This is a genomic window from Shinella sp. GW821-FHT11G07 (assembly GCF_058808115.1).
This window is the reverse complement of sequence record NZ_JBXARJ010000009.1, coordinates 112,564-170,234: the sequence shown is the minus strand read 5'-3', so window position 1 is coordinate 170,234 and position 57,671 is coordinate 112,564. Positions and strand designations below refer to the sequence as shown.

The window sequence follows — 57,671 nt, the reverse complement described above, 5'->3', positions numbered from 1 at the left end:
TGATGGCCTGCAGCAGGTACGGATTGACGGCACCATCCGGCAGGCGCAATTCGAACCGCCCCGGCCCCGGAACGCGAACCATGTGCGTTCGGTTGTTGCCCGTCCAGGTCACCGTATTCGGCGCCCAGGTTGCACCGGAAATGGTGCGCGGCGCGTTGATGCGCTTGTAGGAGTTGACCGTCGGATTGGTCACCGCCGCAAGCGCCGACGCATGCTGCATGATACCGCCGAGGAAGGTCTTGCCCTTGGCCGAAAGACCGAATGGCATGGTCTTGTCGGCGAAGGCATTGGTCTTGCCTTCCAGATCCCAGACGGAGATATGGGCGTGGCAGCCGTTGCCGGTCAGCCCCTTGAAGGGCTTGGGCATGAAGGTGGCGCGAAGGCCGTGTTTCTCGGCGACCGTCTTCACCATGAACTTGAAGAAGGAATGTTTGTCGGCCGTCTGCAGCGCGTCGTCATATTCCCAGTTCATCTCGAACTGGCCGTTCGCGTCCTCATGGTCGTTCTGGTACGGCTTCCAGCCCAGTTCGAGCATGTAATCGCAGATCTCGGCGATCACGTCGTAACGGCGCATGACGGCCTGCTGATCATAGCAGGGCTTTTCAGCCGTATCGAACTCGTCGGAAATCTTGCCGCCGTCCGGCGCGATCAGGAAGAATTCCGGCTCGACACCGGTTTTGACCCGAAGACCTTCCTTGGCGGCTTCGGCGATCAATCGCTTCAGCATGACGCGCGGCGCCTGGTCGACCGGCTGGTCGTCCATCACGCAGTCGGCGGCAACCCATGCGACATCCTTCTTCCACGGAAGCTGGATGGCAGAAGACGCATCCGGAAGCGCAAAGAGATCGGGATGGGCGGGCGTCAGATCGAGCCAGGTGGCAAAGCCCGCAAAACCCGCGCCGTCCTTCTGCATGTCGGCGATTGCTTCCGCCGGAACAAGCTTTGCCCGCTGGCCGCCGAAAAGGTCGGTAAAGCTGATCATGAAATATTTGATGCCACGGTCCTTGGCAAAGGTAGCAAGATCGAGTGTCACTGTGTTCCCCTTTGGATTATTCAGACACTTTTTCAAGAAAATAGCCGCCGCTGGCTTGGGAGATCAGACGACGGCCGAAGCTTTTTTAAGGGTTAGAAGCCTCCCTTGCCGGGGATCCAGCTGGTGCCTGCAAGCGGCACCTGCGCCATGGCCGATGCCTCGATCGTCAGCGCAACGAGGTCTTCCGGTTCCAGATTGTGGAGATGGTTCTTGCCGCAGGCGCGCGCGATGGTCTGGGCCTCGAGCGTCATCACCTTGAGATAGTTGGCAAGACGCCGTCCGGCAGCAACCGGATCCAGACGCTTGGAAAGCTCCGGATCCTGCGTGGTGATGCCGGCCGGATCCTTGCCTTCATGCCAGTCGTCATAGGCGCCGGCCGTCGTTCCGAGCTTCTGGTATTCCTCTTCCCAGTGCGGATCGTTGTCGCCGATGGCGACCAGCGCTGCCGTGCCGATGGCAACCGCGTCGGCACCCAGCGCCAAAGCCTTGGCCACGTCGGCGCCGGACCGGATGCCGCCGGAGATGATCAGCTGCACCTTGCGGTGCATGCCGAGATCCTGCAGCGCCTGGACGGCGGGGCGGATGCAGGCCAGCGTCGGCATGCCGACATTCTCGATGAAGACGTCCTGCGTCGCCGCCGTGCCGCCCTGCATGCCGTCGAGCACGACAACGTCGGCACCGGCCTTCACCGCAAGCGCCGTATCGTAATAGGGACGCGCGCCACCGACCTTCACATAGATCGGCTTTTCCCAATCGGTGATTTCGCGCAGTTCCATGATCTTGATTTCAAGATCGTCCGGGCCGGTCCAGTCGGGATGACGGCAGGCCGAGCGCTGGTCGATGCCCTTGGGCAGGTTGCGCATGTTGGCAACGCGGTCGGAAATCTTCTGGCCGAGCAGCATGCCGCCACCGCCAGGCTTGGCACCCTGCCCGACGACGATCTCGATGGCATCAGCGCGGCGCAGGTCGCGCGGGTTCATGCCGTAGCGTGACGGCAGATACTGATAGACCAGCGTCTGGCTGTGGCCGCGCTCCTCGTCCGTCATGCCGCCGTCGCCGGTGGTGGTCGATGTGCCAGCGATCGTGGCACCGCGGCCGAGCGCCTCCTTGGCATTGCCCGAGAGCGCACCGAAGCTCATGCCGGCAATGGTGATTGGGGTCTTCAGGATGATCGGCTTCTTGGCGTGGCGCGCGCCGAGCACGACGGATGTGTCGCATTTCTCGCGGTAGCCTTCGAGCGGATAGCGCGAGATCGACGCGCCAAGAAACAACAGGTCGTCGAAATGCGGCACCTTGCGCTTGGTGCCGGCGCCTCTGATATCATAGATGCCGGTCGCCGCCGCGCGCCGGATTTCCGCCAGCGTATAATCGTCGAAGGTCGCTGACTTGCGTGGCGGGGTATAGGGGTTGTGATAGCTCATGAACGGGTCCCTGCCTTAGTACGCATCAGCGTTATCGATGTTGAAGTTGTAGAGCGTGCGGGCCGAACCGTAGCGCTTGAATTCTTCCGGCGAGACACCCGTAATGCCGGCTCTTTCCAGAAGCTCGGCAAGCAGCTTCAGATGCTTTGGCTTCATTTCCTTCTGGATGCAGTCGGCGCCGAGGCTCTTGACCTCGCCGCGCACGAACAGCTTGGCCTCGTAGAGGGAATCGCCGAGCGCATCACCGGCATTGCCAAGCACCACCAGGTGACCCGACTGGCCCATGAAGGCCGACATGTGACCGATATTGCCCTGGACGACGATATCGATGCCCTTCATCGAGATGCCGCAGCGCGAGGCAGCGTTGCCCTTGATGACAAGGAGGCCACCACGACCCGTGGCACCGGCATACTGGCTGGCATCACCCTCGATGACAACCGTGCCCGACATCATGTTTTCCGCAACACCAGGCCCGGCAGAGCCATGGACGGTCACTGTGCCGCCATCGTTCATGCCGGCGCAATAATAGCCGACGCTGCCGCGCACTTCGACGGTGACCGGCTGATCGATGCCTACGGCAACGGCATGGCTGCCGCGCGGATTGACGACCTCGAAATTCGTATCATTGGTGCCGGGGGCGATAGCGTGAAGCGCGCTGTTCAGTTCGCGCAACGGCGTTGTGGCAAGGTCGAATACGCGCATCGCTTCCAGACTTTCTCGTTTGACGCTGACATCCACGGTTAGGCCGCCTTCTCATGATCCCAGAAATACACGGTGGCCGGCTCCGGCTCCCAGACGCGCGCATTTTCGATGCCCGGCAGGTCGACGAGCGCGCGGTATTCCGAGCCGAAGGCGATATATTGGTCCGTTTCGGCCATTACGGCCGGCTTGCACGCAATGGGATCGCGCACCACGCCGAAGCCGGATTTCGTGCCGACGACGAAGGTGAAGAAGCCGTCGAGATCGTCGAGCGCGCTGGTCAGTGCCTGCCCGAGATCCTTGCCCTTGGCCATCTCGGCCGACAGATAGGCGGCGGCGACTTCGGTATCGTTCTGCGTCTCGAAGGTCATGCCTTCACGCACCAGTTCGCGGCGCAGGTTGTTGTGGTTGGAAAGCGAGCCGTTGTGCACGAGGCACTGGTCGGCGCCGGTCGAGAACGGATGGGCACCAAGCGTGGTGACGGCCGATTCCGTAGCCATGCGGGTATGGCCGATGCCATGCGTACCCGCCATCTGGCGAATGCCGAAGCGGGAAACCACGTCCTTCGGCAGGCCGACTTCCTTGTAGATCTCGACGCTGTCGCCGGACCCCATGACACGAATCTCCGGGCGCTCCTGGCCCAGCAGGTCGCGCACCGCCTGAGCCTTGTCGGCACTGGCTTCGATGACCGCGTGGGTGCTTTTCAGCTCAACGGCAACGCTCGAATCGGCTGGCTTCAATGCTGCTTCAAGCCCGGCAAAATCCTGTTTGGGGTCGGCCGATTGCACGGTGATTTTCGCGCGGCCGTCTGAAGGCGTACCGTAGATGGCGATGCCGGCGCTATCGGGCCCGCGGTCGGTCATGGTGACCAGCATATCGGACAGCATGGCACCCAATTGCGACTCCAGACTTCTGTCCTTCAAAAACAATCCGACAATTCCGCACATGGGGACAATCCTTCGTTTCGTTGATGAAAGATGGATAGCAGGTGCGTTTTTTGATTTCAACTACGAGGAAAGTTATTTTCTTTTAAAGCAATTCTATCGGCATCGTCGGCACTGTCGACTGGCGGTGCGCGCCCGGCGGCTCGCCGAAGGCCGCGCGGTAGGTTCGGGCAAAATGCCCGGCGCTGGAAAACCCGGTGGCGAAGGCAATTTCGGAGATGGAAAGCGGGCTTTGCTGCAATAGGCGCCGGGCGTGATCCAATCGCAGTTTCCGGTATTCGAGCAGGAAGGACGAGCCCATCAGGCTGGAAAAGAGCCGATCGAGGTGACGTGGCGAAACGCCAGCCAGTTTGGCCATGGCCTGCCGGTCGAGTGGCGCCTCGATCGTGGCTTCCATTTTTTCCAGCACCATCAGCAGGCCCGGATGGTTGACCCCGTAACGCTCCGCCAGCGAAGCCCGCTGGGGTGCCCCGGAGCTTTCCACCTGGGTATGCAGGTACCAGTCGCTTACCCTGCGGGCGAAATCCGAGCCCATGCGCTCGGAGATCAGCGCGTGCATCATGTCGAGCGGGGCCACGCCGCCGCCACAGGTGATGCGGTTGCCATCGAGGACATAGCGCGCCTGACGGGGCGCAAGACGCGGAAAGGCCTCCACCAGGGCCGGGGCATGTTCCCAGTGGATGGTGAAGTCGCGATCCTCCAGCAATCCCGCCGCCGCCATCAGATAGGGACCACCGGAAATGCCGCCGATGCGCACGCCGTCGCGGGCAAGCTGGCGCAGGCACGCCAGGACGGCCGGCACGTTCCAGTCGACCGGCGTGCCGCCGGCGCAGACAAAGACGGTGTGGAAACCGGCGCCACGGCCCGGCAGCGGCGTGGAGGGAACGGGAATGCCCGACGAGGTCATCCCGGCATTTCCTTCGACGACATGCGCCGAAAGCGCATAGATATCCCGGCCGGCCAGAAGGTTGGCGGCCCGTAGCGGCTCCACAGCCGAGGCATAGGACATCAGCGCAAATCCTGGGATGAGGATAAAGCCGATCTTCTGGATGTTTTTCAGGTCATCTGAGGCCATGTCTCAATCATGGCCTAAAACGTCTCTTTTCTGCAAGTGCCGAAACGCAATCCTGTCATGATCGGTAGGCTCCACCGGGATTCCATTGCCATGCGCTACTCTGCCTTTTCCGTTTTCCTGAACGCCCTGCGCGGCAACAAGGGCTGGGCGCCAGCGTGGCGCAGTCCGGTTCCGAAGAACCACTATGACGTGGTCATCATCGGCGGCGGCGGGCATGGTCTGGCCACGGCCTACTACCTCGCCAAGGAATTCGGCGTCACCAATGTCGCCGTGCTGGAAAAGGGCTATATCGGCTCCGGCAATGTCGGCCGCAACACCACGATCATCCGCTCCAACTACCTGCTGCAGGGCAACAATCCGTTCTACGAGCTGTCGATGAAGCTCTGGGAGGGGCTGGAGCAGGATTTCAACTTCAACGCGATGGTCTCCCAGCGCGGCGTGCTCAACCTCTATCATTCCGATGCCCAGCGCGACGCCTATACGCGGCGCGGCAACGCCATGCGCCTGCACGGTGTCGATGCCGACCTGCTCGACCGCAACGCCGTGCGCCAGATGCTGCCCTTCCTCGATTTCGACAATGCCCGTTTCCCGATTCAGGGCGCGCTGATGCAGAAACGCGGCGGCACCGTGCGCCATGACGCCGTTGCCTGGGGCTATGCCCGCGGCGCGGATATGCGCGGCGTCGATATCATCCAGAATTGCGAGGTCACCGGCATCCGCCGCGAAAACGGCCGCGTCACCGGTGTCGAGACCAGTCAGGGCTTTATCGGCTGCGGCAAGCTGGCGCTCGCGGCGGCCGGCAATTCCACCGTGGTTGCCGACATGGTCGACCTGAAGCTGCCGATCGAAAGCCATGTTCTGCAGGCTTTCGTTTCCGAGGGGCTGAAACCGTTCATCGACAATGTCGTCACCTTCGGCGCCGGTCACTTCTACGTGTCCCAGTCCGACAAGGGCGGCCTCGTCTTCGGCGGTGATATAGACGGCTACAATTCCTATGCGCAGCGCGGCAATCTCGCGACGGTCGAGCATGTCGCCGAGGCCGGGGTCGCGATGATCCCGGCGCTGTCGCGTGTCCGGGTGCTACGCTCCTGGGGCGGAGTGATGGACATGAGCATGGACGGCTCGCCGATCATCGACCGCACCCACATCGACAATCTCTACCTGAACGCCGGCTGGTGTTACGGCGGCTTCAAGGCCACGCCCGCCTCCGGCTTCTGCTACGCCCATCTGATCGCCAGGAACGAACCGCACGAGACCGGCCGCGCCTTCCGGCTCGACCGCTTCGCGCGCGGCCGGATGATCGATGAAAAGGGCGTCGGCTCGCAACCCAACCTGCACTGAGGACTTCATATGGCCAGCCTGATCGCCTGCCCCCATTGCGGGCCGCGCCCCAAGGAAGAATTCACCGTTCGCGGCGATGCCGGCATCACCCGCCCGGCGCCGGATGCCGGTGAGGACGCCTGGCACGCTTACGTCTACCTGCGCGACAATCCGCGCGGGCGCCACAAGGAACATTGGCACCACACATCCGGCTGCCGCCGCTGGTTGGTGGTCGAGCGCGATACGATGACCCATGCAATCCATGCTGTCACCGATGCCCGCGCTGAGGGAGCGACCGCATGACGTCCTATCGTCTTTCCCGGGGCGGCCGCATCGATCGCGCCAAGCCGCTCGACTTCACCTTCGACGGCAAGCCGATGCAGGGTTTTGCCGGCGATACGCTGGCTTCGGCACTTTTGGCAAACGGCCGCCAGCTCGTCGGCCGCAGCTTCAAGTACCATCGCCCGCGCGGCATCCTGACGGCGGGTGCCGCCGAGCCCAATGCCCTGGTGACGATCGGCGAAGGCGGACGCACCGAGGCCAATACCCGCGCCACGCTGGTCGAGCTCTACAGCGGCCTGACCGCCAAGAGCCAGAACCGCTGGCCCTCGGTCGATTTCGACCTCGGCGCTATTAACAGCCTGCTCTCGCCCTTCCTCAGCGCCGGCTTCTACTACAAGACCTTCATGTGGCCGGCCGCCTTCTGGGAAAAGGTCTACGAGCCGATCATCCGCAAGGCGGCTGGTCTTGGCCGCGCGACCTATGAGCCAGATCCCGATAGCTACGAGAAATGCTGGGCGCATTGCGATCTTCTGGTCATCGGCGCGGGCCCAGCCGGCCTCGCCGCCGCCCTGACGGCCGGCCGCGCCGGTGCCCGCGTCATTCTTGCCGATGAAGGTTTTGAGCCCGGCGGTTCATTGCTGTCAGAAACGGCACCCGTCAGTGGACAATCCGCGAGCGACCTGCTGGCCCAGACGCTGGCCGAGCTGGCGGATATGCCGAATGTCCGCATCTTCTCCCGGACGACCGTCTTCGGCTGGTACGACGGCAATGTCTTTGGCGCCGTCGAAAGCGTGCAGAAGAACACGGCCACGGTAGACCCGAACCGGCCGGTCGAGCGCATCTGGCGCATCGCCGCCAAACAGGCGATCCTCGCTTCCGGCGCAGAGGAGCGTCCGCTGGTTTTCGGCGGCAATGACATTCCCGGCGTGATGATGGCTGGCGCCATGCGCTCCTATCTCAACCGGCAGGCTATCGCGCCCGGAAAGAGCACGGTCATCTTCACCAACGACGCTTCCGGCTACGCGGCCGCCGCTGATCTCGAAGGCGCCGGCCTTGATGTCGCGGCCATCGTCGACAGCCGGCCGGATGCGGCCCGCACATGGTCCGGCAAGGCGCGCATCCAGCCCGACGCCGTGGTTGTCGATGCCAAGGGCGGCCGGAGCCTCAAGGGCGTGACCGTTCTCAGCAACGGCCGCACGGAAACCATCCCGGCGGACGCACTCGGCATGTCCGGCGGCTGGAGCCCGATCATTCATCTCGCCTGCCATCGCGGGGCAAAACCGGTCTGGTCCGATGCCAAGGCTGCGTTCCTTGCGCCGGAAATCCTGGAAGGGCTGACCGTTGTGGGTGCCACCGCAGGCACGGGCAGCATCGACGCCTGCCTTGCAGATGGCGCCGGAAAGGCCGCATCCGTCCTTCAGGCGCTCGGTTTCTCTAAGGCCAGCGCCGCATTCGCCGAAAAGGCCGACACGGCAACCGTTTCCAAGCCGCTCTGGCGCATCCACGGATCGAAAGGCAAGGCCTTCGTCGATTACCAGAACGACGTGCACCTCAAGGACCTCGGCCTCGCGGTCAGCGAAGGTTACGGCCATGTCGAGCTTGCCAAGCGCTACACCACCAACGGCATGGCAACCGACCAGGGCAAGCTGTCGAACATCAACGCCATCGGCATTCTCGCCGAAGCGCGAAAGGTCTCACCGGCCGACGTCGGCACCACGACATTCCGCCCGTTCTATACGCCACTCTCCTTCGGTGCGCTGACCGGCGCTTCCAAGGGCAAGCACTTCCAGCCGGTGCGCAAGTCGCCGCTGCATGATTGGGCCAAGAAGAATGGGGCGGTCTTCGTCGAAACGGGCCTCTGGTACCGCTCGTCCTGGTTCCCGAAGGCGGGCGAAACGAGCTGGCGCGAAAGCGTCGACCGCGAAGTGCTCAATGTCCGCAAGAACGCCGGTATCTGCGACGTCTCGACGCTCGGCAAGATCGAGATTTTCGGCAAGGACGCCGCTGAATTCCTCAACCGGGTCTATTGCAACGCCTTCCTGAAACTACCGATCGGCAAGGCGCGGTATGGCCTGATGCTGCGCGAAGACGGCATGATCTACGATGACGGCACGACGAGCCGCCTTGGCGAAACCCATTTCTTCATGACGACGACCACGGCTTATGCGGCAGGCGTGATGAACCATCTGGAATTCTGCGCCCAGGCGCTGTGGTCCGATCTCGACGTGCAGTTCGCCTCCTCGACCGATCAATGGGCGCAGATCGCCGTTGCCGGGCCGAAATCGCGCATGATCCTGCAGACGCTGGTGGACGAAGACATTTCGGACGCGGCCTTCCCGTTCCTCGGGGCCAAGGAAGTGTCACTCTGCGGCGGCACGCTGATCGGCCGGCTGTTCCGCATCTCGTTTTCCGGAGAACTGGCCTATGAACTCGCAGTTCCGGCCGGGTATGGAGAGGCGATCGCCGATGCGATCATGGAGGCCGGCAAGCCGCATGACATTTGCCCTTACGGTGTCGAGGCGCTCGGCGTCATGCGCATTGAGAAAGGCCATGTCACCCATTCCGAGATCAACGGCACGGTCATCCCGTCCGACCTCGGCTTCGCCAAGATGGTCTCCACGACCAAGCCGGATTTCATCGGCAAGGCGATGCTGTCGCGCGAGGGCCTGACGGCGGATGACCGGCTTTCGCTGGTCGGCGTCAAGCCGCTCGATCCGGCGACGACCTTCAAGACAGGCTCGCATATCCTCTCGGATGGTGCCGTTCCGACGCTCGAAAACGACCAGGGCTATGTCTCCTCCAGTTGCTATTCGCCCAACCTTGGCTCGACCATCGGCCTCGCCCTCGTCAAGCATGGGCCGACGCGGCACGGCGAGCATGTCACTGTCTGGAACGACCTGAAAAACGAATACACCAAGGCCGTGCTGTGCAGCCCGGTCTTCTTCGACCCGGAAAACGGAAAGCTCCATGGCTGATTTTGCGCTCCTTCACCGACCAGCCCTTGCCGATGCCAAGGCCGGCTCGTTCGGCGCTCCGTCAACCGCTGCGCGGATTACGCTCACCACTCTGCCGGAAGGCTATGTGCTGCAGGTTCTGGCCGCGCGCGGAAGCGGCGACCTTGAAGACCTCATCCCGCGGATCGGCGATGGCAGCCCTCATGCGGTGCGTCCCTATGGCCCCGGACAATGGTTCGTCATCGGCGACGCGACCCTTTCCGCTGCGGAAATTTTCGGCAAGACGCCGCTATTGGACGGCAAGGCCTCTATTTCCGATCAAGGCCACGGCCGCATCCGGATCGGCATCGGCGGACGGGCAGTCGAGAGCGTCCTTGCCAAGGGCACGGCCGTCGATCTCGACAGAGTCAGCTTCCCCGTTGGCCAGTCCACCATGACGCTGATCGGCCACATCTCGGCGCTGATCACCCGGACGGACACGGAAAGTTTTGAGCTTCTGGTGTTGCGCGGCTTTGCCGAAAGCCTGTGGGACGAGTTGATCCAGATGAGCCTTGAGTTCGGCGTGGACGCAAGAACGGCGCGGTAGGCAGGCCGCCTGGGCTTCAGTTTTTCCTTAAGAGCACAATCAATTGTTTTGATTCCGCTTCTGCGGATAGCTGATGATTGACAGGTAACGGGCCGGCAGATGAACCAGTTCCTGTGGTCCGTGCGGTGAATCGGCATCGAAGAACAGGCTGTCACCCGGTTGCATGGTGTAGAGCTGGTCGCCGTGGCGATAGACCACTTCACCTTCCAGCATGTGGAGGAACTCCATGCCTTCATGCTGGAACGTCGGGAAGACATCGGACTCGGTCGTCAGCGTTATGAGATAGGGTTCGACCGTGACGCCGCTGGTATTGTTGGCGATGTGGCCGAGCAGGCTGTATTGATGCCCCGCGCGCGTGCCGCGCCGCTCGATGTTCACGCCTTCGCCGGCCTTGACGAAAGTCGCATTGTGCGGCTCCTCGAACCGGCGAAAGAACGCCGTGAGCGGCACGCCGAGCGCCCTGGTCAGGGCTTGCAGCGTGGTCAGCGAGGGTGAGATGTTGCCGTTCTCGATCTTCGACAGCATGCCCACGGAAATGCCCGTTGCGGCGGCGAGGTCGGTGACAGTGATGCCGAGCGCTTTGCGATAGGTGCGAACCTCGTGCCCGATCGCCATTTCCAGATTGTTTTCGCGCGGTTCGCGAATCCGGTGCGGATCCTGGGACAACAGGGCCAGCTTCTGCCCGTCTTTCTCGTTCTTCTCGGTCATCGTTATCTCCTACGAATTATGTTCCTTACAGGAAACATCTCGTTATTCGGAGGAAATTTTTCCGCTGAGTGAAATCGACGCAGTAGCGAAGGGAGCCCTGAAGCCTGTTTGAACCGAGCGCCTGCTGAAGCTTTGCGCTTCGCTAAATGTCAGCGTCGGCGATCGCAACCCTTCGGGCCGCGAAATAGTGATCAACGGCACGACCCAAGACGTGAAGCCGGCGACGTGCTTCATGTCGACATCTCGGCACTGGCGCCGGACATGGTCGTTGCCGAGATAACCCTGGAGTCCGATATATGATGTTGGTCCGTTCTGGCCTAGCCGGATATTCGCTTCTGGCGATGGCGGTCGACACATCAACTTGACGAGCTTCATCACGGTCTCTTCCGTCTTGTGTTTTTCCGGCACCATTTCAATGCCGTTCCGAGGCTCATAGGCCCGCTTCAAGAAAGGATCACTTCGCAGCGGTAGACCAGTTTTTGTGGCGAACGATTCTTATTGACTAACCAGTCAGTTTATATGCTATAAACGGCAATCGGGAGATCCATGGAGAGAACCGAACTTGTATCTCGGCCTGCATTGAGACGCATGAAGAGTACCCGTTAAATTCGCGCTTCTCCTGGTCAACAAGTGACTACAAAACTCACAAAATTCCCGAGTTCATTTTTTCAAAAAGAAAAACTCAACCAGATCGAATTCAACCAGATGATTTAGGAAGAACTGAATTGTCGATTACAACAACAATCCTCTCTTCGAGTAACCGAACCGAACAACCGCACATTCTTAAACTGCTGATTGATGAGCTTATTCCAGGCGACACTTTATGGCCAAAAGCTTCCGAAATCGGCCTAGATAACGTGATATTGCTTCGCCTGTTTGGCGAGGAATCGTCCGCTCTCTTCGAGCAGTTGGCACCCGTTCTCGATTGCAGTTCGGATGGCCTACTTAGTACCGCCTCAGCAAACCGCACCTCGGCGGTCCGACGCTTTGAAGAGCTAAGCCCCGCCCTCTTCGAGAAAATCTATACCGCAGCGGTCCTCGCCTACTACGAGATGCCAGTCGTTGTAGAGGCGATCAGGGCTAGCGGTCGGCCATACTCTGCATCCCCTCATGCAGACGGATATGTCATGCCTGCCTTTGACCATGAACACGATACGCCGCGCCACGGTCGTGGATCTTACATGCGGACCGGGGACGTCACCCCTCTGGATTTGTCATCGCTCGATCTTGATACGGTGACCACACATTGGGGCCTGCAGCGATGAGTGAGGAGAGAATGTGTGACATCCTGATTATTGGCGCTGGAGCGACAGGCGCTCTTGCGGCGCTGGTACTCGCGCAGGCTGGCCTGGATGTGGTTTGTCTGGAGCAAGGGGCCTGGGTGAATGACGACGATCGACCGCATCATCTTGCGGACTGGTCCTGGCAGCGGCGGACCAGATGGAACCCTGACGTTAACAGGCGCGATCATGCCGATGATTTCCCGGTCAAATCCGACTCATCGCAGATTCTGATGTGGAATGGCGTTGGAGGGTCCACCAACGTTTATGGCGGCCTATGGCCTCGATACCGGCCCTCGGACTTCAGGAAAGGCACCGAACACGGGCTTCAGCCAGACTGGCCTATCACCTATGAGGATATTTCCCCTTTTTATGAAAGCGCAGACAGAATCATAGGCGTCTCGGGACTGGCCGGGGATCTTGCAATGCCGCCGCGTGAACGCTGCCCGACAAGGCCACTGCCTGTGTCTGATGTCGCTCGGCGGCTTTCCGCCGGTTTTGACAAGCTGGATTGGCATTGGTGGCCGGTAGAGGCATCAGTCATCTCGGAAGACTATGACGGCCGCCCTGCCTGCAACAACTGCGGCGTATGCAACGGCTGTCCTCGCGGTTCGATGAACGAATTCTCGACTTCGATATGGCCCAAGGCAATCCGTGCCGGATGCGACCTGCGGACCCACGCCCGCGTCTTGAAGATTGAGAAGGGAGCGGATGGGCGAGCAACGGGCGTATATTACATCGATCGCAACTCGGATCAGATCCTGTTTCAAAAGGCACGAATTGTCGTCCTCGCCGCCAATGGCGTCGGAACGCCGCGTCTTCTCCTGGCCTCAAACAATCTGGCCAACAGCAATGATCAGGTCGGCCGGAACCTGCTGCACCACACGCTCGTGGCGTCCGAAATGTGGGTCGATGGTCCCGTCGACGGCCATATCGGCTATGCGGCCTCGCTCATCTCGCGCGAATTCGCGGAGACCGACATATCGCGCGGTTTCGTGAATGGCTTCAATCTGAACTGTGTGACCTCAACCCCCTCTGCGGGCGAACTGGCCGCTGGATGGTTCTCTTCGGCGCGCGCGCCCTGGGGATCCGGCCACCATCAATGGTTCGAAAATCATTTCGGCCGCTCCATTGGTGTCTTTGCGATAGGAGACGATCTTCCCAATCCAGAGAATCGCGTGTCGCTGGACACTGAACAAACAGATTCAGACGGAATGCCAGGGGCAAAAGTGCAGTATGCCCCCGGCGAGAACGACAAGCGCATGATGAACTACATGCTTGATCGGCTGAAGGAGCTTGCGCAGGCATGCGATGCCGTCGAATACTGCCTCCAAGACTATCGTGACGAAGATGGCGTGTACAGAACACCCGCCTGGCACATGCTGGGCACTTGCCGGATGGGTAAAGACCCGGAAACCTCCGTGGTGAACGGCTGGACCCAGAGTTGGGAGGTACCCAATTTGTTCATTGTCGATGGGAGTGTTCTTGCGACCGGCGGAACCGTGAACCCGACACCGACCATTTCTGCAATGGCGCTGCGAACCGCGACCTATATCCGCGACAACTTCGCCCTTCTATCGACGGCCACCAAGCATACGGCAATGGATTGATGTGTCGAATGACTGGAGCGCAATGTCTCCATATGGAAGCATTGCGCTCTGATTTGTCGACGCTGTGCGTTATGCTTTCTTAAAACAAACGATCTTCGCGCCGAAGCTTTTGAAGTGTGAAGACCAGCGCAGGCACGGCTTCGTCCGGGCGTCAGGTAATCCGTCCACGCGCGGCCACTGGTTCGGCTCGGATGTAGTGCTCCCCTCTGACGAGATGGACGGTGTCGACCATGTTGGAGACGACGCAGGCGTGGTTGGGAATAATGCGCAGGAGATCGCCCACCACCGGCGCCGGTCCGCCGGCATACTCGATCCTTCCGTGCTCTTCGTTGAGTGAAATCACCGCCCAATCGGGACGGTCCAGCACCAAGCCGTAGCCGCTCATGCCGAAGAGATCGGAGGTCAGCACCTTTGTGCCAGCGTCCACGATGGCGCGACCGGGTTCCGGCGAACTGATGACAGTCGTCAGAACTGTCAGCGCGCAGTCCTCAACGCCGCACGCGCCGGTAGTAACGAGTGAGCGATCGTTGTAGATGTAGCTACCCGGCCTGTATTCGGTCAGGACTGGGTGGTGTTTCATCGCATACAGATCGGGGGTCCCGCCGCTGGAAACGATGGGCGTCTCGATGCCCGCCGCACGGATTAGGCATGCCGCATGGTCCAGCCATTCGCAAGCTGCGTTGCCTTGACCAGGACCCGGATATGTCATCAATCCGGAGAAACGCAGGCCCGGAGACCCGGATATCAGCCGGGCAAGTTCGAGCGCACTCTCCGATGTCAAAACACCGCATCGATGCATTCCGGTATCGCATTCCACCAAGACGCCGATTTCGCGCTTTTCGCTCGCGAATGTGCGAGCAAGGCCCTCGACGACTGCAGCACTGTCGGCAACCACAGATATGCGGGACCGTTCCGCAAGTCGTTTAAGACGCTCAAGCTTGCGGTCACCGACAATGTTGAAAGTTATCAGGATGTCTTCGATGCCCGCGTCGACCATGATCTCGGCTTCGCCGATCTTTTGCGCAGTGATGCCAATTGCTCCTACCGCCAGCTGTGCATGGGCAAACAGTGGCAATTTATGCGTTTTGATGTGAGGCCTGATTGCTACGCCCAGGCGATTGCACTGATCCTGGCAGCGTTTGATGTTTCGTTCGACGATATCGAGGTCGATCAGTACTGCCGGGGTTTCAACAACATCGCGCCAGCGCAGCGTTCCGGCCATCGGCAGCTTCAACGGTTCGTCACTCATTTCGGCTCACCCGTCGTCTTGACGTTGCGCAAATAGTCGAGAACCATCTCCGTCATATGGGCGAGCCGCTTCTCCTCCGCCCCCTCGGCCAGCAGATCGCGATTGAAAACGACGCTCAGCGTCCACCGGTTGGACAAGAAGAAGTAGCCCAGACCAACTATCGAGATGTAAAGCTCAATAATATCGACATTCGAGCGGAAGATACCCTGCTTTTGACCGCGGCTGATCAATTCACCCAGACGCTGGGAGAGCGGCGAAAACATGCTGCGGACACTCTCCGATCTCGCCAAATGCTCGGATTTCATCAGGTTTTCGGAGTTCACCAATACGATGAACTCGGGATGATTGACGAAATAATTGTACGTATGCGCAATGAGTTCGCGAATACCCGCTTCCGGCTCGAAATCAGCCAGAACCAGGGCTTCATTCTGGGAGCGCAGTTCCCGATAGATGTCCTCCAGAACGGCGACGAACAACTCGTCTTTCGAATTGAAGTAGTGGTAAAGCACACCCTTGCTCATGCCGGTACGGGTGGCGATGCGATCGGTACGCGCACCATCGTAGCCGTTTTCGGCGAACTCCTCGCGAGCCGCTTCGATGATCGCGAGCCGCGTGCGTTCGGGGTCACGCTTTCTACCAGCCGGTTCTGCTCCACTGTCGGAGCCTCGCTTGCGCATTGTTACCATCAAATACGTTCCTTCGTTTCGGCTGCGAAGAGGTGGAGATTGGTCGGGTCGAAGACGAGTCCGACATGCTCTCCTTGCATGAGATGCTGCCGGTTGCGAGATTGGACAGTCCATTTCTCGGAACCAACTGAAAGAATGACATTCGTCTCACACCCGGTATGTTCGACGAGGTCAACCATTCCGGTGAGCTTGGCACCTTCTGGAGAAACAACTTCCAGGTGTTGCGGCCGGATTCCGGCCACGACGTCCCTGTGAGCCGAGGGCGCGACATTAGCGAGGTCGATCGGACCAGAACCGGCATCGAATTCGAGCCTGGCTGATCCGTCCGCGGCAGACAGCGTTGCGTTGCCCAGGTTGATCGTCGGCGAACCGAGAAACCCGGCGACGAAAACATTTGCCGGTTTGTCGAAAAGCTCAAGCGGAGTGCCCACCTGCTCGACTTTGCCTCGGTTCATCACGACGATGCGGTCGGCCATGGTCATCGCCTCGATCTGGTCATGCGTGACATAGATCGACGTGGCACCCAGCGACGTGTGCAATTGGCGCAACTCGATGCGCATATGATGCCTGAGTTTCGCATCGAGATTGCTCAATGGTTCATCGAATAGGAATGCCCGCGGCTCTCGTACCATGGCTCGGCCCATCGCGACGCGTTGACGCTGCCCGCCGGAAAGGGCCCGCGGTTGCCGGTCAAGAAGCGCATCGAGATGTAACGTGTTGGCAACCCCGGCAATAGCACGGTCAATTTCGTCCTTGCTGGCGCCGCGCAGTTTGAGGGGAAAGCCGATGTTCTGGGCAGTCGTCATATGCGGATAAAGCGCATAGGTCTGAAAGACCATCGCCAAGTCGCGGTGCTGCGGGCCAACGTCGTTAACGACCTTGCCGTCAATGGCGATGGTACCTCCCGAGATCGATTCCAGCCCAGCTATCATCCGCAAAAGCGTAGATTTTCCGCATCCAGACGGACCGACCAGTACAACAAACTCCCGATCCTCGATTTCAATATTGATGTCGTCGATGATCGTAAGCGAGCCATATTGCTTGCGAATGTTGGTGAGATTGATCGAAGCCACTTTGCTCCTCCTACTTGACACCACCCAACGCCATTCCCCCGATGAGGTAGCGCTGGATGGATGCAAAGACGATTGCGACAGGCACCGACGCAAGCAGCGTCGCGGCCATGATGAGATGCCATTCAATTTGGTAGAGCGTCCCTGTCAGGAACGCGATCTGGACCGGTGCGGTCTGCTGGCTGACCTGACGCAGCAGTGTCAGCGACATCGCATATTCATTCCAGGAATTGACGAAGGTGAAGATTGCCGTCACGACGACACCGGGAAGACACAGCGGCAGGAAGACACGGACGAAGGCACTGAAGCGGCCGGCACCATCCATCCACGCGGCCTCTTCGAGATCTTTCGGGATTGTTGCGAAATAGCTTTGCAGCATCCATACGGCAAAAGCCATGAAGAAGGCGCTGTGCGCGATTATGACCGATAGAAGGCTGTTGACGAGGCCGAAATAGGCAAACATTCGGAACAGGCCGACAATCAGGACGATCGGCGAGATCATCTGGGTGATAAGCAGGTAGTTGGTCAGCGCACCCTTGGCTGGAACCCTCATCCGGGTGAGCGCGTAGGCGGCAGGGATAGCCACCGCAAGGGACAGGACGGTCGCCCCGACACTGATGGCCAGCGAGTTCACCAATGCCCGTCCGAAACCTTTCTCGAAAATGAGTTCGGCAAAATTGCCCAGATAGAAATCACGTGGCAACCAGGTTCGATGGAAGGTGAATATCTCGTCCTTCTGCTTCAACGACGTCGACAGCATCGTCGCATAGGGAAAGAGAACGATCACCAGGAACGGCGAAAGCAGCGCCCAGCAAACAAGACTTTTCTTCGCCTTAGACATCGTTGCGTGCCCCCTGCGCTTTAGTCAGAAACAGATAGACGACGGCGAAGACCAACAACATAGCAAACATTACAACAGAGCCGGCTGCAGCGTTGCCAAGCTTCCCGAAGGCGAAGGCTTGCTTGTAGACATAGGTGATCAGAATGTCGGTCCGGTTGGCGGGACCGCCGTTCGTCATGATCCAGATGATCGGGAAGGAATTGAAGACATAGATGACGTTGAGGACGAGCGCGATCTGCATGAACGGCCAGAGCAGTGGCATCGTGATGTAGTAAAACTTCTTTGTCGACGACGCCCCGTCGATGGCAGAGGCCTCGTACAAGGACTCCGGAATGGACGTCAGTCCACCAAGCAAAATCGTTACGGTAAATGGTACCGACACCAAAATTCCGACCATTATCTCGATGACGAATGCCATCCTGGCATCGGCCAACCAGGGATAGTTCTCAAATGGCAGACCAAGTGCGGCCAGCGTCATGTTGAGCGTTCCGAAATCACCGTTGACGACATAGCGCCAGACCACCGCCGTCATCGCCAGTGAAATGGCCCACGGCAACAGCACGATCGTTCGGGCGATCGTCCGGCCATAGAAATCCTCATTGAGGATGAGAGCGATCGGCACCGAGACCAGCAGGGTTCCACCCACCACGCAGACAGTCCAGACGAAGGTCTGGCGTGCAGCCTGCAGAAAAACCGGGTCGGCGAACGCTTTGACAAAATTGGTCAGCCCGGCGAACTCGCGGACCATGCCAGTGCGGCTCACATCGAAGAGCGACATGCGGATCACGTCGAATATCGGATAGCCGATCACGGCGACCGAAAGCAGCAGACAAGGCGCGATCAGGATCATCGCCAAGGTCCGATCCGGTTGCCCAGCCCTGTTCGGCCGACCCGCATTAACGCCCCGTCTTGGAGCGGTATTCTCAATTCCTCGCATACGCGCTTACCTTTAAGGAAGAGAGGTGGCGTGGTTGCCACGCCACCTGAGGAGAGTGGGGTCGCCCGCGGACGACGATTTCAGGACCTATTGGTCTTCGGCAAGGATCGCGTCCATCTTCGCGGCCGCCTGCTTCAGGCCTTCTTCGGCCGAAACTTCACCCGAATAGATCCTGGACAATTCGGTCTTGAGGCCGTCCGCCATCTCTTCCCAGCGCGGGAACAGGGGTGCAAATTTTGCCAGCGGCCCCATTTCCAGAAACACTGACATCTTCGGATTCTCGGTGAAGAAGGGCTCGGTCGATTCCGCCTTCAAGACCGGGACAAAGCCTTCGAGCTTGCCGAATTCAAGCCTGTTTTCCTTGTTGAAGATGAACTCCAGGAACTTCATCGCCTGGGGCTTCACTTTCGAGGATTCCAGCACGGCGATCGTGTCGGTGACGCCGTAAGTCGCCTCGGTCGTGGCGACCGGAATGCGGCTGATTCCGTATTCGACATCCTTGCCCTGCTCGGCGAGCTGCGCATTGAACCAGGGGCCCGACAAGACCATGCCCATCTTTCCAGCGGCGAAGAGATTTTGCAGGTCTTCGCGGCTGGCACCGGTGACGCCCGGCTGCGTGACGCTTGCCTTGATCATCCGCAGATAGTTGTTGGTCGCCAGCACGGCCTCCGGGGAGGCGAAACCGCTCTTACCGTCCGGGCCGAGAATGCTGCCACCGTGGGTCCAGAGGCTGTAGAACCAATACCCCTCGGTATCCAGGTCCCTGCCCTGAACGCCGATGCCGTAGACGCCATCGCCGAGCGCGGCGATTTTCTTGGCTGCCTCGAACGTTTCGTCCCAGGTCGTCGGCGGCTTCGCGATACCAGCCTTGTCGAAGAGCTTCTTGTTGTAGAACAGGCCGCGTGCCGATGCGGCAATCGGCAGGCCCCACGTATGACCGTCCTGCTTTTGAAGATCGAGATATGTCGGCACGAAAGTGTCGGCAAAGGCGGGCGACATCAGGTCTTCGATCGGTGCGAGCGCCCCGTCCTTGGCAAATCCCGCCATCCAGCGCGTCGCCATATGCGAAACATCGGGTGCGGTGCCGGCTGAGATGTCGCTGACGAGCTGCTGCTGCATCTCCGGCCAGGGGAGGTGCTCGATCTGGACCTCGATGTCAGGATTCGCAGCATTGAATTTTTTAGCAAGCTCTTGGAAAAATGGGCCTGTTTTGGCGCTGTATTCCGCAACCCGGACCCGCACTGTGTCCGTGGCCCAAGCACTGCCAGAGTGCAGCAACGCCGCTGCAGTTGCCGTACTGATTACCAATGCGGCCAAAAACCTGTTGCCCATAAGAACCTCCCAAATGGTGCTGTGAATGTCGAATGACACAGCCATCTGAAATGAAAATAGCGCCGCTGTCAATATTGACTGACTAGTCAGTATGTGCTTTTTTGATGCGCAGATCACCACTCATCTTGAACGGCCTGCGCCAACAACAGGCGCTGCATAGGGCCCTAACCGGAGACAAGTTCGCCAATGGCACGAAGAACAATTCTACAGGGCGGCCATGTCCTGGCGTTTGGCGACACACCGGCTGCAACTGCAGATGTCGCCATCGTAGACGATCGCATTTCGGCCATTGGCACCGGCTTGGCGCGTCAGGACGATATTGTCGTAGACGTACGAGACGCAATCGTCCTGCCGGCGTTGACTGACATCCATACACATATTTACTGGGGCGCCACCTCCTTGGGGGTCCGGCCGGAACTGGTTGCGCATCGATCCGCGACCGGAACCTTCGTTGATGCCGGCTCGGCCGGTGCAGGAAACTTCGAAGGCCTGAAGACCTTTATCTTCGAGGCCCTGCCGTTCCATGCCTTTGCCTTTCTCAACATCTCGTTTCCGGGAATCTTCGGTTTCTCCAAGCGCGTCATGGTCGGGGAATGCTGCGATATGCGCCTCGTCGACCCAGAGAGCTGCATCGAAGCCGCGCAGGCTTACCCAGAGAGAATCGTCGGCATCAAGGTGCGAGCCGGCCGGAAAGCTTCCGGCGAAAACGGCGGCGCAGCCCTCGAAGTGGCGATTAAGGTGGCGGAACGCCTGAAACTGCCGGTGATGTGCCACGTCGACCTCGACCCTCCCACCATCGAGGAAGTCCTGCAGCAACTGCGGCCCGGCGACATCATCACGCATTGCTGCCGACCAGACCCCAATGCGGCGACCGAAAATGGCCGCGTCCGGGACGCGGTATGGCGGGCACGCGAAAACGGCGTCCATTTCGACATCGGCCATGGCATGGGCGGCTTCTCCTTCCGCGTCTGCCGCGAGATGTTGGCCGAAGGTTTCGTGCCCGACCTGATCAGCTCGGACATCCATTCCCTTTCGGTGAACGGCCCTGCTTTCGACCTTCTGACCACGATCAACAAGATGATCGCGCTCGGCGTGGATCAGACAACGGCTCTGGCTGCCGGCAGCGCCAACCCTGCAAAGGTAATCGGTCGTCCGGACCTCGGCCGTATCGCCGTCGGCGACGAAGCCAATGTTGCTGTCTTGAAATGGCGGGATGAGCCCTGGACTTTCAGGGACGCGGCCAGCGAAGGCCTCGAAGTTTCCAGAAGATTGGTGTGCGATCGCCTAATCGTGAAGGGTCGCGAGATCGACCCGGCGGGCAGCAGCCATCCCATGCAATCCCAATAATACACCAAGCGGAACAGCGACAATGGATCACAGTATAGTTCAGGCGCACCATTTCATAGCCGGCAAGTGGGTACCGTCAAACAGCGGCAAGACGTTCGAGGCGAGGTCGCCTTACGACGACCAGCACCTGGCGGTGCTTGCCGAAGGTGACCGCAGTGATGCGCAAGATGCGATCAAGGCGGCGCAGGCTGGCCACAATGCGCTATCCAGGTTGTCGCCATGGGATCGCTCACGCCTCTGCAACCGCGTCGCCGACGTCATAGAGAGGCGTCGCGACGAACTGGCGCTCACACTTGCCCGCGAGCAAGGCAAGCCGCTGGCCACGGAGGCCTATGGTGAGGTCGATGCTGCCGCAACCGGTTTCCGGGAGGCTGCCGAGCTGATCAAGTGGCTCGAAGGCGAGTTCATCCCCGTTGAGACGCCTGGCAAGAGGGTGATAAGTTTCCGCCAGGCGCGTGGCGTCTATGCCATCGTCACGCCGTGGAATTTTCCAATCAATATCCCCGTCGAGTATCTCGCCCCCTGCCTTGCGGCGGGCAACGCGGTCGTCTGGGTACCTGCGCCAACCACGTCGCTTTGCGCGGTCAAACTGATGGAATGCATTGCAGAAGCTGGCATTCCCGATGGCGCCGTCAATCTTGTCTTAGGGCCGGGCGCGATCGTCGGGGATGAGATCGTCTCCAATCCAGGCACGCATGGGATCGGCTTCACCGGCAGCCCGCAGACCGGAAACGCAATCGCGAAACGCGGTGCTGGAAAACCGATGCTGCTGGAGCTAGGCGGCAACGGGCCGGTCGTCGTGCTGGATGACGCCGATCTGGATCGGGCAGCACAGGCTGCCGCGTTTGGCAGCTTCTTCAACGCCGGTCAGGTCTGTGCAGCGACGGGGCGAGTACTCGTCACCGAGAAGAACCATGACGCTCTTGCAGCCCGCATCGCGAGCATTGCCGCGGCCATCCGCCTTGGCGATCCGCTTCTTGCCCAGACGACAATGGGGCCGCTGAACAATCAGCAGGTGATCGCCAAAGTCGAAGAGCACGTGGCGGATGGGTTGGCCCGAGGCGCAGACATCCATGCCGGCGGCAAGAGGGGCACGGGCCTGTTCTACGAACCCACAGTCCTCGGACGCGTCGATCGCCAGGCCCTATTGAATACTTCCGAAACGTTTGGACCAGTGGCGCCCCTGGTGGTCTGCGCCGACGATGCCGATTTGCTCGATACGGCCAACGCGTCCTCACATGGGCTCGCCGCCAGTGTATTCACCCGCGATCTGAGCCGCGCCTTCGCATTTGGTGAAAAGCTCCGGGCCGGCCTCGTCAACGTCAACAGCGCAAGCTGCTACTGGGAGCTGCACCTGCCGTTTGGCGGCGCTTCGGGCAAGGCAAGCGGCCTGGGCCGCCTCGGCGGAAAGCATACGTTGCGCGAAGTCACCGACGTCAAGACGATCACCTTCGACATCAGCTGAAGACCAGGACGGGCGGTACCGCCCGTCCGGTCCTCCACACCAACAATCAAACATGGATCGGCATCCTGCCGGCCGCAAACCGGCACTCGGTTTGCGAGGACAAATACCGTTCAATCGCAGTGAGGAACAATGCGCCTTTGTAGTTTTCTCCATGCCGGCCGAGCCGGATACGGCGTCGTGACGGACGACCGCGTCATCAACATCAGCGGCGTCCTTAGCGATCGCTTTCCGACGCTCGCAAGCCTCCTCGCCGAAGATGACTTCCTCGGCATCTGCACCCAGGCGATCAGCCACAGCTCAGGGCTGGCGCTTGCCGATATCGAACAGCAGGCGCCAATTCCCAATCCGGGAAAGATCATCTGCGTCGGACTGAACTATCACGACCATATGGTCGAAACGCGCCACGCACCGACACAGCATCCGACCTTGTTTGCCCGCTTCGCCGACTCGCAGTGCGCGCATGGCGAGCCGATGCTGATGCCATCGGTTTCGACCCAGTTCGACTTCGAGGCGGAGCTTGCCGTCGTCATCGGCAGAGGCGGTCGCAATATCCAGCAGGATGCCGCGTTGGATCATGTCGCTGGCTACTCGTGCTACAATGACGGCTCGGTTCGTGACTGGCAGATCCATACGTCGCAGTTCCTTCCGGGAAAAAATTTCCCGGCGACCGGCGCATTCGGGCCGTACCTTGTCACTGCCGACGAGATCCCTGATCCGCAAGACCTGGCCATCAGCTGCCGTTTGAACGGGGACATCGTTCAGGCTGCTCGTACCAGCCAGATGATACATTCCGTAGCGCAGCTGATTGCCTACATCTCGCGTATTACGCCGCTTTCTCCCGGCGACGTGATCGTGACCGGCACGCCTGGCGGGGTGGGCTTCGCGCGCGTCCCTCCTCTCTTCATGAAAGATGGCGACCTCGTCGAAGTCGAAATCGAACACGTCGGAGTGTTGCAGAACCGGGTCATCGGTGAAGCGGCCGGAGCCGCGAACACCCGAACGCAACACGCGCTTCCGGCTTGATACCGGCACGCTGAGAACCCAACAAAATATTCGCCGTTTGCCTGAATTGCACACGGTGTTCTGGCGACCCCATTCCAGATGGTCTGCAACCAATCTGGCCAGCCCCTGCAGGAGATATACACCATGGGCGAAGTTATTGACTTTCAGTCTGGCGGCTACCGTTTCATCAAAGGTGTCACGCAATATTCAGGCGGTGTGGCCGCCTTGGCGGGCTTTCGCCTGGAGAGGGTGCGGTTCGCGACACCCTTGCCCCTCAAGGAAGGCTTTGCACAGATCAAAGAGATCATCGGTGCTGCCGGCAGGCCGCTTACAGCATTCGCAGCGTGCGAACTGCGGTCACCCGCACCATTTACCGAGGAGGGCTTCGTTGCTTTCAACAGCAGCTATACGGAGACCCTCAAAGCCTGGGGCCTCATCGACACTGGTCTGAACCCCGTTGCGCGCAGCAACGTGTGTCCGCAGGTTACGCCGCCACTCGTACCGTCGATCTATGCCTTCTCATACACAGTGCACAGTGCCGAAGCCGCACCGTCCTTCGTCGTCTCCGGTTCCGCAGAGGTGCCAGAAGGCCACGCCGCCTATCGCGATCATATCATCAACCGTGGCGATCTTTCCCCGGCGGGATTGCGCGCCAAAGCACAATTCGTGCTGGCGGAGATGGAGCGGCGTTCCGGGCTTCTGGGCTTCGGGTGGAAGGACGCAACCGCGGTCCAAGTCTACACGATACACAACCTCCATCCATTCCTGGCTGACGAAATCGTCAAGCGTGGAGCAGCACGCGCCGGCCTTACATGGCACTTCAACAACCCGCCGGTCCTCGATCTCGAATACGAAATGGACCTTAGGGGTATTGCCGTAGAGCATGTCGCTTGAGGCGTCAGATGAGCAAACGCATAGAAATTGGCAGCTACGATTATGTAATCGTTGGGGCTGGCTCGGCCGGTTGCACTCTTGCAAACCGGTTGAGCGCCGACCAGGGCAAGCGCGTGCTGCTTCTGGAGGCCGGCGGCTCGGACAACTATCACTGGATCCACATTCCGGTGGGCTACCTCTATTGCATGGGCAATCCGCGCACCGACTGGGGCTACCGGACAATGGCGGAGCCCGGCCTGAACGGACGGTCGCTAGCCTATCCGCGTGGCAAGGTGATGGGCGGCTGCTCGTCGATAAATGGCATGATCTACATGCGCGGTCAGTCCGCCGACTACGATCACTGGCGCCAGCTCGGCAATCCCGGCTGGGGCTGGGAGGATGTGCTGCCGCTGTTCAGGAAATCGGAAGACCATCACAGTCTTTCCGGCCCCTTCCACGGCCAGGGCGGTGAGCTCAGGGTAGAACGCCAGCGTCTGAGTTGGCAGATTCTCGACGCGGTGCGCGAAGCGGCGGAAGAGCTCGGTGTGCCCAAGGTCGACGATTTCAACGCTGGCACCAATTTCGGCTCATCCTACTTCGAAGTGAACCAGAAATCGGGGTTCCGTTTCAATGCCGTGCGCGCGTTCATCAGGCCGGTGCGGCATCGTAAAAACTTGACGATACTCACCCACGCGCACGCCGAGCGCATCGTGTTTTCCGGGCGCCGGGTTTCGGGGCTCGACCTGCGTCTCAACGGCAAGCCTGCCCATGTGACGGTGCAGAGGGAGTTGATCCTCTCCGCAGGAGCGATCGGCACCCCGAAGCTGCTGCAACTATCTGGCATAGGGCCTGCCGCGCTTCTCAAACGCCACGGCATAGAGGTGATACATAACCTTCCCGGCGTGGGCGAAAACCTGCAGGACCATCTGCAAATCAGGACCGCCTTCAAGGTATCGGGAGCAGAAACGCTAAACGAGCGCCAGGCAAGCCTCACGGGCAAAGCTCTGATTGCGCTGGAATATGCCCTCAAACGCTCCGGACCCATGTCGATGGCGCCGAGCCAACTCGGTATCTTTATGAAGTCGGACGCGGGCTTCGAGACGCCCAACATCGAATTCCATGTTCAGCCGCTCTCCTTGGAATCTTTCGGCCAACCACTGCACAGCTTTCCTGCCATCACCGTTTCGGCGTGCAATCTCAGGCCTGAATCGCGTGGGCATGTGCGCATCACCTCAGCCAAGCCCGACGATCATCCGGAAATCACACCCAACTACCTCTCCACCGCGAGCGACCGTGAAGTCGCGGCCTCTTCCATAACCATCGCCCGCCGGTTGATGGAAACCAAGCGGATGGCCCAGTTCCGCCCCGAGGAATTTAAGCCGGGCAAGCATATCCAGACGCCCGAAGACCTCGCGCATGCCGCAGGCGATATCGCTACGACTATTTTCCATCCGGTCGGCACTGCGCGGATGGGCGATGACGACGCGGCGGTGGTCGATCCGAAGTTGCGCGTACACGGCATCGAGGGACTGCGTATCGCTGATTGCTCAATCATGCCGACAATCGTCTCAGGGAACACCCACGCAGCTGCGGTCATGATCGCCGAAAAGGCAGCCCAGTTAATCCTCTGAATTTTAGTTGAAATGGCATGCCGACGAGACGGGTGTACGGTCGAGTTCTGGCTCCGCGAGCATCGTGATCTTTCTGTCGCCATAGAAATCGCCAGCCTCCCTGACACGTCAAAAGAACCAGAATTGGAGGTTGCGAGCACCAGGTAGCAACCTCCAAATCCCTTTATAAGGAGAGGCCGGTCAGGCCGCCCGGCGCACCGGGTTGGCGGCATAGGTTGCGCCACCCTGGCCGAGCCGGAACTGCGCCAGAAGCGCGTTGAGGGCTGCGGCCTCGGCGGCGAGGCCGTGGCTGGCGGCGGTCTGCTCCTCCACCATGGCGGCGTTCTGCTGCGTGCCCTGGTCCATCGTGTTGACGGCGGTGTTGATCTCCTGGAGACCCGTCGATTGCTCGCGGGCGGCCAGGACGATGGCGTTCACATGGCCGTTGATCTCCTGCACCTCGCGAACGATCGCTTCGAGGGCAGCACCCGTCTCGTCGACCAGCGACACGCCGGAGCGCACCTGTTCACCCGACGTGGTGATCAGCGCCTTGATCTCCTTCGCCGCATTGGCCGAGCGTTGGGCGAGTTCGCGCACTTCCTGCGCCACGACGGCAAAGCCCTTGCCGGCCTCACCGGCACGCGCCGCTTCCACGCCGGCATTCAACGCCAGCAAGTTGGTCTGGAAGGCGATGTCGTCGATCACGCCGATGATGTTGGTGATCTCGCTCGAGGATCTTTCGATGCCCTGAATGGCCGAGACGGCGCGGCGCACCACCTCGCCCGACTTTTCGGCACCGGTGCGGGTGCGCGAGACCAGCGAGCCGACCTCTTCCGCGCGGCGGGTCGAGTCCTTCACGGTCGTGGTGATCTCCTCCAGCGCGGCGGCGGTCTCTTCGACGGAAGCGGCCTGCTGCTCCGTGCGGCGGGCGAGATCGTCGGCAGCCGCACGGATTTCCATGGCGCCGGCATCGATGGCGCGGGCATTCTGGCCGACCGTCGTCATCGCCGTGTGCAGTTTGGTGACGGAGTGGTTGAAGTCGGTGCGCAGGCGATCGAGATGGCCGGCAAAGGGGGCGTCGATGCGGTGGGCGAGATCGCCCTCCGCCAGTCGACCCAGGCCGTCTGCCAGCGCCTCGACGGCGTGATGGATTTCGGCGGCTTCGCGGGCCTTTGGCTGCCTCACGCTCGCGGCGTTCGCTTTCGGACAGCACGCGGCCCTCCTCGGCGGCGTTTTCGAAGCGCGTGCGCTCGATGGCATTGTCGCGGAACACGGCGACGGCAGCGGCCATACGGCCGATCTCGTCGGTGCGGTTCGCCGCCGGAATCTCCTCCGATACGTTGCCGCGCGCGAGCCGGCTCATCATGTCGGTCATGCGCACCACGGGTTTTACGACCAGTCGCGACAGAAGCAGCGCCAGCACCCCGATCATGGCGACGACGCCGACGACGGTGCCGATCGACGCGGCCAGAAGGAACTCGCCAATGCTCGCATTGGCGATATCACGATCGGCGACCAGGTAGAGATACCAGTTGCCGACCGACAACCCGGCAATCGGCAGGAAGCTGACGAGCACCTGCTTGCCGCCAAGCTCGGTCTACATGAGCCGCTTGCCGTCGATGATCGGGGTCGCCTGCGGGAACACGTCGGCAAGGGACTTGGAGATCAAAGCGGGATCCGGATGGACGAGCACCGTGCCGTCGCCGTTGACGAGGAAGGCGGAGCCCATTCCGCCGAGATCGTCCTTGCCGATGATGCCGATGAGGCCTTCGAGCGGAAGGTCGGTACCGGCGACGCCGATGAGTTCGCCGTCACGCTTGACCGATACGACGGCGCTGATCACCAGCGCGTTGCTGGCCGTGTCATGGTAGGGATCCGTCAGCAGCGGTCCGCCGAGCTTGACGGCGTCCTTGTCCCAGGCGCGTTTGCGCGGATCGAAATCCTTGGGCATCTTGGCGGGTGGAAGGCGCGTAAAGGCGCCATCCGCCTCGTTGCCGTAATAGATCATGGCGAATTCACGCGACAGCAGCGGACTGCCGAAGCGCTGGATCATATCTTCCTTACCGGTCGATTTACCGGCGATCTCGCCGACCAGTTCGGTCAGCATCACGCGAGCGTTCAGCCAGTTGGAAATGCCGGCCGCCGCCAGCTGGCCGGACGATTCGATCTCCGCCACCACGCCCTTGTCGACCGTGCCACGTTGCAACGTGTCGATATAGACCGAAAAAGCCGGAAAAGGCCGCGATGACGGCTAGCGGTGCTGCCAAAAGAATCTTGGCCATGAGGTTGAGACGTATTTTCGAGGAAGTCTCCCAAAAACCAATGCCCGGCCGTGCCCACGCACAAGCAGGAGTTCTGATCGTATGATGTGCGGGAAATCGGGCTGTCATGGCAGCGCCGAGCGAACTCGCTCGGAAGTGCGGAATTGATAGGGGCCGCTAAAACTCGCTCAAAATCCCGTGGGTTTTGTTTGAACTTTAAGCGAGGCACGCGGCCCTCAGCGATTGCCGGCCTGGACCACGGTCACGGCGATCATGTGGAAGACGTCGGCGGCGGTGCAGCCGCGCGAAAGGTCGTTGGCGGGCTTGGCGAGACCCTGCAGGATGGGGCCGATGGCGGTGGCGCCGCCGATGCGCTGGGCGATCTTGTAGCCGATGTTGGCAGCGTCGAGATTGGGGAACACGAAGACATTTGCCTCGCCGTGCAGTGCCGACTGCGGCGCCTTGGCAGCGCTGACGGCCTCGACGAAGGCGGTGTCGAACTGCAACTCGCCGTCGATGACGAGACCGGGTTCCGCAGCATGCGCCAGCCGCGTTGCCTCCACCACCTTTGAGACACGCTCGTGCGCGGCGCTGCCGGCCGTCGAAAAGGACAGCATCGCCACCTTCGCAGGCTTGCCGGCCAGTGCCTCAAAGGAGCGCGCCGACATTACAGCGATATCGGCGAGGCCCGCAGCATCGGGATCGACCACCAGCCCGCAATCGGCAAAGACGAAGGCGCCTTTCTTCACATGATGCGCTTCGCACAGCATCATCAGGAAGAAGCTCGATACCAGTCCGACATCCGGCGCGCGGCCGATGGTCTGGAGCGCGGCGCGCACCGTATCGGCGGTGGTCGCGACCGCACCGCCCACCGTCCCGTCTGCCTCGCCCTCGCGTACCATCATGGCGGCAAAGACCAACGGCGAGCGGACCGCCGCGTCGGCGGCGGCTTCATCGATGCCCTTGGTCTTGCGGAGCGCGTAATAGGCGGCGGCGAGGCGCGGCGTGAGAGGAGATGAAACAGGATCCTCGATGCGGATCTCGCCCGCTCCTGCCCCGACCGCTGCAAGTCGCTCTTCGACGATTGGTTGTCGACCGACGAGGGTGATACTGGCGACGCCCGCGCGGACGGCCTGCACCGCCCCCTCGACAATGCGTGGGTCTTCCCCTTCAGCGAGCACGATATGTTGCGGTGCGGATTTTGCGGCTTCGAGAATTCGGTCCAGCGGTTTCATCAGGCGTGCCCCAGATAGTGAATGCCGACGAGGATGAAGACAGCGATGAAGGCGGTCTCGGCGACAATGAGAGCGACAGCATCGCCACCGACGTCCAGCACACGACGTAGCGAGGTTCGCATGCCGACGGCAACGATGCCGGCGAGCAGCGCCCAGCGTGAGGTCTCCATGCCGGCCTTCGCCACCAGTTCGGGCACCAGGCCGAAGGAGTTGAGCGCCGCGAAGATCAGAAAGGCGATGACGAAGCCGGGCATCAGCGGCGGGCGCTTGCCGCTCTCCCCGTCCGGCTGCGGCACGTTGCGCAACGAGAGAGAATAGACCAGCACGACCGGCGCCAGCATGGTGACGCGGATCAGTTTGACGAGCGTCGCCGTTTCGCCCGCCTCCGGCGAGACGGAGAAGCCGGCGCCGACGACCTGCGCCACATCATGGATAGTGCCGCCGAAGAAGATGCCGGTTGCGCGCGCATCCAACCCCATGGTCTGGGCGATGATCGGGTAGGCTATCATGGCAAGTGTCGAGAGCACCGTGACCGAAAGCACGGTAAAGATCAGGTTGCGCTCGGAAAATTCGTTCTTCGGCAGCACGGCGGCGATTGCCATCGCCGCGGAGGCGCCACAGATGGCGACGGCACCACTGGTGAGCAGCGCCAGCCGCCAGCCGCGGCCGAGCAGTTTCGCGGTGAGCAGGCCGAAGCTGATCGTGGCGACCAGCGCCGACACGAGCAGGAGGATGGTGCCGGCACCGAGCCCGATCAGCAGATCGACGCTGATGCGCATGCCGAGCAGCGCAACCCCGATCCTGAGTACATGCTTGGCACAGAAATCGATGCCTGCCACGCACCGTCCCTCTTCCGACAGGAAGTGGAAGGCGATGCCGAGCAGCAGAGCCATCAACATGGCCGGCGCGCCGTAGTGATCGGACAGGAACTGGGCGGCGACGGCCACGGCGGCGGTGACGGCGAAGCCCGGCCAGTAGGCGGCAAAACCGGAGGGCATGCCCCGGAAACGGTCTTGGACGGAGGCGGCGAAGGTCATGATGTCGGTCCAGTCGCTTGCGGTAAACCTTGCCCGCCCGGGCGCACCGGGCGGACATGGATGGGGGCGGATCAGGCCCGCGGCTGCGGGCGCATGTCGGCGCGGTCGATGCCGGCAACGGGCACCGGCTTCTTCATCGCATCACGGCGGAAGGGTTCGCCGAGTTCCTGGTTGAGGATGACTTCGACGAAGGTCGTCACGCCACGCGCCTGGTCGGCAATCGCCTTCGACAGCGCCTCGGTGAGAGCCGTCGTCGTATCGACGGAAACACCCTTCAGCCCGCAGCCCTCGGCCACCTTGGCGTAGCTGAGATTGGGGTTGAGCTCCGTGCCGACGAAGTTGTTGTCGTACCAGAGCGTCGTATTGCGCTTTTCCGCACCCCACTGATAGTTGCGGAAGATCACCATGGTGATCGCCGGCCAGCCCTCGCGGCCGATGGCGCCCATCTCGTTCATCGAGATGCCGAAGGCTCCATCGCCGGCAAAGCCGACCACCGGCACATCCGGGCAACCGATCTTGGCGCCGACGATCGACGGGAAGCCGTAACCGCAGGGACCGAACATGCCGGGTGCGAGATATTTCCGGCCCTGCTCGAAGGTCGGATAGGCGTTGCCGATTGCGCAGTTGTTGCCGATGTCGGTCGAGATGATTGCTTCCTTCGGCAGTGCGGCCTGGATCGCCCGCCAGGCCTGGCGCGGCGACATGCGGTCCGGCTCGCGGTTGCGCGCACTTTCGTTCCACTCCGTGCCGACATCGTCGTCCTCGTGGTCCATCGAGGAGAGCTGCTGCTGCCAGGCCGAGCGGGTCTGGTGGATGATCGCCTTGCGCTCCTCGCGGCCGGCATTGCCGGCGGACGGCGAAAGTTGCTCGAGGATCTGGCCTGCCACCTGCTTTGCGTCGCCGCAGATGCCGACGGACACCTTCTTGGTGAGACCGATGCGATCGGCATTGATGTCGACCTGGATGATCGCGGCATTCTTCGGCCAATAGTCGATGCCATAGCCCGGCAGGGTCGAAAAGGGATTGAGTCGCGTGCCGAGCGCCAGCACGACGTCGGCCTTGGAGATCAGCTCCATCGCCGCCTTCGAACCGTTATAGCCGAGCGGGCCGACCGACAGGCGGTGGCTGCCGGGGAAGGCGTCATTGTGCTGATAGCCGCAGCAGACCGGGGCATCGAGCCGCTCGGCGAGCTTCATGGACGCGCCGATCGCGCCGCCGATAACGACGCCGGCGCCGTTGAGGATGACCGGAAATTTGGCTTCCGACAGCAGCCTTGCAGCCTCGGCGATCGCCTGCGGGCCGCCGGCCGGGCGCTCGAAGCGCACGATGGAGGGCAGGCCGACGTCGATCACCTGAGTCCAGTAGTCGCGCGGGATGTTGATCTGCGCCGGGGCGCAGCCGCGGATCGCCTTCTCGATGACCCGGTTGAGTACTTCGGGAATGCGTGAGGGATCACGCACCTCTTCCTGGTAGCAGACCATCTCCTCGAACATCGCCATCTGGTCGACTTCCTGGAAGCCGCCCTGGCCGATGGTCTTGTTGGCCGCCTGCGGCGTGACCATTAGGAGCGGCGTGTGGTTCCAGTAGGCGGTCTTCATCGCGGTGATGAAGCCAGTGACGCCCGGGCCGTTCTGGCCGATGGCGATCGCCATGGTGCCGGTCGCGCGGCTAAAACCGTCCGCCATCATGCCGGCATTGGTTTCGTGTGCGCAGTCCCAGAAGCGGATGCCGGCCTTGGGAAACAGGTCCGACACCGGCATCATGGCCGAGCCAATGATGCCGAAGGCATGTTCGAGGCCATGCATCTGGAGAACTTTGACGAAGGCTTCCTCGGTGGTCATTTTCATGGTGGGGGTCCTTTCCCTGACGGAATTGATCGAGATGTCTGGCGGTTAGAGGATTTCGTCGCGCAGGGCGTACCAGCGGTACATTCCCCATTGACCGAGCCGACGGAACGGCGTGAGAAGCCCGTGGCTCGGGAGCGGCGAGGTGAAGATCGGAAGGTCGAGGCCGGCGCTTTTTCCGGCGACCATCTGCGCCATGCGACGGCCGGCCTGGGCCGAATACATGACGCCATTGCCGCCATAACCCATGGCGTAGAACAGCCTTTGGCTGGCATCCGGCTGGAAGATGCGCGGCATCATGTCATGGCTGACATCCACCCATCCCCACCAGGAATAGTCGATCTCGATACCGCGCAGGATCGGGAACTTTCGGTAGAGCCCCTCCAGCAGCAGCGCGAGATGTTTCGGGTTGGTGGCGTCGCGCCCGGTGATGGCGCTGCGACTGCCGATCTGCACTCGGCCGTCCGGCAGCATGCGGTAATAGTGGCGCAGCGTGCGCGTATCGGTCAGCGGAATGCGCGCCTTGAAATTCAGCGCCTGCTGCTCGCCCGCCGTCAGCGGTCGCGTGACGATGGAGTTCGAGAGAATCGGCATCAGGCGATGCTTCGTCAGCGCATTCATGCCGGGAGACGTGTAGCCGGCAGTCGCGATGCAGACGGCGCGGGCGCGCACCGTGCCGCCCGGCGTGCGGAGGTAGTGCACGCCGCCCTTGGCGGTGCAGTCGAGCACAGGGCTCGACGTGTGCACCGTGGCACCAAGGCGCCGCGCCAACCGGAGGTAACCGAAGGCGAGCTTGGCAGCGTGGATGCCCATGCCGTCCGGCTCGTACATGGCGCCGCGCGCTTCGGCGTCATTGACGAAATCGCTGTGGATCTCGTCACGGGAGACCATGCGGGCGCGGTAGCCGAAGACATCGTTGAGAACACGGGTCTCGCTTTCGAGCGCCGGGAGAACCTTGTCGCGATGCGCGATGTAGAGATGACCACCATCCTGCGGATCGCAGTCGATCTCCGGCTCGCGGACCAGCGCGCGGAACAGGTCGAAACCCTCGGCGATTTCGGAATGCATGCGTTTTGCAACGTCGACGCCCCAGCGAGCGATCCATTGCGAGCGCTTCAGGCGCCCGGCGGAGAGCTGGGCCTGCCCGCCATTGCGGGTGCTGCATCCCCAGGCGACGCCATTGGCTTCCAGCACTGTCGCCTTGATGCCGTGCTCGCGGGCCAGCTGGATGGCGCAGGAGAGGCCGGTATAGCCCGAGCCTATGATGGCGACGTCGACATCGATGTCGCGCATGATCGGACCGTCGTCTTCAGGCTCGGAGCCGGCCGTGTCGATCCAGTAGGTGGGCGCGTAGTCCTTGCCGATGCCCGGGTTCGGCGCATGTTCGGGATCATAGGCAGGATCGAACGGCGCCCTGCCGGCCCTCTGGGGATTGGTGTGCTGTTGCATGGCCTTGCTCCGACCCTAGTAGCGAGGCTGAAGGACAGGGCGGTTCTTGCGGAACGCCTGCTTGCGAACGATTTTGTCGCCCTTGAAGGTGAAGAGGTCGCAGCCCTCCGCCTCGATACGGCTGCCATCGGCGGCCGTGCCGGAGAAGGTCCATTCGGAAACGCCGCGATCACCCTCGACGAAATGGCTGTGATTGCCCCATTCCGCATCCGGCATTGCCTTCCAGACCCCGCTGAAGGCGTCTGCGATCGCCGCGATGCCGACAAAGCGTGTGCCGTAGACCTCCGGGCCACCGACCGCGTTGAACACACAGTCTTCGGAAAAGAAGTGCATCACCCCATCGATGTCGTGCCGGTTGAAGGCATCGAACACGCTTTTGAGATCGGTTGCAGTCAGTTTCATCGTCCTGTCCTTTGGCTGTCGAAGGGCATGGCTTCGCCGGAGACGGGAAAAGCCGTCTTCAAAGGCCACCACGGCCGGGTAGGTGGAGTGTCGAAAGTGTCCGCCGCTTAGACGCGGCCCTTCCAGGGGATCAGCGTCTTTTCGAGGTAGCGGATCAGAAGGTCGAAGGCGAAAGCGAAGATGCCAATGACGAAAATGCCCATGATCACGGTGTCGCTCTCGAGGTTTTCCGCTGCGTTGAGGACCATGAAGCCGAGGCCTCGATTGGCGGCGACCATTTCTGCCGCCACCAGGGTCGTCCAGCCGACGCCGATGCCGATGCGCATGCCGGTGAAGATTTCCGGCAACGCCGCCTTCATGATGACTTGGCTGATGACCTGGCCGCGGGTGGCGCCCATCGCATAGGCCGCATGGATCTGCTCCGTCGACACCGAACGCACGCCGGCCCTTGCGGCAATCGCCATCGGCGCGAAGATCGCCAGATAGATCAGGAATACCTTCGGGAATTCGCCGATGCCGAGCCAGATGATAACCAGCGGCAAGTAGGCGAGCGGCGGCAGCGGACGGTAGAATTCGATGATTGGATCAAACAGGCCGCGCACGAAGCGGTTGACGCCCATCAGGATGCCGATCGGCACCGCCGTCACCATCGCCAGCAGGAAGGCGCCGAAGACGCGGCCGATACTGGCCAGCGTGTGCTGCATCAGCGTCGAATTCGAAACGCCGTCCGTCATGGCCAGCCAGAACTTCTCCCAGACCGCCAGCGGCGAGGGCAAGAAGAGCGGTTTGACCCAACCGGACGCGGTCACCAGGAACCAGAGGGTGATGAGCACGGCTGCCGTCATGAAGCTGATGAGGGCGCTGTTTCCGTCACCCGGAGCCCCAAAGATCTTGCCGGCCTTGGCGGGCTTGGCCCGTGTCACTCTGTCAAGCATGGGCTATCTCCGGGTTGCCGGACGCACGTTCGTCGCCATAGATGATGCCGAGCACTTCCTCACGCATACGGATGAATTCCGGGCTCGACTTGATCGCCCGGGCATTGCCCTCGGCCAGGAACTGCCGGTTGAAATCGAGTTCGTAGGTATGGGTGATGCGGCCCGGGCGCGGCGACATGACGATCAGCCGCGAGCCGAGGAACAGCGCCTCTTCCACGCTGTGCGTGATGAAGAAGAACATCTTGTTGGTGAGCTGCCAGACTTCCAGCAGCAATTCCTGGATGGTTTCGCGCGTCAGTGCGTCCAGCGCTGCCATCGGCTCGTCCATCAGAAGCATGGCCGGGTCGCAGGTCAGCGCCCTTGCGATGCCGACGCGCTGCTGCATGCCGCCCGAGAGATGATAGATCATATGGCGGTGAAAATCCTGCAGACCGACGAGGGCGAGGTTTTTCGTCGCGATTTCCCGCCGCGCCGCCTTGTCGATGCCACGCAGTTTCAGGCCGAACTCGGTGTTTTCGATCACGTTGAGCCATGGCAGAAGCGCGTGTTTTTGGAAGACCACGCCACGCTCGGCGCCGGGCCCGTTGACCCGGTGGTTGCCGAGCGAGATGTCGCCTTCCGACGGCGCCATGAAGCCCGCCATCAGGTTGAGCAATGTCGTCTTTCCGCAACCCGAAGCACCGAGGGCGACGACGAAGTCTCCGCTCTTGATGGTGAGATTGACGCCCTTCAGGGCAATCACCGCCTGATCCGAGTACAAACCCGGATAGGTCAGGCTGATATTCCTGACGCTGAGTGTTTCCATGAGAAATGCCTCCCTGCACCTCGGTTACGTCTGTAAGCGATGATGGCTGCACCGGCCGCTCCACCGGCCGGTGCGCAATCGACGGATGCCCTAGTTGGCAGCCGCACCGGCGAAGCTCGAATTCACGAAGGGCGCATAGTCGTCGAGCGACTTGCCGATCTGCTTCTGCTCCACCAGGAATTTTGCACTTTCACTGAGCGCACGGGTCGCCCCGCCGCCGAGCCAGGCGTCGGATGCCTGCTCGTCCGCATTCGGAAACGAAAGCAGTCCCAGCGCCTCGACGGTGCTCGGGCCGTCGCCGCCGATGAGCTTGACGATGCCCTGCACCTGCGGCGAATCCACCGTCCACGCAGCCTTGTTGGCGTTGTAGTCGGCGTAGGATTGGGCCAGAACCTTGGTGAAAGCCTCCATGAGCTTGGGGTTTTCTGTCGCCCAGGCCGTGTCGACCACCAGACCGTCGAAGGTGGGGACGCTTGCCGCGCCGATGACTTCGGAATCCGAGATCACCTTGCCCGATTTCAGGATTTCCGACAGCGCCGGCGGCCAGACATAGGCTGCGTCGATATCGCCGCGCTGCCAGGCGGCAACGATCTGCGGCGGCTTCAGGTTGAGGATTTCCACCTCGCGTGGATCGACGTTCCACACCTTGCTCATGCCGACGAGAAGATGGAAATGCGACGTCGAGACGAACGGTACCGCGACCTTCTTGCCCTTGAGGTCGGCGGGCGTTTCAATGCCCGACCCGTCGCGGGCGACCAAGGCCTCGGACTTGCCGATATTGTCGAGAATCCAGAACAGCTGCATCTCCACGCCGCGAGTCGCCGCCGCAGCCGTGCCGGTCGAGCCAAGCACGCCGATCGGCACGTCGCCCGAGGCGAGCGCCGTCGTGATGTCGCCGGCCGATGAGAATTGGCGCCAGTCGATCGTGTAACCGACCTCCTTGGCGGCCGCGTCGAAGCGGCCATCGGCAATCGCGGCCACGAACGGGCCGACGATCTGCTGATAGCCGACGACAAGATTGGTTTCCGCGTAGGCCGCACCGGACGCAAAAAGGCCGGCCAGAATGCTGGCCGTGGCGGCCATGCGATTGAAATGTCTGAAAAGCATCGTCGTTCCTCCTCATTGATTATTGTTTTAGCCGGTTTATCCCGGTCTTCTTGATGAAAGTGATAAATGCGACGCCTCCCTTGCGTTATATCCAGTTTGGAAGTTGAATAAATCCAGATTGGCGACACACTGGATGGTTGCATGCGGACCAACATTTCCGAGACGATCTTCTTCATCGACCGGGAGAGCGGGTTGGGCTTGCAGGCGCAGCTGCGGGAAACGCTCGTCTCGGCCGTGCTGGCTGGCCGCGTCCAACCGGGCGCCCACCTGCCCTCGACCCGCAAACTCGCGGATTACCTCAATATTTCCCGCATCACGGCGACGCTCGCCTATCAGGAACTGGTGTCCCAGGGTTATCTGGAAGCGTCCAACCGCAGTTCCTACCGTATCGCCAGCAATCCCCCCGGACGGGGTCTTGAAAACGACGGCCCCTCCGCCGGCTCCAATCCCGTCGACTGGACGGGCAAGATGAAGATGCGCTTCGAAGTCGTGCGCCAGGTTTCAAAACCGCTCGACTGGCGGCGCTATCCCTACCCTTTCCTCTATGGCCAGATGGATCCCTCGCTCTTCGATCTCAACGCCTGGCGTGATTGTGCCCGTCGGGCGCTGGCACGCGAGGACTTCATCCTCATGGCAAGCGACTTCGCCGCGGCCGATGACGTCCGACTGGTCAACTACATCTGCTCGCGGACTCTGCCCCGGCGCGGCATCCACGCGAACCCAGATGAGGTGCTCATCACCGTGGGTGCGCAGAATGCATTGTGGATGGTCACGCGGCTGATCCTCGACAAGGGCTCCAGCGCCGTGTGCGAAAACCCCTGCCATCCCGATATCAGCGCCTCGCTGCTTTTGAGCGGCGCCAAGGTCACCACGGTCGACGTCGATGGCGAGGGCCTGCCGCCGGATGGGCTGCCGGAGGATACCGATGCCGTCTTCGTCACACCAAGCCACCACTCACCGACCGGCGCGACCATGCCGATCGACCGGCGCACGCGGCTGTTGCAGGCGGCGGCGGAAAAGGATTTCGTCATCGTCGAGGATGATTACGAATTCGAGATCAGCTATCTCGCCCCGCCTTCGCCAGCCCTCAAGGCCTTCGATTCCACCGGGCGCGTGCTCTATATCGGCAGTTTCTCGAAGTCGCTGTTTCCGGGCCTGCGCCTTGGCTATCTCGTGGCGCCGGCGCCGTTCATCCGCGAGGCGCGCGCGCTGCGCTCGCTGATGCTGCGCCACCCGCCCGGCCACCTGCAACGCACCGTCGCCTATTTCCTGGCGCTCGGCCATTACGACGCCGTGCTGCACCGCATGCGCACGGAATATCACAAGCGCCATGTGCTGATGGCCGAGAGCCTGCAGCGCGAGGGCCTCACCGTCGCCGGTGCTTCGGCCTTCGGCGGCACTTCGTTCTGGATGGAGGGACCGGACGGGCTCGATGCCGACCGGCTGGTGCAGGACTTGCGCCAGGACGGCGTGCTCGTCGAATCCGGCTCGCCCTTCTTCCCGCGCAGCGACGCCCCTTGCCGCTACTTCCGCATGGGCTATTCGTCGATACCAAGCGGCAACATCTCGGCTGGAGTGACGCGTGTGCGAGCCGCTATCGATGCGCATTTTCGACCAGGTAGAGAGTGAGCCGTGGCTCACTCTCTACCTACCTCGCCGCCCACTTCAAATGAGAAGCAGCGCACCGGGGACCAAATCGGGGCGGGTCTGGCTGAACTTCCAAAACCTGTTCATACGTCCGGCCGTGACAAGACGGGAAATGGGCGCGGACATCGGACACCACCTGCCCCCGTTGCGGGTCTGGAATCGAGATATGCTTCGCGCGGCACGTTCTGCGCCGCTTTGCCTAGCTCGCTCGCGATCCGTAAACTCCGCTTTTAGATCCGGATCAGGGCAAGATCGCACTTGGCGCCTTGTTAGGGAGCAAGAGGTGATGCGTGCCAGAACAGACGACCCTGCAATCCGTTTCCGCTTGGCGCAATTTTCTCAATGGCATCCTTTTCATGGGCCGCTGTTTCGACGCGATCAAGGGAAGTTGAACAGTCGTTTGCAGCGAAGCGGATCAAGCTGTCGTACATTGGCAATGCCGCCGCCTCATGGTCTACACGTGGCGTAACAGGGGAGAGCGCTCTTGTACCATAATCGTATCGTCGTTGCACTCTGCTTGTGCCTGGCCATCCTTACAACACGTGCCGTCGCTCAGACGCCTGAGGCAGAAAAGCAGCAGACAACATCGGAAACAGGCATCTTCAGTCTCGTTCCCGGCGATTCCGTCACCGAGAACACCCTGCAGACGAAAGACGGTCCGCTTTCCTACACGGCGACAGCAGGCACGCTCGATCTTTACGGCCAGGATGGCAAACGGACGGCGAAGGTCTTCTACACCGCCTATGTCGCCGGCAAGGGCGATCCGGCGCGTCCGATCACCTTCATTTTCAACGGCGGGCCGGGCGCCGCATCGGCCTATCTGCATCTCGGCCTTGTCGGTCCGAAAGTGCTGGAATTCGGCAAAAGCCGAGACGACGGCACGCGCCCGTCCCTCAAGGAGAATCCAGACAGCTGGCTTGCCTTCACCGATCTCGTTCTGATCGATCCGGTAGGCACGGGCTGGAGCCGCGCAGTGGACGACGATTTGGCTGGCCAGTTTTACGGCGTCCGACAGGATGCGGAAAGCCTCGCCAAGGTCATCGCGCTCTATACGCATAAGAACCGGCGCCTCGCTTCCCCCGCCTACCTGCTCGGCGAAAGCTATGGCGGGTTTCGCGCAGCAAAGGTCGCCTCGGCGCTGAAGGAGACGCAGGGCATTCTCGTCTCCGGCATCCTGATGATCTCGCCGCTCGTCGAGGGCCGCTTCCTCTTCGGCGCGGAGAATGACCCGCTGGCCGCAGCACTCCTGCTTCCAGCGCTTGCCGCCGCCGAGATGGAGCGGCGCGGCGCATTCGACAGGGACAAGCTTCGCGAGGCCGAGCGCTTCGCCATGACAGACTACCTCGTTACGCTTGCTGGCCCCTCGCTCACCGGCCCGGACGCGGATGCCTTCTACCAGCGGATCGCCGGCCTTACCGGAATTGCAAAGACGGATGTGGCAAGGGCGCGGGGTTTTGTGGACGGTCTCTACGCCAGGTTAGCTGGCGAAAGCGGGCGGGTCGTCAGCCCCTATGATGCCGCCTATTCGGTACCCGATGCCTATCCGGAATCGTCCATGAGCCGCAACGACGACCCGATCCTCGACGGCTTCACCCGGGCCTATGGTGCGGCCTTCGCGGCCTATGCCCGCGATGAGCTCGGCTTTCGCACGGATATGACCTATTCCCTGCTCAACACCGGTGTGAATCGCCGCTGGGAATGGAATGGCGGTCGGGGTGGCGATGGACGCGCCAATGCCAGCGCCTCCGACGACCTGCGTGACCTTCTTTCGACCATTCCCCGGTTCCGGCTGGCGATTTATCACGGCTACAGCGATGCGCTGACCCCTTACGGACTGAGCCGCTATGTGCTCGACCACCTGCCGCCTGCGCTGGCGGAAGGGCGCAGCGAACTGCGGGTCTATCGCGGCGGTCATATGTTCTATGTCGATCCGGCCTCTCGGCGGCAGATGACGGAAGATGCCGGGCGATTCTACGATGTGCCGGGCACCGACTGATTGGCGGTTTCCGCCAACCTGCTCGCGACCACGCGACGTCCATCGTATGGCCGGAACAAGGAAAGACGTCGGCCGGCCGATTGCAAATTCCCGCCGAACAGGCGAGGATCGGGCGATCCGACTTCCCGGCAACTGAAGCACTCGAGGCGCTCATGTTTCCGCTTTCCCACATGATGAAGTCCTTCATACGCAAGGGTTGCCTGATCGTCATCGATGCAGAAGGAGAGCGTCACGTCTTCAAAGGGGCGCCCGGTCCACAGGTGACGATGAGGCTCACCGACAGGAAACTCTACAGGACGCTGGTCTTCAATGCCGAACTTGCAGCCGGCGAGGCCTACATGGATGGCACCATGCGGTTCGAGGAAGGCTCGACGCTGCGGGATTTTCTGACGCTGTTCTCGATCAACCGCCTTTCGCTCGGCTCCTATCCGATCCAGAAGGTTTTGCGCGCCATCAAGATGCGCTTCCGCAAACGCCAACAATCGAACCGCAAGGGGCAGGCGCAGCAGAATGTCGCCCACCACTACGATCTCGGCAACGATTTCTATAAGCTGTTTCTCGATGACAACATGCTGTATTCATGCGCTTATTTTCGGGAACCCGGCGAAACCCTCGAGCAGGCACAGCGCAACAAGCTCCGGCTGCTCGCCAGCAAGCTCGGCCTCAAGCCTGGAATGAAGGTTCTTGATATCGGCTGCGGTTGGGGCGACCTCGCGCTCTATCTCGCATCCCTCGAGGAGGTCGACGTTCTCGGCGTGACGCTTTCCACGCAACAGCAGGCCCTTGCCACGCAACGGGCAGAAAAAGCCGGGCTAGCCGGCCGCGTCCGTTTCGAGCTGAAGGACTATAGGGATGTCGAGGGACCGTTCGATCGCATCGTTTCCGTCGGCATGTTCGAACATGTCGGGGTCCATCACTATGACGAATTCTTCAAGAAGCTGAATGCTCTGATGCCGACTGACGGTCTGGCGGTGCTGCATTCGATTGGGCATATGAGCCCGCCCGGCATGGCGAGCCCGTGGCTGCGCAAGTACATCTTTCCGGGGGCCTATTCGCCGGCTCTCTCGGAAGTCTTCGAAGTCGTCGAACGCAACAGTCTCTGGGTTACCGACCTGGAGTTTCTGCGGCTACACTATGCAACGACGCTGGCCCATTGGACCGAGCGCTTCGAGGCGAACCGCGACAAGGTGATCGCGCTTTACGACGAGCGATTTGCGCGCATGTGGGAATTCTACCTGATCAGTGCCGAGATGATGTTCCGCACCGGCAGCCAGCTCGTCTTCCATATGCAGTTGTCACGCTCCCGCGACGCCGCCCCGATTGTTCGCGACTACATCACCGACAAGCAGCGTGATTACATCGAACGTGAAAAGGCGTTCGGTCCGTCTGTGTGACAAAACCCGGGCAATACTCCGAACTCATGCTTGCCCGTCGATTTTTTGCGACTGATCGTGTCGATGGAAATGGAAGCAGCCGCGTTTCGCGATGATCCATCCACAGTGAAAATTATACCTCGCAGCTCCTGGCTTCACCGCATTCAAATAATCCATTTTGAAGTAAGCTCTGTCGTATTGGGAGGACAGAGGAACACAACACGACCGTTCCACAGATGAACAGATCATCGGCCTGTTGAAGGAGCAGGCGGGCAGGCACTCCGTTCGCGGAGCTTTACCGCAAGCACAGCGTCAGCGATGCCGGTATCTAGAAGTGGAAAGCCAAGTTCGGTGGCATGGACGTGTCGGAAGCGAAATGGCTGAAGACTCTGGAGGACGAGAACACGAAGCTGAGGCGGCTCCTGGCGGTGGTCGATGATTGCACAAGGGAGTGTTTGGCGCCCGTAGCCGATACGTCACTTTCCGACCTGCGCTTGACTGGATCATCGAGGGGCGTGGCAAGCCGAAGATGATTAGCGATAGTGGCAGCGAGTTCACCAGACCATCAACCCGTGACGTGACCCAGTGCTAAGCAGCTGAAATAGCTCCATACCACTACCCGCCGCTGCCGTCCCAAACACAGCAATCCAAAACCGCTGTAGTACACTCCAAACTGGATAAAACCTAGTGGCAATGTCACTCCAGTACCCCACTTGAGTTTTTTCGACGGCCTGGTTCCCAAGGAGGAGTCGCGGTTCATGACCATGAAGCGAATTTTCAGCTTCGGCCGCACCGATATTCGCGACATTGCTCATTCTACAAGCGACCGTTCCGAAAGCCAGAAAGCTCGTCGCTTCTTATCGAACCAGACGCCGAACAACCCGCGGTCCCAAAACACGAGTTGGTTCAAGCAAGTCGTGATGCCGGCGAATTCTGTATGAGCAGAATTGATCAATATGTTGCTGTCGAGCCTCGCAACGACGCTTGGGACCAAAAGGATGGTACTCCGTCGCTACGAGCATCAGGCCTCTTCATAGGGTTTGCTCATATTGATGGGCATCGCACCCCAAACCGGGCAGATCCGGTGGTGGAAACACCTCATAACTCAACCCCTTTGGGATGATAATTTCCACATAGTGTTAGTTCGGCGGCAGTTGTCCGCTGCCATGCACCAGCTTTTCAAGGAAGGCCGCAGAATAACTGCTTCGAACTGTAAATCATCAAACTGCCGGGTGTGTTCCGATGCCTTGGTGCGATTGTCGAAACCATGGCGTCGAAAATCGGACAGGTCTCTGCGGGATCAACAATCCGATAGCTGGTCAGGGTCCGATCAAGAATCTGTGCAGTCGTGCAGCGCGGCCGTACTTCAAGGCGTTCAGAATGTCGATCACCATCTCCGCACCGAATTCACTTTAGAGAACCATATCAATGAGTCGTTTATTCTCCATCATCGGATGCGCTCGAAACATGGAGTCGCAGGCACGACTCGCATGTTGCTCAAGGAAATCAATCGGCATTTGAACTGGATGTCTGCTGACGCTACAAGCCGTGTGATGCGCTCAACCGCACCGATCAGCAGTCCGCGTTCGACCTGCGTGACGAGACCAATCGGCGACCGATGCGCCAAGCCTGACGAAAGACCAAGAATGCTGGCAACATTCGATACAGCGAACATGACATTCGCCTGTTCGCTGATGCAGAATGCTGTCTCGATTGAAATCGCTTCAAGGCCAACACCACATTGGCGTAGTCACGGTCCGGAATGATGTCTCTAGAACCCGAGGGCAACAATCGAGGCTTCGCTCATGCAATGGGGCCGTCGCCAAATCACGGTCGATGTGAATTGGCATCGCCCCCTCTCAGGGAGATGCCGAGACGCGTGGATAATCGGTCCCTTCCAGGCAGGTATCGTCCAGTCTGGCCTTGATCTCGTCTATCCTAGGCTTGCGTAGACGATTCATGCGCCAACGCCAACCGACGTCAGACCGACTTGCTGCGCATCAGCAACCACAGGAGGTAAACCCCGCCCAGAAGACCTGTGGTCAGCCCTATAGGCATGTGGACATTGATAGGCAGGCGCTGGCTGGTGAGGTCAGCCGCAAGAAGCAGCGCCATGCCCATCATCGCGCCGGAGATGACGGGAACCTCCGGTGATGCGCTCAGCCGCCGGGCGAGCTGCGGAGCAGCGAGCGCGACGAAGGCGATGGGGCCGGCAGCGGCGGTGGCGATTGATGTCAGCCCGACAGCCGCCATGATCATCACGAGCCGCGTCCGTTCGGCATCGACGCCAAGCTGGCGGGCTGCATCGTCGCCCATTTCGAGCAGGTTCAGGCGGCGCGCGTGGGCGATGGTGACCGGCAGGACGACCGCAAAGCCGATGGCGGCGGGCACGACATGCAACCAGGTGCGCGTGTTCAGCGAACCAGCAAGCCACAACTGGGCAGACGCCGCCTGATCGAGATCGCCGCTCACCAGCAGGATCGTGTTGACGCCGGAAAGCGTGGCGCCGACGCCGATGCCGACCAGGACGAGCCGGTATCCGCCGGTGGAACGGCCCTTCCGGGCAAGAAGGAAGACGGCGACCGCCGTCAATACGCCGGAAAGCACGGCCGCTACCGATGTTTCGAGCGGCCCGGCATTCAGCAGCATGATCTGCACGATCGCACCGGTCGCCGCCCCCGTCGTGAAACCGATCACATCCGGGGAGCCGAGCGCATTGCGCGAAATGGACTGGAAGATCGACCCCGCCATGCCGAGCGCGCCGCCGACGAGAATGGCCGTCAGCAGCCGCGGAAGCCGGATGCGCAGGATGACGCGCTCGGCCTTCGCATTCTCGCCCTGCCCGGTAAGCGCCGCCAGCACTTCGCTTGCGCTGAAGGACAAGGTGCCTGTGCCGAGCAGGAGGATGGCGAAAACCGCAACGATCAGCGCTAGCACGCAGCAGAGCACGACGACCCTTGATCGCCAGCAAAACGACAGCGGGCCGAAACGGCAGACGGATACGGGCGCGTTTGTCATAGCTGCTTCAGTCGGAATTTTCGGACGATGAGGATGAAGAACGGACCGCCGATCAATACGGTGACGATGCCGGCAGCGATTTCCTCCGGTGCGGCGATCACCCGGCCGAGACTGTCTGCACCGAGCAGGAGAATGGCGGCGAAGAGAGCGGAATAGGGAAGGATCCAGCGATAATCCGGCCCGGTGACGGTGCGGGCAAGATGCGGGGCCACCAGCCCGACGAAGCCGATGGGGCCGGCTGCGGCCGTCGCGGCGCCTGCCAGTAGCATCACCGCGAGGCAGGCCAGAACCAGTGTGAGGCGTGTGTTGAGGCCGAGCGCCTTGCCGAGATCATCCCCGAGGGCAATCGCATTGAGGTTTCCGGCAATCGAGACGGCTGTTCCAACCCCGAAGAGTGTTGCGATGGCGAGGATGCCGGCAATGTCGAAACCGCGCCCGGCGACGGACCCCGCCGCCCAGTTGCGAAAATTGTCGAGCACCGCGAGGGGCGCATTGATCAGCACAATGCCCGTAACCGCGCCCAGCATGACCGACAGTCCGGCACCGGCAAGCACCAACCGCACCGGGTTCGTCCCGGTTTCGTGCGCTCGTCCCAGCATGAAGACGGCGGCGCCCGCCATGCCCGCGCCGGCGATACCGAACCAGACGTAGCCTGCCATCGTCGTTGCTCCAAAGACCGAGGCACCGAGCACGACCGCAACGGCGGCGCCGGCATTGACACCGAGCAGACCGGGTTCGGCCAGCGGATTGCGGGTGACCGCCTGCATTACCGCACCGGCGAGACCAAGCGCGAGACCTGCAAGAAGCGCAACGGCGGTTCTCGGAAGACGCAGGCTCCAGACGATCAAATGCCGGTCGTCGCGCGTATCATGGACGAAGACTGCATCGAGAACGACATGAAGGGGAATGGGCCGCGAGCCGAAGGCAAGGCTGGCAAGGCAAAGCAGCACGAGCACCGCAAGGCCGGCGAGGAGCCCTGCGAGCCGCCGCCTGCGGCGCAAGTCGCCCACCGCCCTGCCCGAAATCGCCGTGGTCATTGCGTTTTCAGGGACAGGGCCACGGTGTCAATCATCTGCAGGCCGGAATAATAGTCGATGCGGAAGGACGTGGGTCCTAGCGGATAGACCCGCTTGCCGGCGACGGCAGGAAGATTGGCGAGAACAGGATCGGCAAGAAAGGCCGCGACGTCCTCCTGCGTTGCCCGCAGCAGAAAGACACTGTCGCCGGCGATCGCCGCCGGCAGGTTCTCCTGCGAGATGAATTCGAAATCGGAAGCACGGGTGACCTGGCCGCGGAGGCTCTCGGGCAGGCCGACCAGCGTCATGCCAAGTGCTGCGAGAAGCTGGGCCTGCGGGCTCGTGGGCTTGCTGACGGAGTAGCTGCCGCCGACATTGTAGCCGACGATACTGGCGGTGCCCGCTACGCGCGGCAGCGTGGCGGCAATCTTCACCGCATAGGCATCGAAACGGCGGATCGCCTCAGCCGCCTGCTCCTCGAGGCCAGTGGCCTTGCCGAGCTCCAGCGCGATGTCCTGCCAGCTCTGGTTGGAATAGTTGACCACGATCGCCGGGATGCCCTGCGCCTCAAGCTCGGCATAGTGCGCCACGACGCTGTCGGCGCCCGTCGCCGAAACGATCAGCAGGTCCGGTTCCGCACCGATCACGGCTTCGATGTCGAATTCAAGTTTGCCATAGAGCATCTCGACGCCGCGCTCGTCGGCAACCGCCGCCCATTGCGAGAAGAAGCCCTTGTCATCCGTCAGCGCGCTCGGCGTTGTCGCGGCGGTCGCGACGACCGGCGCGCCGATGGCGAGAAGGATGCCGGTGAGGCTTGGCGCCGTCGACACGATCCTTTTCGGCCGCGCCGGCAGAGCCAGTTCGCCGGCGTCATGGCGCACGGTGCGCGGCCACCCGTCCTCGGCGCGCGTGGTGCGGAGTGGCAGGAGCGCGGTAGCAGCGAGGCCGAGAGCAGAGGTGAGGAATGTGCGGCGAAGCGTCATGGTCGTGTCTGCCGTAGCTGCAAGGGGTTCAGGCGAGAATGTCGAGATCTTCCGTCTGGGCAAGCCCGCCACCCCCGGCGCGCACCGCCTCGTATTGCTGGAGGCGCATCCGGTCGATCTCGGAGCTGCTCATGCCCTTTCGCCAATAACCGAAGACGCGCACGCGGTCCTTCGGCAGGCCGCGCTCCTCGGTGAAGTAGGCTCGAATGGCGCGGATATCCTGCCTCTCCCCCGCCGCCCAGATCATGCAGCCCATCGGGTCCGGCAGCGCGCGGGCGGCCGCGACCAACTTCCCGGTCGTGCCGGCCCCCTCGTCCGGGCCACGCAGCAGAAGATGCCGTTCGACACCCTCGACCTCCGGCAGTTCATCGAAGGCGGCGCGGTCGGCGGTTTCGACGTAAAGGACACCATGGCTTCCCTCCTGCCAGTTGCTGAGGATCGCATGGATGGCTGGAATGGCGGTTTCGTCGGCGAAAAGCGCAATGCCACCCTCGGCGGCGTGGTCCGGCAGGAAATGCGGCCGGGGACCGACGAGATGGATGGTGCTGCCGATTGCGGCGCGCTCCAGCCAGCGCATGGCCGGGCTGTCATCGGCATGGACCACGAAGTCGATGTCGATAAGGCTGCGGTTTTCGTCGAAGGAGCGGATCGTATAGACGCGCGATACCGGTCGCTGGCCTTCCGGGGTCTCGACCTCGAGACGCACCGCAAGATTGGGCCTGCGCCACGCAGCAGGGTCAGTCGGGGCGATGCGGCCGGTTACGCGAACAACCGAAGGGACGGGCCGCGTCAGGGCGACGACTTCCATCGCCAATCGCTCCATGCTGCCCATATGATCTTCCTGCGAAAGCAGATTGTTTCGGTCTTCAATGCTTTCATTACGCGGTGCGGCCATGGCGCCCTCGCCTCCTGTCATCCCTCATGCCAGCCACTGTCCGGGTCAAAACGGTTGCATAAAGCAGCGACGCGGCGCTAAAACATGAGCACTAAAGTCAAATTTGTTTGTCCATATTGCAGAATGCATTCTGCAATGCAATACGGATCTCCGCCACCGCTTGCTAGAAGAACTGCCATGACCCACCGCCTTCATGCCCGCTCCGTGACGCTGCGTTACGACGAGCGAACCATATCGAGCGACCTGACGATCGCCATACCAGACGGCTCCTTCACCGTTATCGTCGGGCCGAATGCCTGCGGAAAATCCACCCTGCTTCGAGCGATGGCGCGCCTGCTCGCTCCGGCAACCGGACAGGTGATCCTCGATGGCAGGAACATCGGTGACTTCCCGACACGGGAAATCGCGCGCCGGCTCGGCCTGTTGCCACAGAGCGCAACAGCGCCTTCCGGCATCACTGTCGCCGATCTCGTCGGGCGCGGGCGCTATCCGCATCAGTCGTTCTTCCGGCAATGGTCGAAGGCCGACGAGACCGCCGTGGCAGCGGCGATGCAGGCAACCCGTGTCACCGATCTTGCCGAACGGCTGGTCGACGAACTTTCCGGCGGCCAGCGCCAACGTGTCTGGGTCGCCATGGTGCTGGCGCAGGAAACACCGATCCTGCTGCTCGACGAGCCCACCACCTTCCTCGACATCGCCCACCAGATCGAACTGCTGGAACTCCTGGCCGACCTCAATGCCGAGGGGCGAACCGTGGTGGCCGTGCTGCACGACCTCAACCACGCCTGCCGCTACGCTTCCCATCTCGTCGCCATGCGCGACGGCGCGATCCTTGCCGAAGGCCGCCCTGAGGACGTGGTGACGGAAAAGCTGGTCGAGGCGGTGTTTGGCCTGCCCTGCACCGTCATTGATGATCCGGTTTCGCACACCCCGCTCATCGTACCGCTCGGACGTCATCGTCCAGCACGCCCTCGGCAGGAGCCGAAGAGGATTTCAGCGCCATGACGGACAGGCAGCTCCACATCGGATTGTGCCTTACCGAAACATGGCTCCAGGGCCGTCAGGCGGAGGACGCCGAGCTTGTCGAACAGCGACAGGACCCGCCCGGCTTCTACATCAAGCTGGCGCAGGCGGCCGAGCGGGCCAAGCTCGACTTCGTCTTCAAGCCGGACATACTGGTCATGCGGCGCGGCAAATCGGGCACGTCGCCGTCTTTCGTCGGGCTGGACCTGACGGTGCTGCTCGCCGCCATTTCCACCGCAACCCGGCGCATCGGCTTGGTCACGACCGCGTCGACGACTTTCAACCCGCCCTATGTCGTCGCCCGCCAGCTCCAGTCGCTGCACTGGATCAGCAACGGACGGGCGGCCTGGAACATCGTCACCTCGATCGACGGCGCGGAGAATTTCGGCGATGCGCCGATGCCGCCGCCGCAGGAGCGCTACCGCAAGGCCGCCGAGTTCACCGAACTTGTCCGCGCCCTTTGGCAAAGCTATCCCTTTGCTGCACTGGAGGGTGAGGCCGAGGCAGCGGCACTTGACCATCGAGGCGAATTCTTCAGCGTCATGGGACCGCTGAACGTGCCCGGCCATGCGAGCGGCCCACCGCCGCTGTTCCAGGCCGGGGCCTCGGAGATCGGGCGGGACTTTGCGGCTTCGGTGGCGGACGCAACCTTTGCCTCGACCCCTGACATGGCCGCGGCCCTGGACCTGCGCAACGACATGCGTGTGCGGGCACTGAAACATGGACGGACGGATGCGCCCCGGGTTCTGCCGGGCCTTTATTTCTTCCTCGCTGAAACGCGAGAGGAAGCGTGGGCGATGCACCGGCGTGCCCATGCGCACCTGACGCCCGTACAGCGCCTCGACGCCGTGAAGACGATTCTCGGCCTCGATCTCTCGCACCTGTTACCCGGCGCACGCGTGACCGCCGACCTACTGCCATCAGACGACCAGCCGGTGCGCAGCCGCACCCATGCCGACCTGTTGCGCCGCTACATCGAGAAGAATGAGCCCTTTGTGGAGGACCTGCTGGCGCGACCGGAAGTGGTCGGCTCGGCGCATTGGGTTTCCGTCGGGACTGTCGAGGACGTCGCTGACGACATTACGGAATGGTTCGCCGCCGGCGCGATCGATGGCTTCATTGCGCTGCCAGGCGGCTCGCGGGAATCGCTGCGTCTGTTCCTCGAAGACCTCGTACCGCTTCTGGTAAAGCGGGGCGTCTTCCGCAGGGAATATGACGGCGAGACACTGCGCGCGCATCTGCGCATCCACTCGAAGACATGAAAGGGGGGCGGTTCACGCCCCTCCCGATTCCACTGTCACCTGCCGGGCAGCCTCGACCAGTGCGGCGCCGTGTCCTTCGCTTTCGGCCGTCTCGACAAACGAGACCGTCGTGACCACGCAACAGATCTCCCCATAGACGTCGAAGACGGGGGCCGCCTTGCCGGTCAGCGCGGAAAACAGCCGCTCATTCAGTTCAGCACCACCGGCGCGACGGATGTTCTCCAGCACGCCCGGCGCCGGGGGACGGCCACGAAAGGCATCCGGCTGCAACCGCCGCACCGCCGCTATGCGTTCCGGCGGCATAAAAGCCTGAAACACCAGCCCGCAGGCGGTGTTGTCGAGCGGCAGCACATCGCCCAGCGTCACGGTGCTGATCGCGAAGCGGGCGCTGCGATACCATTGCACGATGGTCGGTCCCCGGTCGGTCCAGATCGCGACGCCGCAGCTTGCCGCCACCCGCGAGGCCATGGATTTCATATGCCGACCCGCGACCGCCACGGGGTCAATGCGCTTCAGCGCGCTGATGCCAATGTTGAGCGCCGTCGGTCCGAGATCATAACAGCCGGTGACCTGGTCCTGCGCCACCAACCCCTCGCGCACCAGGCTTTGCATGTAGCGATGCGCGGTGGATCGGCCCGTCCCGGCGCGGCGCGCAAGTTCGACCAGTGGCAACTCTCCATCGGAGGCGGCAAGAATCGTGAGAAACCGCGAGGCGATGGAAACAGACTGAATGATGCCGGCCCGCTTCTCGCCTGCGGCATCCGACAGTTCATCCGCACTTTCTTCGAATTCGGTCAACGACATCCTCCCTATCAACAAGATGCGGCGCGTTCGCCTCGACGCGGTGTCGATTGGCAAGCCTTTGCACTGTTGCGGATATGCCACGGCTTGCGCCGGACGGCAATCTGTTCAAAATGCGGAAAGCATTCCCTATTGCGGAACGATGACGGCCCCGCTACGTCAACATGACTGAAATACTCATGTTTAGGGGCTGTTATGGGGACTCACATCAATCGCAAACTGGCCGCAGGCGTCAGCGTCGCTGCGCTGTCACTGCTTCCAGCTTTGGCCGCCGTCGCACAGGACGGCACGGAGGCTACAATTCTCGAAACCATCACCGTGACCGGCGAGAAAGTAGCGCGCGACATGAAGAGCACGGCCTCGTCCGTGTCGATCAAGACGAGCCGCGAGATCGACCGGGAAAAAACCGGCAACGCAACGGTCCAGGAAGTGATTGCCGATGTGCCGAACGTCGTCTTTTCCGACACGGTCAGCGCGCCGGTCATCCGTGGGCAGGACACGCAGGGGCCGAACACCGGTGCGACCGCGTTTTTCGCCGGTACCGTTCCGCGTGCCACTATCAATCTCGACGGCCACTATCTGAATTATAACGAGTTCTATTTCGGCGCGTCCTCCGTCTGGGATCTCGACAGCATCGAGGTCTTCCGCGGACCGCAGACCACCTCACAGGGTGCGAACGCCATTGCCGGCGCCATCATCGTCAACACGAAGGACCCGACGTTCACGCCCGAGGCGGCCTACCAGGCGGAGATCGGCAACTATCACAGCAAACGGGCATCCATCGCGCTGTCCGGCCCGATTATCGAGGACCAGCTGGCCGCACGGCTGGCCATTGATTATTCCGGGCGCGACACCTTCATCGACTACATCAATTCCGGCTTCCAGCACGGCGATACCGATCAGGATTTCAAGGCATTGAATGCCCGCTTCAAGCTCTTGTGGGAGCCTGCGGAGATTCCCGGCCTGACGGCCAAGCTGACCTATTCCCACAACAGCAGCAACCGGCCGAGCCAGGAGGCCGCTTCCTGGCCCTTCGACGAACTCAACCATGTCACCACGACGATGCCAAGCTGGGAGCAGCACACCAATACGGGGATTCTCGACGTCTCCTATGAATTCGAGAACGGCATCAAGCTCTTCAACCAGGCGCAGCTTTCCACCTCGAATGTGATCCGCACCACCGGCCTGATCAATGGCGGTGACGCCGATATCGACCAGACCAACGCCTCGAATGAAACGCGCGTGACTTTCGGTGATAGGCAAGACGAAATCAGCGGTGTCGCCGGTCTCTATTATGCGCATACGCAGACCGACGAACTGCTCTTCCTGAACGGCACGTCCTCCTTCGACGACACGAAGCGCAATCTCGGCCTGTTCGGCGAGATCAGCTACCGCTTCGCCGAGCAATGGACACTGACAACCGGCCTGCGCTACCAGCAGGATCACATCCAGCGTGTCGGCAAGTCGGTCTATGCCCCAACGCCGGTCGATTTCGGCACGACATACTCGGCTCTGCTGCCGAAGGCATCGCTTGCCTATGCCGTGAACGACGACTGGACCGTTGGCGCACTCGTCAGCCGCGGCTACAACCCCGGTGGGGTCTCGCTCAATATGACCGCGCAGAAATGGCAGCCCTTCGAGGAAGAGAAGATCTGGAACTACGAGCTGTTCGCGCGCGCCAGCCTTCTCGACGACCGGCTGATGGTGAACGGCAACCTGTTCTACATGGACATGAAGAACGCACAGTACAACATTCCGGTGGTGGTATCGCCGGGCGTGACCCAGTCCTACACGATCAATGCCGAACAGGCCCACGCCTATGGCCTTGAAATCGGCGCGGACTACCAGCTGCTGGACAACCTGATGATCAGGGCCGGCGCCGGCGTGCTGCGTACCGAGATCGACGAGATTGCCAGCAATCTCGCTTACCAGGGCAACGAGTTCGCCAAGTCGCCCGGGTACATGGTCAGCCTCGGTGCGAGCTGGGACGTTACGGAGAAATTCAACGTATCGGGCCAGGTCCGTCATCTCGACGGCTATTACTCCGACACGGCCAATACGCCAGCCTACGTGATCAAGCCCTACACGATCGCCGACGTGCGGGCGAGCTACAAGGTGCATGACCATATGGAGGTCTACGGCTACGTGAAGAACATCTTCGACGAACGCACGCCGACCTACATGCAGCAGAACCGCGGCATCGGCGGCATCGAGGCGAGCATGACCGCCCCGCGCATGTTCGGCATCGGCGTCAAGGGCACGTTCTGAATCGAGTGCGGTCTTCGTGGCCACGCGGCCACACCACCATCGCCTCATAGTCACGCCGCTGATTGCGATCACGATCGCAGTCGGCGGCGGTTGGGCCAGCGCGAGAAACGCTGGCCCGGGTGACGTCGCAACAGCCACCTTCGCTCGGCTCAGTGCGCTGGTTTCCCCGCATCGGGGAAGGGAATGAATTCAGCGGCGTCGTCGGGTGGCAGGCGGAAGCGGCCGTGTTCGAAGTCGCCCTTGATCCAGGCTTCCCGTGCGGCTTCCAGCTTTTCTTTCGAGGACGCGACGAAGTTCCACGCGATGTAGCGCGGGCCATTCAGCGTCTCGCCGCCGAGCAGCATCAGCCGGGCGCCCGCTTCACCGGCGGTGACGGTGATGGGATCACCGGGGCGGAAGACCATCATCTGTCCTGCGGCAAACTCCTCACCCGCGACAATCACCGAGCCCTGTGTCACATAGAGCCCACGGTCTTCATGGTTGTCTGGCAAAGGCAGTTTCGCGCCGGCCTGAAGAATGGCATCGGCATAAAACATCTCGGAGAAGGTCTTGACCGGCGCTCGCTCACCCCAGGCATTCCCGAGGATGAGGCGCACCTCCTTGCCCTCGCCGCTGAGGAATGGCAAGGCTTCCGCTCCCTGGTGCTCGAAGCTTGCCGGCATGTCCTCGTCGTCTTCCGGTAAAGCGACCCATGTCTGGATGCCGAAGAGCGAATGACGCTTGGCGCGCGTCTGCGGGCTGGTGCGTTCCGAGTGGGTAACGCCGTTGCCTGCCACCATCCAGTTCACCTCGCCCGGATAGATCATCTGGTTAGTGCCGAGGCTGTCGCGATGCTGGAATTCGCCCTGGTAGAGATAGGTCACCGTGGCGAGCCCGATATGGGGATGCGGGCGCACGTCGATGCCCCCCTCATTGATGAATTCGGCCGGACCCATCTGGTCGAAAAAGATGAAGGGGCCGACCATCTGGCGTTCGGGCGCCGGGAGGGCGCGCCGCACCTCGAAGCCGCCGAGATCGCGCGATCGCGGCACGATGAGCATCTCGATATCGGCAATCGTGCCTGCCTCGGGACATTGCGGTTCGATGCCGGGCATCCAACTCATGGTGTTCCTCCTTCGATTGGCTGGTTGAAGATGACGCTGTTGCGGACGATTCCGCAACAGGAAACAGGCCCATAAAACTCAGCGGCCCATCATGAAGGCCGTGATGGCGGCGATCTCCTCCTGGCGCACCTCGTGGCCCCCGTCATGCAAAACGAGGTCCACGTCGGCGCCCTGACTTTCCAGATAGGCAACGAGCGCCTCCGTCAGGGGAAGCGGGCAGATGGGGTCGCGCCGGCCCGCGGTGATCAGGATTTTCCGGCCGCCAAGCGCCGGGTTTGGTGCGGGCGTCCAGGGGATCAGCGGATGCATCAGCACCGCCCGGTCGATGAGGCCGGACGCCTCGAACAACACCGAGGCAAGGATGTTGGCACCGTTGGAGTAACCCAGGCCATAGGACGGAGCGCCGGGATTGGCATCCCGGTGGGCACCGATAAATTCAGCCATCCTGCGGCTGCGGACGGCAAGGTCAGCCATATCGTAAACCCCCTCTGCCTTACGGCGGAAGAAGCGATTGGCGCCATGCTCCGACACGTCGCCGCGCGGCGAGACGATGCCGGCATCGGGCAGGATCTGGCCGATCAGGCCGGTGAACTGATGCTCGTCACCACCCGTGCCATGAAAGGCAAAGACCAGCGGGGCACCCGCCGCCGGGGCTCTAGCAAAATGAGAATAGGCGTCGCGATACATGAGGGTCTCCAATCTCTAATCATCATCGGGAGCCGCCGGTCGATGCCGGCGGCTGCCTTGATCGTCAATCGACGATGGGCGGCAGGATCTCTTCGATCCGGTCGCGCAGATGGGTGTGCTGGCGCGGCAGTTTCAGCGCCTCACCGAGATGGGCGGTGTCCTCGTCGCGGTCGAAACCGGGCTCGTTCGTCGCCACCTCGAACAGCACGCCGCCAGGCGTGCGGAAGTAGATCGCCCAGAAGTAATCACGGTCGATGACCGGGGTGACCTGGTAGCCGGTGTCCATCAAGGCCTTGCGCACTTCCGCTTGAGCCGCGCGGTTTTCGACCGCAAAGGCGACGTGGTGGACGGAGCCAGCGCCCTGTCGGGCCGCCGGCGCACCGGGCAGCACTTCGAGGTCAATAAAATCGGCACCGTTGCCGCCTTTAACGGCATAGCGGGTCAGGTCACCACGGCGATCGACATCCTCGTAGCCCATGAACTTCAAGAGTTCACCCGTAGCACCGCCATCGCGCAACCGCATGGTCACGCCATGGAAGCCGTGCACGCCCTCACTCACCGGCACACCGCCGCCGGAAAAGGGCAGACGCGCATCGCCATCGACTTCGGTCAGCGCGAAGCCGTCGCCATCCGGGCCGAGGAAGCGCAGGCGCTTTTCGCCGAAGGCTTCATCTTGCGCAAGGCCGGTAAGACCCTTGCCGGCAAAACGTTCCTGCCAGTAGCCGAGTGAGCCTTTCGGTACGGAAAAGACGGTTTCGGCAACCTCCCCGGCGCCACGATTGCCTCTGGCGATGTGCGGGAAGGGGAAGTAGGTCATGACGGTACCGGCCGAACCGGTCTCGTCGCCGTAATAGAGATGATAGACGTCTGGCGCATCGAAATTGACCGTCTTCTTAACTCGGCGCAGCCCGAGCGTCTTGGTGAAGAAGTCGTTGTTTTCCTGGGCGTCGGCGGCCATGGAGGTGACGTGGTGCAGGCCTTTGATCTGGGTAAGCATGATGTGGTCCTCGCTCTCGGGTGTCTTCGTTGAGCAAGAGATAGAGCCAATGGCGCCTCATTAGAATGGGCACAATAATGCATATATTATTGACAAAAACGCAACATTTGATAGACAGGTTCTGTCCGCTAAAGCACTTCCGGCCAGCACTTCGACGCAACGTTGCATAGGCCACCGGACTAGACTAAAGTCGAAAAATTGAATCCGGTTTCTCTTTGGGTCATATAGACCCGGTAGAGTGATTGAGAGATTGCCGTTGTCGTTTCCAGGAAAAGAATTGAGTTGCGTAGGCCTCTGCTTCGGAACGCCCGAGGCACCCAGCCTGACCACTGTCCCGATCAAGGCCGCGACTTTTTCCGTTACCAGCATCTGCAAGGACCTGGGTGAGGAAACGGCCAACGACGTACGGCTACCCGCCTGCGATGCCTATTTCCTCATGCTCTATCTCGAAGATGCAGACCACGCCGATATCCTGGCGGACGGAACGTGCACGCCGGTCCACCGCTACGAGCAGGGATCGATCTGCCTCGTTGATCTGGACGACGGTGCAGCCATTCGCCTGCACAGCCGACTGAATTCGCTGACCTTCGTTCTGCCCAAGACGCTTTTCGAAGAGGCCGCCTCGCTATCGTCGGGCACGAAGATGCGCCGACTGGCCTGTCGGCGAGGCAAGCCGGATGGTGTGCTCGCAAATCTCGGCACCGCCCTGCTCGCGCTGCTGACCGGCAGCCGAGCGTCCTCGCCGCCAGCGCTGCTCGGGCATATGGCCGTCGCCATCTGCGCCCATCTCCTGCATCAGTACGGCGAAACACCGGAAGGTGACCCCACCATCGGGCGGCTGCCCTCTGTCCCCACGGCGGGGGCGCAGCAGGCGGCCGATGACGACGAACCGCCGCTCTTTCCCATCGCCACGGCCACCGATCTTGCCGAAGAGACGTTCCTGCTGGACTTCAAGCGCGCGACGGGACTGGCACCCTTTCAATGGCTTACGCGGATGCGCGTTGAGCGCGCGAAGGAGTTCATGGCGGAACACACCCTGTCCATTGAAGCAATTGCCCGTCAATGCGGTTTCGGCGACCTGGAACACTTCAACCAGGCCTTCACTGTCGAAACCGGCATGACGCCAGCGGCCTGGGGCCGCAAGCACGTCAATTGATGCAAGCTGTTTGCTTCGGCAAGAAAATCTTGCACTCTGGGCTTCTC

General features: G+C 61.5%; 48 protein-coding genes and 3 pseudogenes (1 of these 51 running past the window's edge). 19 read left to right on the top strand and 32 right to left on the bottom strand.

Annotation, left to right across the window (positions count from 1 at the left end):
• The 5 genes from glnT to AC1RT2_RS18750 all read right to left on the bottom strand — a co-directional run.
• Positions 1-1,033 carry the 5' portion of a type III glutamate--ammonia ligase gene (gene glnT, locus AC1RT2_RS18770; protein ID WP_069063384.1) on the bottom strand. The gene continues 275 nt to the left of window position 1, outside the view, so 1,033 of the gene's 1,308 nt are visible here — the first part of the coding sequence; its start codon is at positions 1,031-1,033; the stop codon falls past the left edge of the window.
• 92 nt (positions 1,034-1,125) lie between these two features.
• On the bottom strand, positions 1,126-2,454 hold the full coding sequence (locus AC1RT2_RS18765; protein ID WP_257946932.1) for an FMN-binding glutamate synthase family protein: 1,329 nt from the start codon (positions 2,452-2,454) through the stop codon (positions 1,126-1,128).
• Positions 2,455-2,469: 15 nt separating this feature from the next.
• Complete coding sequence (locus AC1RT2_RS18760) at positions 2,470-3,156, bottom strand: GltB/FmdC/FwdC-like GXGXG domain-containing protein (RefSeq protein WP_069063795.1); 687 nt, start codon at positions 3,154-3,156, stop codon at positions 2,470-2,472.
• 38 nt (positions 3,157-3,194) lie between these two features.
• Positions 3,195-4,100, bottom strand: coding sequence for a class II glutamine amidotransferase (locus AC1RT2_RS18755; RefSeq protein WP_493104271.1), 906 nt, complete (start codon positions 4,098-4,100; stop codon positions 3,195-3,197).
• Positions 4,101-4,182: 82 nt separating this feature from the next.
• Positions 4,183-5,172 carry a GlxA family transcriptional regulator gene (locus tag AC1RT2_RS18750; protein ID WP_493104269.1) on the bottom strand — a complete coding sequence of 330 codons (990 nt, stop codon included), beginning with the start codon at positions 5,170-5,172 and terminating at the stop codon, positions 4,183-4,185.
• Between the two features lie 90 nt (positions 5,173-5,262).
• Between AC1RT2_RS18750 and AC1RT2_RS18745 the strand changes: the two genes are divergently transcribed.
• From AC1RT2_RS18745 to AC1RT2_RS18730, 4 genes are read left to right on the top strand one after another with little or no spacing between them, the layout of a single operon-like run.
• The gene (locus AC1RT2_RS18745) at positions 5,263-6,513 is read left to right on the top strand and encodes a sarcosine oxidase subunit beta family protein (protein WP_493104267.1); all 1,251 of its coding nucleotides are present in this window, start codon (positions 5,263-5,265) and stop codon (positions 6,511-6,513) included.
• Between the two features lie 9 nt (positions 6,514-6,522).
• A complete protein-coding gene (locus tag AC1RT2_RS18740; RefSeq protein WP_493104265.1) occupies positions 6,523-6,795 on the top strand; it encodes a sarcosine oxidase subunit delta in 273 nt (90 codons plus the stop codon).
• Positions 6,792-9,749 (top strand): sarcosine oxidase subunit alpha family protein, encoded by a 2,958-nt coding sequence (locus AC1RT2_RS18735; RefSeq protein ID WP_493104263.1) that lies wholly within the window; start codon positions 6,792-6,794, stop codon positions 9,747-9,749. The genes AC1RT2_RS18740 and AC1RT2_RS18735 overlap by 4 nt, the downstream gene beginning before the upstream one ends.
• Entirely contained in the window at positions 9,742-10,314 is a 573-nt protein-coding gene (locus AC1RT2_RS18730; RefSeq protein ID WP_493104261.1) for a sarcosine oxidase subunit gamma family protein, read from the top strand. The genes AC1RT2_RS18735 and AC1RT2_RS18730 overlap by 8 nt, the downstream gene beginning before the upstream one ends.
• A 39-nt stretch (positions 10,315-10,353) precedes the next feature.
• On the opposite strand, the gene AC1RT2_RS18725 is transcribed toward AC1RT2_RS18730, so the two are convergent.
• Entirely contained in the window at positions 10,354-11,022 is a 669-nt protein-coding gene (locus AC1RT2_RS18725; RefSeq protein ID WP_493104259.1) for a helix-turn-helix domain-containing protein, read from the bottom strand.
• Positions 11,023-11,064: 42 nt separating this feature from the next.
• Positions 11,065-11,469, bottom strand: coding sequence for a hypothetical protein (locus tag AC1RT2_RS18720; protein ID WP_493104257.1), 405 nt, complete (start codon positions 11,467-11,469; stop codon positions 11,065-11,067).
• A gap of 278 nt (positions 11,470-11,747) precedes the next feature.
• On the opposite strand from AC1RT2_RS18720, the gene AC1RT2_RS18715 reads away from it, so the two are divergent.
• Together AC1RT2_RS18715 and AC1RT2_RS18710 are read left to right on the top strand one after the other, a co-directional pair.
• Positions 11,748-12,287 carry a hypothetical protein gene (locus AC1RT2_RS18715; RefSeq protein ID WP_493104255.1) on the top strand — a complete coding sequence of 180 codons (540 nt, stop codon included), beginning with the start codon at positions 11,748-11,750 and terminating at the stop codon, positions 12,285-12,287.
• An 11-nt stretch (positions 12,288-12,298) separates the two neighbouring features.
• On the top strand, positions 12,299-13,912 hold the full coding sequence (locus tag AC1RT2_RS18710) for a GMC family oxidoreductase (protein WP_493104253.1): 1,614 nt from the start codon (positions 12,299-12,301) through the stop codon (positions 13,910-13,912).
• 151 nt (positions 13,913-14,063) lie between these two features.
• On the opposite strand, the gene AC1RT2_RS18705 is transcribed toward AC1RT2_RS18710, so the two are convergent.
• The 6 genes from AC1RT2_RS18705 to AC1RT2_RS18680 form a co-directional block, all read right to left on the bottom strand.
• Positions 14,064-15,161, bottom strand: a complete 1,098-nt coding sequence (locus AC1RT2_RS18705; protein WP_493104251.1) for a D-TA family PLP-dependent enzyme — start codon at positions 15,159-15,161, stop codon at positions 14,064-14,066.
• A complete protein-coding gene (locus AC1RT2_RS18700) occupies positions 15,158-15,847 on the bottom strand; it encodes a TetR family transcriptional regulator (protein WP_493104249.1) in 690 nt (229 codons plus the stop codon). Before AC1RT2_RS18700 ends, AC1RT2_RS18705 begins: the two co-directional genes overlap by 4 nt.
• The gene (locus AC1RT2_RS18695; RefSeq protein WP_493104247.1) at positions 15,847-16,920 is read right to left on the bottom strand and encodes an ABC transporter ATP-binding protein; all 1,074 of its coding nucleotides are present in this window, start codon (positions 16,918-16,920) and stop codon (positions 15,847-15,849) included. Before AC1RT2_RS18695 ends, AC1RT2_RS18700 begins: the two co-directional genes overlap by 1 nt.
• 10 nt (positions 16,921-16,930) lie before the next feature.
• On the bottom strand, positions 16,931-17,758 hold the full coding sequence (locus AC1RT2_RS18690) for a carbohydrate ABC transporter permease (RefSeq protein ID WP_493104245.1): 828 nt from the start codon (positions 17,756-17,758) through the stop codon (positions 16,931-16,933).
• Positions 17,751-18,608 (bottom strand): carbohydrate ABC transporter permease, encoded by an 858-nt coding sequence (locus AC1RT2_RS18685; protein ID WP_069063397.1) that lies wholly within the window; start codon positions 18,606-18,608, stop codon positions 17,751-17,753. Before AC1RT2_RS18685 ends, AC1RT2_RS18690 begins: the two co-directional genes overlap by 8 nt.
• Before the next feature lie 174 nt (positions 18,609-18,782).
• Positions 18,783-20,099 carry an ABC transporter substrate-binding protein gene (locus AC1RT2_RS18680; RefSeq protein WP_493104244.1) on the bottom strand — a complete coding sequence of 439 codons (1,317 nt, stop codon included), beginning with the start codon at positions 20,097-20,099 and terminating at the stop codon, positions 18,783-18,785.
• A 114-nt stretch (positions 20,100-20,213) separates the two neighbouring features.
• On the opposite strand from AC1RT2_RS18680, the gene AC1RT2_RS18675 reads away from it, so the two are divergent.
• The 5 genes from AC1RT2_RS18675 to AC1RT2_RS18655 all read left to right on the top strand — a co-directional run bounded on the left by AC1RT2_RS18675 (position 20,214) and on the right by AC1RT2_RS18655 (position 26,345).
• Positions 20,214-21,374, top strand: coding sequence for an amidohydrolase family protein (locus AC1RT2_RS18675; protein WP_493104243.1), 1,161 nt, complete (start codon positions 20,214-20,216; stop codon positions 21,372-21,374).
• Positions 21,375-21,396: 22 nt separating this feature from the next.
• Positions 21,397-22,839, top strand: coding sequence for an aldehyde dehydrogenase family protein (locus AC1RT2_RS18670; RefSeq protein WP_493104241.1), 1,443 nt, complete (start codon positions 21,397-21,399; stop codon positions 22,837-22,839).
• Between the two features lie 129 nt (positions 22,840-22,968).
• Positions 22,969-23,862 carry a fumarylacetoacetate hydrolase family protein gene (locus tag AC1RT2_RS18665; RefSeq protein WP_493104239.1) on the top strand — a complete coding sequence of 298 codons (894 nt, stop codon included), beginning with the start codon at positions 22,969-22,971 and terminating at the stop codon, positions 23,860-23,862.
• A gap of 123 nt (positions 23,863-23,985) precedes the next feature.
• On the top strand, positions 23,986-24,735 hold the full coding sequence (gene cnbZ, locus AC1RT2_RS18660) for a 2-amino-5-chloromuconate deaminase CnbZ (RefSeq protein ID WP_493104237.1): 750 nt from the start codon (positions 23,986-23,988) through the stop codon (positions 24,733-24,735).
• 8 nt (positions 24,736-24,743) lie between these two features.
• Positions 24,744-26,345 (top strand): GMC family oxidoreductase, encoded by a 1,602-nt coding sequence (locus tag AC1RT2_RS18655; protein ID WP_493104235.1) that lies wholly within the window; start codon positions 24,744-24,746, stop codon positions 26,343-26,345.
• A gap of 180 nt (positions 26,346-26,525) precedes the next feature.
• Here AC1RT2_RS18655 and AC1RT2_RS18650 read toward each other — a convergent pair.
• The 9 genes and pseudogenes from AC1RT2_RS18650 to tauA all read right to left on the bottom strand — a co-directional run bounded on the left by AC1RT2_RS18650 (position 26,526) and on the right by tauA (position 37,399).
• Positions 26,526-28,606, bottom strand: a pseudogene (locus AC1RT2_RS18650) (methyl-accepting chemotaxis protein).
• Between the two features lie 215 nt (positions 28,607-28,821).
• Positions 28,822-29,820 carry a phosphate acetyltransferase gene (pta, locus tag AC1RT2_RS18645; protein WP_069063404.1) on the bottom strand — a complete coding sequence of 333 codons (999 nt, stop codon included), beginning with the start codon at positions 29,818-29,820 and terminating at the stop codon, positions 28,822-28,824.
• Entirely contained in the window at positions 29,820-30,857 is a 1,038-nt protein-coding gene (locus AC1RT2_RS18640) for a YeiH family protein (RefSeq protein WP_069063405.1), read from the bottom strand. The genes pta and AC1RT2_RS18640 overlap by 1 nt, the downstream gene beginning before the upstream one ends.
• Before the next feature lie 71 nt (positions 30,858-30,928).
• The gene (xsc, locus tag AC1RT2_RS18635; protein ID WP_493104230.1) at positions 30,929-32,704 is read right to left on the bottom strand and encodes a sulfoacetaldehyde acetyltransferase; all 1,776 of its coding nucleotides are present in this window, start codon (positions 32,702-32,704) and stop codon (positions 30,929-30,931) included.
• A 45-nt stretch (positions 32,705-32,749) separates the two neighbouring features.
• Positions 32,750-34,150: an NAD(P)/FAD-dependent oxidoreductase gene (locus tag AC1RT2_RS18630; protein ID WP_493104228.1), complete on the bottom strand. Its 1,401-nt coding sequence runs from the start codon at positions 34,148-34,150 to the stop codon at positions 32,750-32,752.
• A gap of 15 nt (positions 34,151-34,165) precedes the next feature.
• Complete coding sequence (locus AC1RT2_RS18625; RefSeq protein ID WP_150130241.1) at positions 34,166-34,546, bottom strand: nuclear transport factor 2 family protein; 381 nt, start codon at positions 34,544-34,546, stop codon at positions 34,166-34,168.
• Positions 34,547-34,659: 113 nt separating this feature from the next.
• Positions 34,660-35,487, bottom strand: a complete 828-nt coding sequence (locus AC1RT2_RS18620; RefSeq protein ID WP_493104226.1) for an ABC transporter permease subunit — start codon at positions 35,485-35,487, stop codon at positions 34,660-34,662.
• Entirely contained in the window at positions 35,480-36,292 is an 813-nt protein-coding gene (locus AC1RT2_RS18615; protein ID WP_493104224.1) for a taurine ABC transporter ATP-binding protein, read from the bottom strand. The genes AC1RT2_RS18620 and AC1RT2_RS18615 overlap by 8 nt, the downstream gene beginning before the upstream one ends.
• A gap of 90 nt (positions 36,293-36,382) precedes the next feature.
• On the bottom strand, positions 36,383-37,399 hold the full coding sequence (gene tauA / locus AC1RT2_RS18610) for a taurine ABC transporter substrate-binding protein (protein ID WP_493104222.1): 1,017 nt from the start codon (positions 37,397-37,399) through the stop codon (positions 36,383-36,385).
• 141 nt (positions 37,400-37,540) lie between these two features.
• Between tauA and pdxR the strand changes: the two genes are divergently transcribed.
• The 4 genes and pseudogenes from pdxR to AC1RT2_RS18590 all read left to right on the top strand — a co-directional run.
• Positions 37,541-39,028 (top strand): MocR-like pyridoxine biosynthesis transcription factor PdxR, encoded by a 1,488-nt coding sequence (pdxR, locus tag AC1RT2_RS18605; protein WP_493104220.1) that lies wholly within the window; start codon positions 37,541-37,543, stop codon positions 39,026-39,028.
• Between the two features lie 502 nt (positions 39,029-39,530).
• A complete protein-coding gene (locus tag AC1RT2_RS18600) occupies positions 39,531-41,042 on the top strand; it encodes a S10 family peptidase (RefSeq protein WP_493104218.1) in 1,512 nt (503 codons plus the stop codon).
• Between the two features lie 152 nt (positions 41,043-41,194).
• Positions 41,195-42,436, top strand: coding sequence for a class I SAM-dependent methyltransferase (locus tag AC1RT2_RS18595; protein ID WP_493104216.1), 1,242 nt, complete (start codon positions 41,195-41,197; stop codon positions 42,434-42,436).
• 169 nt (positions 42,437-42,605) lie between these two features.
• Positions 42,606-42,843: pseudogene (locus AC1RT2_RS18590) on the top strand (transposase); the annotation flags it as partial.
• Between the two features lie 383 nt (positions 42,844-43,226).
• On the opposite strand, the pseudogene AC1RT2_RS18585 reads toward AC1RT2_RS18590, so the two are convergent.
• From AC1RT2_RS18585 to AC1RT2_RS18560, 6 genes and pseudogenes are all read right to left on the bottom strand, one after another.
• Positions 43,227-43,753 (bottom strand): annotated as a pseudogene (locus AC1RT2_RS18585) (RES family NAD+ phosphorylase).
• A 109-nt stretch (positions 43,754-43,862) separates the two neighbouring features.
• Entirely contained in the window at positions 43,863-44,090 is a 228-nt protein-coding gene (locus tag AC1RT2_RS18580; protein ID WP_493104214.1) for a hypothetical protein, read from the bottom strand.
• Positions 44,091-44,395: 305 nt separating this feature from the next.
• A complete protein-coding gene (locus tag AC1RT2_RS18575) occupies positions 44,396-45,433 on the bottom strand; it encodes a FecCD family ABC transporter permease (RefSeq protein ID WP_493104212.1) in 1,038 nt (345 codons plus the stop codon).
• Positions 45,430-46,470, bottom strand: a complete 1,041-nt coding sequence (locus AC1RT2_RS18570; RefSeq protein ID WP_493104210.1) for a FecCD family ABC transporter permease — start codon at positions 46,468-46,470, stop codon at positions 45,430-45,432. The genes AC1RT2_RS18575 and AC1RT2_RS18570 overlap by 4 nt, the downstream gene beginning before the upstream one ends.
• On the bottom strand, positions 46,467-47,432 hold the full coding sequence (gene fepB / locus AC1RT2_RS18565; RefSeq protein ID WP_493104208.1) for a Fe2+-enterobactin ABC transporter substrate-binding protein: 966 nt from the start codon (positions 47,430-47,432) through the stop codon (positions 46,467-46,469). Before fepB ends, AC1RT2_RS18570 begins: the two co-directional genes overlap by 4 nt.
• 28 nt (positions 47,433-47,460) lie before the next feature.
• Positions 47,461-48,327, bottom strand: a complete 867-nt coding sequence (locus AC1RT2_RS18560; RefSeq protein WP_493104206.1) for a siderophore-interacting protein — start codon at positions 48,325-48,327, stop codon at positions 47,461-47,463.
• A 177-nt stretch (positions 48,328-48,504) separates the two neighbouring features.
• Here AC1RT2_RS18560 and AC1RT2_RS18555 point away from each other — a divergent pair, with 177 nt between their 5' ends.
• Both AC1RT2_RS18555 and AC1RT2_RS18550 read left to right on the top strand, forming a co-directional pair.
• The gene (locus AC1RT2_RS18555) at positions 48,505-49,332 is read left to right on the top strand and encodes an ABC transporter ATP-binding protein (protein WP_493104204.1); all 828 of its coding nucleotides are present in this window, start codon (positions 48,505-48,507) and stop codon (positions 49,330-49,332) included.
• Entirely contained in the window at positions 49,329-50,612 is a 1,284-nt protein-coding gene (locus AC1RT2_RS18550; protein ID WP_493104201.1) for an NtaA/DmoA family FMN-dependent monooxygenase, read from the top strand. The genes AC1RT2_RS18555 and AC1RT2_RS18550 overlap by 4 nt, the downstream gene beginning before the upstream one ends.
• A 12-nt stretch (positions 50,613-50,624) precedes the next feature.
• On the opposite strand, the gene AC1RT2_RS18545 is transcribed toward AC1RT2_RS18550, so the two are convergent.
• Positions 50,625-51,416 (bottom strand): IclR family transcriptional regulator, encoded by a 792-nt coding sequence (locus AC1RT2_RS18545; RefSeq protein WP_493104199.1) that lies wholly within the window; start codon positions 51,414-51,416, stop codon positions 50,625-50,627.
• A gap of 192 nt (positions 51,417-51,608) precedes the next feature.
• Between AC1RT2_RS18545 and AC1RT2_RS18540 the strand changes: the two genes are divergently transcribed.
• A complete protein-coding gene (locus AC1RT2_RS18540) occupies positions 51,609-53,681 on the top strand; it encodes a TonB-dependent receptor (RefSeq protein ID WP_493104197.1) in 2,073 nt (690 codons plus the stop codon).
• A gap of 149 nt (positions 53,682-53,830) precedes the next feature.
• Here the strand turns inward: AC1RT2_RS18540 and AC1RT2_RS18535 are convergent, their stop codons facing one another.
• The 3 genes from AC1RT2_RS18535 to AC1RT2_RS18525 form a co-directional block, all read right to left on the bottom strand.
• Positions 53,831-54,784 carry a pirin family protein gene (locus AC1RT2_RS18535; protein ID WP_493104195.1) on the bottom strand — a complete coding sequence of 318 codons (954 nt, stop codon included), beginning with the start codon at positions 54,782-54,784 and terminating at the stop codon, positions 53,831-53,833.
• A gap of 78 nt (positions 54,785-54,862) precedes the next feature.
• The gene (locus tag AC1RT2_RS18530; RefSeq protein ID WP_493104193.1) at positions 54,863-55,471 is read right to left on the bottom strand and encodes an alpha/beta hydrolase; all 609 of its coding nucleotides are present in this window, start codon (positions 55,469-55,471) and stop codon (positions 54,863-54,865) included.
• A gap of 64 nt (positions 55,472-55,535) precedes the next feature.
• Positions 55,536-56,468 (bottom strand): ring-cleaving dioxygenase, encoded by a 933-nt coding sequence (locus tag AC1RT2_RS18525; protein ID WP_493104191.1) that lies wholly within the window; start codon positions 56,466-56,468, stop codon positions 55,536-55,538.
• A gap of 277 nt (positions 56,469-56,745) precedes the next feature.
• Between AC1RT2_RS18525 and AC1RT2_RS18520 the strand changes: the two genes are divergently transcribed.
• Positions 56,746-57,624, top strand: coding sequence for a helix-turn-helix domain-containing protein (locus tag AC1RT2_RS18520; protein WP_493104189.1), 879 nt, complete (start codon positions 56,746-56,748; stop codon positions 57,622-57,624).
• Positions 57,625-57,671: the final 47 nt, after the last annotated feature.

Excerpts from the sequence above, each read along its gene's own strand:
- AC1RT2_RS18525 (WP_493104191.1), bottom strand. The coding sequence starts at position 56,468 with ATGCTTACCCAGATCAAAGGCCTGCACCACGTCACCTCCATGGCCGCC.
- AC1RT2_RS18670 (WP_493104241.1), top strand. The coding sequence starts at position 21,397 with ATGGATCACAGTATAGTTCAGGCGCACCATTTCATAGCCGGCAAGTGG.
- xsc (WP_493104230.1), bottom strand. The coding sequence starts at position 32,704 with ATGAAAATGACCACCGAGGAAGCCTTCGTCAAAGTTCTCCAGATGCAT.
- AC1RT2_RS18580 (WP_493104214.1), bottom strand. The coding sequence starts at position 44,090 with ATGTTCGCTGTATCGAATGTTGCCAGCATTCTTGGTCTTTCGTCAGGC.
- fepB (WP_493104208.1), bottom strand. The coding sequence starts at position 47,432 with ATGACGCTTCGCCGCACATTCCTCACCTCTGCTCTCGGCCTCGCTGCT.
- AC1RT2_RS18710 (WP_493104253.1), top strand. The coding sequence starts at position 12,299 with ATGTGTGACATCCTGATTATTGGCGCTGGAGCGACAGGCGCTCTTGCG.
- AC1RT2_RS18555 (WP_493104204.1), top strand. The coding sequence starts at position 48,505 with ATGACCCACCGCCTTCATGCCCGCTCCGTGACGCTGCGTTACGACGAG.
- AC1RT2_RS18640 (WP_069063405.1), bottom strand. The coding sequence starts at position 30,857 with ATGACCTTCGCCGCCTCCGTCCAAGACCGTTTCCGGGGCATGCCCTCC.
- AC1RT2_RS18630 (WP_493104228.1), bottom strand. The coding sequence starts at position 34,150 with ATGCAACAGCACACCAATCCCCAGAGGGCCGGCAGGGCGCCGTTCGAT.
- AC1RT2_RS18765 (WP_257946932.1), bottom strand. The coding sequence starts at position 2,454 with ATGAGCTATCACAACCCCTATACCCCGCCACGCAAGTCAGCGACCTTC.
- AC1RT2_RS18700 (WP_493104249.1), bottom strand. The coding sequence starts at position 15,847 with ATGGTAACAATGCGCAAGCGAGGCTCCGACAGTGGAGCAGAACCGGCT.
- AC1RT2_RS18740 (WP_493104265.1), top strand. The coding sequence starts at position 6,523 with ATGGCCAGCCTGATCGCCTGCCCCCATTGCGGGCCGCGCCCCAAGGAA.
- AC1RT2_RS18655 (WP_493104235.1), top strand. The coding sequence starts at position 24,744 with ATGAGCAAACGCATAGAAATTGGCAGCTACGATTATGTAATCGTTGGG.
- pta (WP_069063404.1), bottom strand. The coding sequence starts at position 29,820 with ATGAAACCGCTGGACCGAATTCTCGAAGCCGCAAAATCCGCACCGCAA.
- AC1RT2_RS18705 (WP_493104251.1), bottom strand. The coding sequence starts at position 15,161 with ATGAGTGACGAACCGTTGAAGCTGCCGATGGCCGGAACGCTGCGCTGG.
- AC1RT2_RS18595 (WP_493104216.1), top strand. The coding sequence starts at position 41,195 with ATGTTTCCGCTTTCCCACATGATGAAGTCCTTCATACGCAAGGGTTGC.
- AC1RT2_RS18725 (WP_493104259.1), bottom strand. The coding sequence starts at position 11,022 with ATGACCGAGAAGAACGAGAAAGACGGGCAGAAGCTGGCCCTGTTGTCC.
- pdxR (WP_493104220.1), top strand. The coding sequence starts at position 37,541 with ATGCGGACCAACATTTCCGAGACGATCTTCTTCATCGACCGGGAGAGC.
- AC1RT2_RS18575 (WP_493104212.1), bottom strand. The coding sequence starts at position 45,433 with ATGACAAACGCGCCCGTATCCGTCTGCCGTTTCGGCCCGCTGTCGTTT.
- AC1RT2_RS18615 (WP_493104224.1), bottom strand. The coding sequence starts at position 36,292 with ATGGAAACACTCAGCGTCAGGAATATCAGCCTGACCTATCCGGGTTTG.
- AC1RT2_RS18530 (WP_493104193.1), bottom strand. The coding sequence starts at position 55,471 with ATGTATCGCGACGCCTATTCTCATTTTGCTAGAGCCCCGGCGGCGGGT.
- AC1RT2_RS18665 (WP_493104239.1), top strand. The coding sequence starts at position 22,969 with ATGCGCCTTTGTAGTTTTCTCCATGCCGGCCGAGCCGGATACGGCGTC.
- AC1RT2_RS18690 (WP_493104245.1), bottom strand. The coding sequence starts at position 17,758 with ATGTCTAAGGCGAAGAAAAGTCTTGTTTGCTGGGCGCTGCTTTCGCCG.
- cnbZ (WP_493104237.1), top strand. The coding sequence starts at position 23,986 with ATGGGCGAAGTTATTGACTTTCAGTCTGGCGGCTACCGTTTCATCAAA.
- AC1RT2_RS18675 (WP_493104243.1), top strand. The coding sequence starts at position 20,214 with ATGGCACGAAGAACAATTCTACAGGGCGGCCATGTCCTGGCGTTTGGC.
- AC1RT2_RS18760 (WP_069063795.1), bottom strand. The coding sequence starts at position 3,156 with ATGCGCGTATTCGACCTTGCCACAACGCCGTTGCGCGAACTGAACAGC.
- AC1RT2_RS18745 (WP_493104267.1), top strand. The coding sequence starts at position 5,263 with ATGCGCTACTCTGCCTTTTCCGTTTTCCTGAACGCCCTGCGCGGCAAC.
- AC1RT2_RS18560 (WP_493104206.1), bottom strand. The coding sequence starts at position 48,327 with ATGGCCGCACCGCGTAATGAAAGCATTGAAGACCGAAACAATCTGCTT.
- tauA (WP_493104222.1), bottom strand. The coding sequence starts at position 37,399 with ATGCTTTTCAGACATTTCAATCGCATGGCCGCCACGGCCAGCATTCTG.
- AC1RT2_RS18620 (WP_493104226.1), bottom strand. The coding sequence starts at position 35,487 with ATGCTTGACAGAGTGACACGGGCCAAGCCCGCCAAGGCCGGCAAGATC.
- AC1RT2_RS18535 (WP_493104195.1), bottom strand. The coding sequence starts at position 54,784 with ATGAGTTGGATGCCCGGCATCGAACCGCAATGTCCCGAGGCAGGCACG.
- AC1RT2_RS18545 (WP_493104199.1), bottom strand. The coding sequence starts at position 51,416 with ATGTCGTTGACCGAATTCGAAGAAAGTGCGGATGAACTGTCGGATGCC.
- AC1RT2_RS18570 (WP_493104210.1), bottom strand. The coding sequence starts at position 46,470 with ATGACCACGGCGATTTCGGGCAGGGCGGTGGGCGACTTGCGCCGCAGG.
- AC1RT2_RS18550 (WP_493104201.1), top strand. The coding sequence starts at position 49,329 with ATGACGGACAGGCAGCTCCACATCGGATTGTGCCTTACCGAAACATGG.
- AC1RT2_RS18730 (WP_493104261.1), top strand. The coding sequence starts at position 9,742 with ATGGCTGATTTTGCGCTCCTTCACCGACCAGCCCTTGCCGATGCCAAG.
- AC1RT2_RS18540 (WP_493104197.1), top strand. The coding sequence starts at position 51,609 with ATGGGGACTCACATCAATCGCAAACTGGCCGCAGGCGTCAGCGTCGCT.
- AC1RT2_RS18755 (WP_493104271.1), bottom strand. The coding sequence starts at position 4,100 with ATGTGCGGAATTGTCGGATTGTTTTTGAAGGACAGAAGTCTGGAGTCG.
- AC1RT2_RS18685 (WP_069063397.1), bottom strand. The coding sequence starts at position 18,608 with ATGATCCTGATCGCGCCTTGTCTGCTGCTTTCGGTCGCCGTGATCGGC.
- AC1RT2_RS18735 (WP_493104263.1), top strand. The coding sequence starts at position 6,792 with ATGACGTCCTATCGTCTTTCCCGGGGCGGCCGCATCGATCGCGCCAAG.
- AC1RT2_RS18750 (WP_493104269.1), bottom strand. The coding sequence starts at position 5,172 with ATGGCCTCAGATGACCTGAAAAACATCCAGAAGATCGGCTTTATCCTC.